Annotated in this window: 35 protein-coding genes and 2 tRNA genes; 23 read left to right on the plus strand and 14 right to left on the minus strand. The window is 69.3% G+C overall.

Annotation, left to right across the window (positions count from 1 at the left end; translation table 11 throughout):
• From AC1HC7_RS07370 to AC1HC7_RS07390, 5 genes are all read right to left on the minus strand, one after another.
• Positions 1-989: hypothetical protein (locus tag AC1HC7_RS07370; RefSeq protein WP_479498883.1), on the minus strand; the 989-nt coding region annotated here is incomplete at its 3' end.
• 7 nt (positions 990-996) lie between these two features.
• Complete coding sequence (locus AC1HC7_RS07375) at positions 997-3831, minus strand: valine--tRNA ligase (protein ID WP_479498884.1); 2835 nt, start codon at positions 3829-3831, stop codon at positions 997-999.
• 154 nt (positions 3832-3985) lie between these two features.
• Positions 3986-4741, minus strand: coding sequence for a hypothetical protein (locus AC1HC7_RS07380; protein ID WP_479498885.1), 756 nt, complete (start codon positions 4739-4741; stop codon positions 3986-3988).
• A gap of 77 nt (positions 4742-4818) precedes the next feature.
• Positions 4819-6252, minus strand: coding sequence for a TolC family outer membrane protein (locus AC1HC7_RS07385; RefSeq protein ID WP_479497738.1), 1434 nt, complete (start codon positions 6250-6252; stop codon positions 4819-4821).
• 304 nt (positions 6253-6556) lie between these two features.
• The gene (locus AC1HC7_RS07390) at positions 6557-7210 is read right to left on the minus strand and encodes a protein-L-isoaspartate O-methyltransferase family protein (RefSeq protein ID WP_479497739.1); all 654 of its coding nucleotides are present in this window, start codon (positions 7208-7210) and stop codon (positions 6557-6559) included.
• A 281-nt stretch (positions 7211-7491) separates the two neighbouring features.
• Between AC1HC7_RS07390 and AC1HC7_RS07395 the strand changes: the two genes are divergently transcribed.
• From AC1HC7_RS07395 to AC1HC7_RS07440, 10 genes are all read left to right on the plus strand, one after another.
• Positions 7492-7565 (plus strand) — tRNA-Cys (locus tag AC1HC7_RS07395).
• Positions 7566-8245: 680 nt separating this feature from the next.
• A complete protein-coding gene (locus AC1HC7_RS07400) occupies positions 8246-8707 on the plus strand; it encodes a glycosyltransferase (protein ID WP_479498886.1) in 462 nt (153 codons plus the stop codon).
• Entirely contained in the window at positions 8602-9294 is a 693-nt protein-coding gene (locus AC1HC7_RS07405; protein ID WP_479498887.1) for a hypothetical protein, read from the plus strand. The genes AC1HC7_RS07400 and AC1HC7_RS07405 overlap by 106 nt, the downstream gene beginning before the upstream one ends.
• Before the next feature lie 407 nt (positions 9295-9701).
• On the plus strand, positions 9702-11324 hold the full coding sequence (locus AC1HC7_RS07410) for a sugar ABC transporter ATP-binding protein (RefSeq protein WP_479498888.1): 1623 nt from the start codon (positions 9702-9704) through the stop codon (positions 11322-11324).
• Positions 11317-12312 (plus strand): ABC transporter permease, encoded by a 996-nt coding sequence (locus tag AC1HC7_RS07415; protein WP_479497742.1) that lies wholly within the window; start codon positions 11317-11319, stop codon positions 12310-12312. Before AC1HC7_RS07410 ends, AC1HC7_RS07415 begins: the two co-directional genes overlap by 8 nt.
• A gap of 1 nt (position 12313) precedes the next feature.
• Positions 12314-13252 (plus strand): ABC transporter permease, encoded by a 939-nt coding sequence (locus tag AC1HC7_RS07420; protein ID WP_479497743.1) that lies wholly within the window; start codon positions 12314-12316, stop codon positions 13250-13252.
• Positions 13253-13316: 64 nt separating this feature from the next.
• A complete protein-coding gene (locus AC1HC7_RS07425) occupies positions 13317-14429 on the plus strand; it encodes an autoinducer 2 ABC transporter substrate-binding protein (RefSeq protein WP_479498889.1) in 1113 nt (370 codons plus the stop codon).
• An 81-nt stretch (positions 14430-14510) separates the two neighbouring features.
• Positions 14511-16601 (plus strand): bifunctional rhamnulose-1-phosphate aldolase/short-chain dehydrogenase, encoded by a 2091-nt coding sequence (locus AC1HC7_RS07430; protein WP_479497745.1) that lies wholly within the window; start codon positions 14511-14513, stop codon positions 16599-16601.
• 151 nt (positions 16602-16752) lie between these two features.
• Positions 16753-17526: a DeoR/GlpR family DNA-binding transcription regulator gene (locus AC1HC7_RS07435; protein WP_479497746.1), complete on the plus strand. Its 774-nt coding sequence runs from the start codon at positions 16753-16755 to the stop codon at positions 17524-17526.
• 1 nt (position 17527) lies between these two features.
• A complete protein-coding gene (locus AC1HC7_RS07440) occupies positions 17528-19012 on the plus strand; it encodes an FGGY-family carbohydrate kinase (RefSeq protein ID WP_479498890.1) in 1485 nt (494 codons plus the stop codon).
• A gap of 151 nt (positions 19013-19163) precedes the next feature.
• Here the strand turns inward: AC1HC7_RS07440 and AC1HC7_RS07445 are convergent.
• A tRNA-Arg gene (locus tag AC1HC7_RS07445) sits at positions 19164-19240 on the minus strand.
• A 150-nt stretch (positions 19241-19390) separates the two neighbouring features.
• Between AC1HC7_RS07445 and purM the strand changes: the two genes are divergently transcribed.
• On the plus strand, positions 19391-20437 hold the full coding sequence (gene purM, locus AC1HC7_RS07450) for a phosphoribosylformylglycinamidine cyclo-ligase (RefSeq protein WP_479497748.1): 1047 nt from the start codon (positions 19391-19393) through the stop codon (positions 20435-20437).
• On the plus strand, positions 20434-21048 hold the full coding sequence (gene purN, locus AC1HC7_RS07455) for a phosphoribosylglycinamide formyltransferase (RefSeq protein ID WP_479497749.1): 615 nt from the start codon (positions 20434-20436) through the stop codon (positions 21046-21048). The genes purM and purN overlap by 4 nt, the downstream gene beginning before the upstream one ends.
• Before the next feature lie 141 nt (positions 21049-21189).
• Here purN and ndk read toward each other — a convergent pair whose 3' ends face one another.
• A complete protein-coding gene (gene ndk / locus AC1HC7_RS07460; RefSeq protein WP_479497750.1) occupies positions 21190-21612 on the minus strand; it encodes a nucleoside-diphosphate kinase in 423 nt (140 codons plus the stop codon).
• Between the two features lie 104 nt (positions 21613-21716).
• Here ndk and AC1HC7_RS07465 point away from each other — a divergent pair, with 104 nt between their 5' ends.
• Genes AC1HC7_RS07465 through AC1HC7_RS07480 form a run of 4 tightly spaced genes read left to right on the plus strand, consistent with a single transcriptional unit; the run spans position 21717 to position 25301 of the window.
• Complete coding sequence (locus tag AC1HC7_RS07465; RefSeq protein ID WP_479497751.1) at positions 21717-22211, plus strand: DinB family protein; 495 nt, start codon at positions 21717-21719, stop codon at positions 22209-22211.
• Positions 22211-22723, plus strand: coding sequence for a MaoC family dehydratase (locus tag AC1HC7_RS07470; protein WP_479497752.1), 513 nt, complete (start codon positions 22211-22213; stop codon positions 22721-22723). Before AC1HC7_RS07465 ends, AC1HC7_RS07470 begins: the two co-directional genes overlap by 1 nt.
• 56 nt (positions 22724-22779) lie before the next feature.
• Complete coding sequence (locus AC1HC7_RS07475) at positions 22780-24681, plus strand: ABC-F family ATP-binding cassette domain-containing protein (RefSeq protein WP_479497753.1); 1902 nt, start codon at positions 22780-22782, stop codon at positions 24679-24681.
• A 38-nt stretch (positions 24682-24719) separates the two neighbouring features.
• Positions 24720-25301 carry a retropepsin-like aspartic protease family protein gene (locus tag AC1HC7_RS07480; RefSeq protein WP_479497754.1) on the plus strand — a complete coding sequence of 194 codons (582 nt, stop codon included), beginning with the start codon at positions 24720-24722 and terminating at the stop codon, positions 25299-25301.
• A gap of 12 nt (positions 25302-25313) precedes the next feature.
• Here AC1HC7_RS07480 and AC1HC7_RS07485 read toward each other — a convergent pair.
• From AC1HC7_RS07485 to AC1HC7_RS07505, 5 genes are all read right to left on the minus strand, one after another.
• Positions 25314-26260, minus strand: a protein-coding gene (locus AC1HC7_RS07485; protein ID WP_479497755.1) for an IS630 family transposase whose coding sequence is annotated in 2 segments (ribosomal slippage) — positions 25314-25918 and positions 25918-26260 — 948 coding nt in all. Because the reading frame shifts where the segments join, the coding sequence is not laid out codon by codon here.
• A 245-nt stretch (positions 26261-26505) separates the two neighbouring features.
• Positions 26506-27039 (minus strand): DNA polymerase III subunit chi, encoded by a 534-nt coding sequence (locus tag AC1HC7_RS07490; RefSeq protein WP_479497756.1) that lies wholly within the window; start codon positions 27037-27039, stop codon positions 26506-26508.
• A 5-nt stretch (positions 27040-27044) separates the two neighbouring features.
• The gene (locus tag AC1HC7_RS07495) at positions 27045-27968 is read right to left on the minus strand and encodes a DUF2950 family protein (RefSeq protein ID WP_479497757.1); all 924 of its coding nucleotides are present in this window, start codon (positions 27966-27968) and stop codon (positions 27045-27047) included.
• Positions 27969-27993: 25 nt separating this feature from the next.
• Entirely contained in the window at positions 27994-29952 is a 1959-nt protein-coding gene (locus tag AC1HC7_RS07500; protein WP_479498891.1) for a DUF3300 domain-containing protein, read from the minus strand.
• A 179-nt stretch (positions 29953-30131) separates the two neighbouring features.
• A complete protein-coding gene (locus AC1HC7_RS07505) occupies positions 30132-31628 on the minus strand; it encodes a leucyl aminopeptidase (protein WP_479497759.1) in 1497 nt (498 codons plus the stop codon).
• Positions 31629-31992: 364 nt separating this feature from the next.
• Between AC1HC7_RS07505 and lptF the strand changes: the two genes are divergently transcribed.
• From lptF to rsmA, 6 genes are all read left to right on the plus strand, one after another.
• Positions 31993-33144 carry an LPS export ABC transporter permease LptF gene (gene lptF / locus AC1HC7_RS07510; RefSeq protein ID WP_479498892.1) on the plus strand — a complete coding sequence of 384 codons (1152 nt, stop codon included), beginning with the start codon at positions 31993-31995 and terminating at the stop codon, positions 33142-33144.
• Positions 33141-34247, plus strand: coding sequence for an LPS export ABC transporter permease LptG (gene lptG, locus AC1HC7_RS07515; protein ID WP_479497761.1), 1107 nt, complete (start codon positions 33141-33143; stop codon positions 34245-34247). The genes lptF and lptG overlap by 4 nt, the downstream gene beginning before the upstream one ends.
• Positions 34248-34343: 96 nt before the next feature.
• The gene (locus tag AC1HC7_RS07520) at positions 34344-36623 is read left to right on the plus strand and encodes an LPS-assembly protein LptD (RefSeq protein ID WP_479497762.1); all 2280 of its coding nucleotides are present in this window, start codon (positions 34344-34346) and stop codon (positions 36621-36623) included.
• 62 nt (positions 36624-36685) lie between these two features.
• Positions 36686-37621, plus strand: a complete 936-nt coding sequence (locus tag AC1HC7_RS07525; protein WP_479497763.1) for a peptidylprolyl isomerase — start codon at positions 36686-36688, stop codon at positions 37619-37621.
• A complete protein-coding gene (pdxA, locus tag AC1HC7_RS07530; protein WP_479497764.1) occupies positions 37618-38643 on the plus strand; it encodes a 4-hydroxythreonine-4-phosphate dehydrogenase PdxA in 1026 nt (341 codons plus the stop codon). The genes AC1HC7_RS07525 and pdxA overlap by 4 nt, the downstream gene beginning before the upstream one ends.
• The gene (gene rsmA, locus AC1HC7_RS07535; RefSeq protein WP_479497765.1) at positions 38640-39494 is read left to right on the plus strand and encodes a 16S rRNA (adenine(1518)-N(6)/adenine(1519)-N(6))-dimethyltransferase RsmA; all 855 of its coding nucleotides are present in this window, start codon (positions 38640-38642) and stop codon (positions 39492-39494) included. The genes pdxA and rsmA overlap by 4 nt, the downstream gene beginning before the upstream one ends.
• A 50-nt stretch (positions 39495-39544) precedes the next feature.
• On the opposite strand, the gene AC1HC7_RS07540 is transcribed toward rsmA, so the two are convergent.
• Positions 39545-40420, minus strand: a complete 876-nt coding sequence (locus tag AC1HC7_RS07540; protein ID WP_479498893.1) for a DUF4167 domain-containing protein — start codon at positions 40418-40420, stop codon at positions 39545-39547.
• Here AC1HC7_RS07540 and AC1HC7_RS07545 point away from each other — a divergent pair.
• Positions 40411-40650 (plus strand): hypothetical protein, encoded by a 240-nt coding sequence (locus AC1HC7_RS07545; protein ID WP_479495900.1) that lies wholly within the window; start codon positions 40411-40413, stop codon positions 40648-40650. The two genes, AC1HC7_RS07540 and AC1HC7_RS07545, sit on opposite strands and share 10 nt — an antisense overlap.
• Positions 40651-40691: 41 nt before the next feature.
• On the opposite strand, the gene prmC is transcribed toward AC1HC7_RS07545, so the two are convergent.
• Positions 40692-41396 (minus strand): peptide chain release factor N(5)-glutamine methyltransferase (gene prmC / locus AC1HC7_RS07550; RefSeq protein WP_479498894.1); only part of this gene is annotated, 705 nt, incomplete at its 5' end.

The raw sequence follows: 41396 nt of genomic DNA on the forward strand, positions 1-41396 counted from the left end.
AACACCCGCGCCTTGCCCAGCGCCTCCAGCGCAGCGACGGCGCGGCGCGGGGCGGCGTCGCTCACCCGCAGCAGCCGCGCCGCATCGCCGGGGCCGTCGACATAGCGCAGCATCCGCAGCCCCGCCACCGGCCCGACCGCCCGCGCCACGCCGCCCATATCCGCCGCCAGCCGCCGCATGGGCGCCAGCCGCGCCCAGTCCACGGCGCCGTCAAGCGCCCGGCGCGCCGCCCCCGGCCCCATGCGCATCAGCCGCCCCGGCGAGGGCAGGCGATCAAGCCGCACCGCGCCCTGCATCGCGCCCCGCATCGTCGCCGTCAGGGGCCGGGTCAGCGCCCCGAGCCGGCGCGCGATCTTCAGCGTCGCCACCCCGGCCTTGATCCCGTAACTGGTCCCGCCGGTCAGCGGCGCGCCCGCCGCGGCCGCCAGCCCCAGCGCCGACAACCCCAGCGTCAGGCGGTCCACCTCGCGCCCCGCCAGATAATCCGATCCCGCCCAGGCGAGGCTTTTCAGATCCCCCGTCGGCAGCAATTCATTGGCCAGCCCGCAGGCGATGGCGGCGCCGCTGCCAGACAGATCCCGCGCCGCCACGCCCAGCGCGCAATCGCCGATCATCGCCAGCGCGCCGCGTTCGGCCGAATCGCGCGCCGCCAGTCGCGCGGCGATCCCGGGGTCCAGCGCCACCCCGGCCAGCCCCCGCGGCCCGCTCAGCGACATCAGCGCGTCGATGCGCGGCCAGTCGGCGGGGCGGGCGTCCAGCGCCATCGACACCTCGCGCCCCAGCCAGGCCGAATCCACCCGCGCGACCAGCGCGCGGTCCAGCCGCAGCCGGATCTCCGCCGCCCCCGGGCGCCCCAGCGATCGGGTCAACGGATGCGCGGCGATCTGCCATGCCAGCAGCGCGGCGCTCGCCAGCGACCCGAAGACGAGCAGCCCCGCCACCGGCTTTCGCCAGTCCGCCGGACGCCGCGCGCGGGCCAGGGCGCTCACCGCGCCGTCACACCAGCGCCGCCGCGCGCGCCGCGGCGGCGGTCAGCCGCGCGGACTCGATGCGCGCCGCCTCCAGTCGCTCGCGCTGCTCCGCGACAACCGCCTCGGGCGCCCTGGCAAGGAATTTTTCGTTGGCGAGCTTCTTCTCGATGCCGCCGACCTCCCTGCCGATCTTCTGCAATGCCTTGTCCAGCCGGGCCTTTTCCGCCTTCGCGTCGATCACGTCGGCCAGCGGCAGACAGACCACGGCGCCTTCCAGCGACAGCGTCACCGCGCCCCGCGGCGCCGCCTCGGCGCGCGAGAACCCGTCGAGCCGCGCCAACCGCGAGATCAGCGCCAGATTGTCGCTGATCCGCGATTGCGCCGCCGCGTCGCCCTCCACCATCACCAGCGGCAGCCTGGCCGAGGGCGGCACGTTCATCTCCGCGCGCACCGAGCGCACCGCCTCGATCAGCGCGATGGTCCAGCCGATCTGCGCGTCGGCCTCCCGATCCGCCAGATCGGCGCCGTATTGCGGCCAGGGCGCGTGGATCAGCGGCGTGTCGCGGGCGGCGATCTGTCCCCACAGCGCCTCGGTGACGAACGGCATGATCGGGTGCAGCAGGATCAGGCACTGGTCGATCGCCCAGGCCAGCGTGGCGCGGGTCTCGTCCTTGTCGGCGCCGTCGGGCCCCATCAGGATCGGCTTTGAAAATTCCAGATACCAATCGCAGACCACGCCCCAGACATGGGCGTAAAGCCCGCTCGCCGCGTCATTGAACCGGTAGCCCTCAAGCGCCGAATCCGTGGCCGCGCGCAGCCGCCCGGTCTCGCCGACGATCCATCTGTTGAGCGGCAGGCGCACCGCCGAGGGGTCGAAATCCGCCGCCGGCTTGCACTGGTTCATCTCGGCGAAGCGCGCGGCGTTCCACAGCTTGGTGCCGAAATTGCGATACCCCGCGACGCGGCTCACCGACAGTTTTATGTCGCGCCCCATGGCCGCCATCGAGGTCAGGGTGAAGCGCACCGCATCGGCGCCGAATTCGTCGATCAGCTCCAGCGGGTCGATGACGTTGCCGAGCGATTTCGACATCTTCTTGCCCTTCTCGTCGCGCACCAGCGCATGGACATAGACGTCATGGAACGGAACCTGCGGCTTGCCGTCGGCGTCCTTCATGAAATGCAGCCCCAGCATCATCATCCGGGCGACCCAGAAGAAGATGATGTCGAACCCGGTCAGCAGCACCGAGGACGGGTAGTATCTTTGCAGGTCCCCGGTGTTTTCAGGCCAGCCCATGGTGCCCATGGGCCAGAGCCCGGACGAAAACCAGGTGTCGAGCACGTCGGTGTCGCGGGTCAGCGCGGTCGGCGCGCCGTAATGGGCCTCGGCGGCGGCCTGCGCCTCCGGTTCCGAACCCTCGCAGAACGCGGTCCCGTCCGGCCCGTACCAGACCGGCACCTGATGCCCCCACCACAGCTGGCGCGAGATGCACCACGGCTCGATATTGTCGAGCCACTGAAAATAGGTCTTTTCCCAGGTCTTGGGCACGAACCGCGTGTCGCCCTCGCGCACCGCCGCCAGCGCCGGGGCGGCCAGGGTCTTGGCGTCGACGAACCACTGATCGGTCAGATAGGGCTCGACCGCGACCTTCGATCGGTCGCCATGGGGGACCATGTGCAGTTCGGAGTCGATGCCGTCGAGCCAGCCCTGCGCCTCGGCCAGCGCCACGATCCGCTTGCGGGCCTCGTAGCGGTCGAGCCCGCTCAGCGCCATGGCCTCGGGCGCGGGCGCGCAGCCTTCGAGGAAATCGGCGTTTTCCGCCAGTTCGATGCTGGCGCGCGGCCCCATCACGTTGACCGCGCGCAGCCCGCAGCGCTTGCCCACCTGAAAATCGTTGAAATCATGCGCCGGGGTGATTTTCACCGCGCCGGTGCCCTTTTCCGGGTCGGCGTAATCGTCGGCGACGATGGGAATGCGCCGCCCGACCAGCGGCAGGACGACCTCCTTGCCCACCAGATCCGCATAGCGCGCGTCATGGGGGTGCACCGCGACCCCGGTGTCCCCGAGCATGGTCTCCGGGCGGGTGGTGGCGACGGTGATGTAGTCGCGCTCCTCCCAGGCCGAGGGGTCGTCGTCGTCGGGGGTCCAGTCGCGCAGGATGACATCCTCGCCATCCTGTTCGCGCACCACCGGGTGGTCGTATCTGACCCCGTCCGCCAGCCTGTAGCGAAACCGCCACAAGAAGCCCTTCTGTTCGACCTGCTCGACCTCGAGATCCGAAATCGCGGTTTCGAAATGCGGGTCCCAGTTCACAAGGCGCTTGTCCTTGTAGATCAGCCCGTCCTTGTAAAGCCCGACGAACACCCGCAGAACCGCGTCGTGAAAGCCTTCGTCCATGGTGAAGCGGTTGCGCGACCAGTCGCAGGTGGCGCCGAGGCGTTTCAGCTGATTGACGATCACGCCGCCGGATTCCGCCTTCCACGCCCAGACCTTTTCAACGAACAGCCGGCGCGCCTCGGCCACGCCATGGGCCTCGATCAGATCGCGCCGCCCGGGTTCGCCGGCTTCGGCCAGGCGCCGTTCCACCACCATCTGCGTGGCGATGCCGGCGTGGTCCTGCCCCGGCTGCCACAGCGTGTCGAAACCCTGCATGCGCTTCCAGCGGATCAGAATGTCCTGCAGCGTGCTGTTGAGCGCGTGCCCGATATGCAGCGATCCGGTGACGTTGGGCGGCGGGATCAGGATCGCGAAGGTCTCGTCGCGCGTCGCGTTGGCGCCGGCCGCAAACCGGCCCTCCGATTCCCATTTGGCGTAGATCGCGGTTTCCGCGGCGGCGGCGTCGAATGTCTTGTCCATGGTCATCGCGCGGGCTTTCCAGTGGCGGCCGTGATTTGGTCGGGCGCCTGTTTAACCCGCCTCGCGGGGCTGGGAAAGCGCAACCTCGCGCGCGGCCGCGCCCTGTTCGGGGCGCGGCGCGATCCGTGCCCGCGGAACGCCGGGCGTCAGCCGATGACGGTCAGGGGCGGGCGTTCAGGATGCTGGCGATGCTGCGCTGCACCTCGCGCTGCACCAGGCGGCGGATATTGGCCGAGATGCGGTCGCCGAGCGAGCCGCTCAATTCCTTGCGGATGGCGTCGCTGATCAGCGCGTCCAGTTCCTGCCGGGTCAGCCCGGCGACGCTGCGCGCGTCATCGGCGGCGTCGAGATCGAACAGCCCGGCTTTCGGTTTTTCCGGCGCCGCGTCGTCGCCGTCGCGCTCCGGCGCCGCGGCGGGGGGCTCCGCGCCGCGCCCGGCGACGGCGTCCGCCGCATCGGGGGCCGGGATCGCGAATTTCGGCTCCAGACGGAACGGCGTGACGCTGGCCAGATTCGGGGCGGCCGCCGGGGCATCGTCATCGTCATCGGCATCGGCGTCAGCGGCGACGCGCAGCCCCGCATGTTCGCGCAGCCGCAGCACGGGCGCATCCTGATCGGGCGCATCCTGATCGGGGGCATCCTGATCGGGGGCAACCTGATCGGGGGCATCCCCCCCGGCGGCCGCTTCCGGCGCGCCGCCCCCTTGCGCGTCCCCACCACCGTCCACGCGCAGCGAGGGCGTCAGCACCAGCACGTCATCGTCGTCGAGCGCCTCGCGCGCATCGGCCGCCGCGCCGTCCCCCTCCGCCGCGGCGTCCGTCGCGGCGCGATCGCCTTCCTCGCTCACGATTCTGCGGATCGACGCCAGAATGTCGCCGCCCGGCGCCTCGCCGTCAGATTCGGGTTTTTCCTGCATGTTTCGCCTCGTCTCGCCGCCCGCAAAGGCGGCTCGGCCTGCACGTCAGGCCGGGTTACGCCTGTCGGCGGCCTGCGTCAGGGGCGCAGGCTGCTCGACCACTCAGTGCTTTCGTCCCGATCATATGTATACGGGCTTTCGTTAATTTTTTCGACATATCCGGCGGGATCGTAGCGATCGACCTTCAGCCCCAGATGCCGCACGGTCAGGCTGCCCACCGAGGCCAGCAGCTGATAGGCGGCGACGTATTCGTCGCGCTTGCTGTCCACCAGATCGACCCGCGCGCTCACCAATTCCTGCTCGGCGTCGAGCACGTCCAGCGTGGTGCGCGCGCCCAGCGTGGCTTCCTCCTTCACCCCGTCAAAGGCGATCTGGGCGGCCTTGATCTGCTGCTGCGCGGCGCGGATCGAGGCCCGCGCCACCGCCAGATTGGTCCAGGCGATCGCCGTCTGCTGGCGGATCTGGCGGGCGATCTCGTGGATCTGCGCCTGCTGGCTGGCCAGCCGCGCCTGCGCCTCGCGCACGATCGACGGGTTGCGCCCGCCGGTCCAGATCGGCACCTCGCCGGCCAGCCCGATTGTCGCGGTCTGGCTTTCGCCGCGCGCCGAATTGCTGGTGGTGAGGTCGTTGGCGTAGCGCAGCGAGCCCTGCAGGTTGAGCGTCGGCAGCCGCAGCCCGATGGCCGATTTCACCCCGAATTCCGCCTGGCGGGCGTTGAAGCGGGCGACCTGGATCTGCGGGTGGTTGGCCTCGGCCAGCGCCACCGCGGCGTTCAGGGAATCGGGCAGGTCGGGCAAGGGCGGCGGGCGCTGCAGGTCCTGGGGCAGGTCGCCGATGGCGGCAAGATAGTTCTGCCGCGAGGCCGCCAGCGCCCCGGTCACCGCCGCCAGCGTGGCGCGCGACGAGGCCAGCCGCGCCTCGGCCTGGCTGACATCGGTGCGGGTGACTTCGCCGACCTCGAAGCGGTCCCGCGCGGCGCGCAGCTGTTCGGAGATCACCCGCACGTTGTTGCGCGACAGCGCCACGCGCTGAATGTCGCGGCGCACGTCCTCATAGGCGGTCACGGCGGCCAGCAGCACGTCCTGCTCCACCGATTCCAGTTCCGCGCGGGTGGCGTTGACGTTTTCCTCGGCCCCGCGCACCGCGTTTTCAATCCGCCCGCCGGCGTAGATAGGGATGGTGCCGACCAGCCCCAGCGACACCTCGTCCGAACTGTCGCGGCGGCTGCCGTCCAGCCCGCCCCCGACCCGGCGCTGGATGCCGTCGGAATTGGTCACCCCGTAGGCGTAATCGCCGGTGACGGTGCCGAAGCTGGCGGCGCGTTCCTGCACCACGCCCTCGTCGGCGGCGCGCAGATTGGCCCGCGTGGCGGCCAGATTGGGATGATACTGATACGCCTTGACCAGCGCGTTGGAAAAAACCTCCGCCAGCGCCGGCGAGGCGCTCAGGCAGACGGCCGCGACCAGTCCAGAAACGAAACCGCGCCCCGGAGGGCAGAACTTGATTTTCATGCTTTCGCCCCGTGACTTCCCGTAGATCATTGGCCCGTGGGCTCAATGCCGCCCAGCGCCGCGTCAACCTTAACCGACCCTGTCAGGGAGCGCAAAGAACATTAGCCGCCAGGATTGACATCCCGGGCTGCGCGGCCGAGGCCGGGCGCGAAGGGGACTGATTTTCGCAGCCATTGCAAGACGCTGGCGCGTGGCGGCGGCGCGCAGCCCTGCTGCGCCCCCAGCGCGCGAAAGGCCCGTCACCGCCGCGCCGCGCCGCCTGCCCGGCGCTCCCTCGGGGCGAGCGTCGGCGCCGTCGGTGAAATCAGAAGGCGAATTCGGCCTCGCGGCGGAACTCCGGCAGCACCGGCGCCGCGGCGTCGAAGGCCCGCCGCCGGGTCAGCGCGCCGCCGGCGCGCAGCCAGACGACGCAGCGCCCGATCTCGCCATCCATCTCGATGGCCACCAGCCGCCCGCCCTCGCGCAGCTGATCGGTGAGCGCTTCGGGCAGGGTCTCCACCCCGCCATTGATCATGATCACGTCGAAGGGCGCCTCCGAGGGCGCCCCCGCCGCCAGCGCGCCCTGCTGGGCCACGGCGTTGTCGATTTCCAGATCCGCCAGCGTCGCGGCGGCCTTGCGGGCCATGGCTTCGTCGCTCTCCACCCCGATCGCCGCCGCGCACATATGCGCCAGCACGGCGGTGGAATAGCCCAGCCCGCAACCCAGATCGAGCACCAGATCCCCGGGTTCGATCTCCGCCGCCTCGATCATCTTCGCGAACACCCGCGGGTCGAGCAGCACCCGCTCGTCATTCAGCGCCACATGCTCGCCCGCATAGCAGACCGCGCGCAGGGCGCTGGGCACGAAGCGTTCGCGCGGGGTGCGCAGCATGGCGTCGATGATCGGGAATCGGGTCACGTCCGAGGGACGGACCTGGCAATCCACCATGGCGACGCGCGCGGTTTCGAAATCGGGCATCGGGGCCTCCGCTTGGCTCTGACCCTGCCGGGTCGACGGTCGTCGTTGCTTTGCCACAGCTTGCGGGCGCTGTCCATGCGTCGGCGGCGCAGGGGCGCGCGTTCGGCCCGCCTCCAGCCGCCGGAGCGCGCCGTCGGGCCCGCACGGCGTGACCGGGGTCCGGCGCCGGTCCCGCGCATGGCCGTCGGGACCGGCGAAACAGCCGCCGAACCCTTCCCTTGCGGCGCTGGACACGCCCCGGGGCCGCCGCTATAACCCCGCCACCGCTCAAGACGGGGCATGGCGACGTGGCGGAGTGGTTACGCAGCGGATTGCAAATCCGTGCACACCGGTTCGATTCCGGTCGTCGCCTCCACGACCTGGCGGTTTCGCGACCGAAAGGTCCGCGCAAGCGTTCACCGTCTTGGTCGTGACCCCTTCGCCAAGGCGACGAGACTCCCGTCGGCCCTCCCCGGCGTCGGCCATCTCCGGCGTCGACCATCTCCGGCGCGATCGCGGCGCAGATCTCGATCCCGTTCGCCGCGCAGCGCGCCGACCACCCCATGAACGCGGCGGTCTCTCCGGCGCCCATGCCCGCGCGCAGCAGGTTCGCGGCCGCCATCCCCCGCGTGTCGTGAAAGCGCAACGCGCCGCGCAGCCCGGCCCGATTGCGCCAGCAGCCGATGTATTGGCTGATGCGCTGCTTGATCGGCGGGTGGCCGGCGGCGTTGACGAGGCGTGAGATGGCGACAAACCCCCATGGCAACATTGCGCTTGATCCGAACAAACGCCAGTAATCGCAACGGGTTGTGGAATGCCGCGTTTCGCTCCGGAACTCAGGGGGCGCCGGGGGGTTGGGGCGGATGCGCCGCAATTCGGAACGCGACAGGCCTGGATCCAGACGGCGCCGGGCGTGTCGGGCAAGTTGGCGGCGGCGCAAGGAAGCGCTGATGTTTTTCCCGTGACGTCCAAGGGGCCGTTCGCGTATTGATACGGTCGAACAGCATTCATGGGCGCCGCATTCGAACCGCGTTGAAAGCCGGGAACAATTTCATCATGCAGACGACATCCACCGTTATCGACATATGCATCTTCGCCCATAATGAGGCCGAGACCGTCGACAACGTCATTCAAGACGTCGCTGCGCAGACGCTTATGAAAAACCCTGACCTCGATGTCCGGGTCCTCGTGCTCGCCAACGGTTGCGCCGATGACACCGTCGCACGTGGACGGGCCGCCTGCGAGGCGCTTCCCGCGCCGGCGCGCGACAGGATTTCGGTCATCGAGCTTGCGCAGGGCGGCAAATCTCGAACCTGGAACCATTTCACCCACAGCGCCTCGCGCGCCGAAGCGACGCTGCTGATGTTCATGGAGCGGATATCCGGTTGCCGCGAACGGACACTCTGGCGCGCATGGCGGCGGCCATGGCCGCGCGGCCGGAGTTGCGGGCCTTCAGCAGTCAGCCGGTCAAGGACCTGGTTCATCATGATATCGATACCGGATTCAGTGGCCGTCTGATCGCCGCCTCGGCGGGGATGCTGAGCGATTGGCGCAGCGCCATTTCCGGCAGCCTGCACGTTCAGCGCGCCGCTGTCGCACGCACGATATCGATGCCCGTTGGTCTGCCCGTCGAGGATGGTTTCCTGCGCGCCATGATCCTGACTGACCTGTTGACCGGGCCCGAGCGGTTGGAGCGGATCGACGGCGAGGACGGGGTCTTTCATGTCTATGAATCGACGCGCACGATCAAGGAGCTGATCCAGCACCAGACCCGGATCGTGATAGGCGGCTCGGTGAACTCCGCCCTGTTCAGACTGATGCGCCGCGATGCGCCAGGCCATGATCAGGCGCAGGCGCTTCTCGAAAAAGCGGCTGCCGACGATGCCTGGCTCGCCAATGCTCTTCGTCAGGAACTGCCGCGAGCGCCATTCGGCTACGTTCCCTTCCATTTTCTCGTCAAGCGCCTGAACGTGGCGCGAAGGCCCGGCTGGCGCGTCACTCCGAAAAACCTGCTGCTGCTGGCTCTTGGCTTCGGCTTTGATGCGCTCGTCTATGTGAACGCTTCGGCGAAGATGGCGCGCGGCGCCGGCGCCGGGCACTGGTAAGCGCCTGCCCGCGATCCCGCCCGAACCGCCCCGCGCTTTCCGGAGGCAGGCTGGCGCTACGCGGCGCAGACGAGTCGACTCGCCCGTTTTGAAGAAGATCTCCGCCCCCATGTCCTGGTGTTTCATGGGAGATCGACGACTGGACGGGGGGATCGTCGATATCCGCGAAGATGACCAAAGCGGACATCGAAAATGCAGTCGCTCGGCTGGTGGACCGGCGGCGCGCCGCCATCTTTTCATGAGAAGAAGCGATCTCCAGTTGACGTATCTTTTTCACCAATGATAGACTTTCACCAAAGAAGGCCGATCCAGCGCCATATGGTTGAAAATATGGCCGTAATCTGGTCGATAACATGGTCAAGGCTGGCGCAAGTCAATCATCGCCGGCTGTCGGGGGGGAGTGCGTCGTGCAAGCGACCGTCAAGGAAATCGCGTCGCCCTTCCTGCGCTTGGTCAACGCCTCCAAGACCTTTGCCGGCAACACCGTTCTGAAAAACATCTCCCTGGACATCCGGGCCGGCGAAGTGCACGCGCTGATGGGGGAGAACGGCGCCGGAAAATCCACCCTGATCAAGATCCTCGCCGGGCTGCACGCCCCGGATCCGGGCAGCGGGCTTTGGGTGGCGGGCGAAAGGGTCGAATACCGCACCCCCGCAGACGCCATCGCCGACGGGATCGCCACCGTGCACCAGGAATTGCTGCTGTTCCCCGAACTGAGCGTGGCCGAGAACATCTTCATCGGGCATTACCCCAAGCGCCGCGGCGGCGCGATCAACTGGGACGAGGCCCGGCGTCAGGCCAGGGCCATTCTGAAGGAGCTGGACGCCGCCGATCTGGATGTCGACGCCAGGGTGTCCCAGCTGTCGGTGGCCCAGCGCCAGCGGGTGGAGATCGCCCGGGCCATGAGCCTGAACGCACGGATTCTGATCCTCGACGAACCGACCGCGGCGCTCTCGGAAAAAGACGTTCTGCGCCTGCTCGACGTGGTCAGGGGATTGAAGGGGCGCGGGGTCGGGGTTCTTTACGTCAGCCACCGGATGTCCGAGATCTTTCAGATCGCCGATCGTCTGACGGTGCTGCGGGACGGGGAATTCATCGCCACCAACCCGGTCGGGGATGTCGACGAGGACAAGATCGTCTCGATGATGGTGGGGCGGTCCATCGATCAGCTGTTTCCCAAGGTCGCCCCCGTGATCGGCGCGCCGGTGATGGAGGTGCGCAACCTCAATCGCGGGCCGATGGTGCGCGACATATCCTTCACCCTGCGCCGGGGCGAGATATTCGGCATCGCCGGGCTGGTGGGGTCGGGGCGCAGCGAACTGGCGCACACGCTGTTCGGCCTCGCGCCGGCCAGCTCCGGCCAGATCCGCATCAACGGCCGGGAGGTCACGATCGCGTCGCCGGCGGCGGCGCGCGATCTCGGCCTGGCCTATGTGCCCGAGGACCGCAGCACGCAAGGCCTGGTGCGCTCGATGGACATCAAGCAGAACGTCTCCATGGCCGCCCTGAAGCGCGTCGCCTGGGGGATCTGGATCCGCCCCGACCTTGAAAGACGGCGCGGGGCCGCGGCGATCCGGAAACTGGGGGTGCGGGCGGCCGACGGGCCGGACCAGATCGTGACCCGACTTTCCGGCGGCAACCAGCAAAAGGTCGTGGTCGCCAAATGGCTGGAAACCCGGCCCGACATCCTGATCCTGGACGAACCGACGCGCGGGGTCGATGTCGGGGCCAAGGCCGAAATCCACAAGCTGATCGGCGAACTCACCCTGTCGGGACTGGCGATCTTGATGATTTCAAGCGAAATGCCCGAAATCCTTGGCATGAGCGACCGGGTGATGGTGATCAACAGCGGCCGCAACGCCGGCGTGTTCGATCGCGACCGGCTCAGCCCCGAGCTGCTGGGCCAGGCGATGACCCGGGACATGCGGGTCCCCGCGCCCGCGCCGGGAAACGCCGGCGGGCAGCCGGGGAACGCCGGCGGGCGGCCGGGCGAGACCGCAGGAACGGCGCCGGGGCGGTCTGATGAGTGAAGCCCGCGACGCGGCCCCGGCCCCGACGGCCGCCAGCGGCAGGCTGGCGCTGTTCCTGCGCGGCTACGGGCAGGAAATCGTCATAGCCTTGGCGCTGGCGGTTCTTTTCGTGGTCGTGGGGGCCGTCAACCCGCGCTTTCTCGGCGCGGGCAACCTGACGACCATCTTTTCGGGCAACGCCTACATCGCGGTCGCCGCCATCGGCATGTCGATGGTGATCATCACCGGCAACATCGACGTTTCGGTCGGCGCCCTGATCGGGGTTCTGGCCACCATCTCGGGCACGCTGGCGGCGGACGGATACCCGGTGATCGTCGCCTGGACCGCGCCGGTCGTCGTGGGCGTCGCGGTCAACGCCTTGGTGGGGGTTCTGGTGGCTTACGCCAGGATTCCCTCGATCGTGGTGACGTTGGGCATGCTGTCCATCCTGCGCGGCGGCCTGATCAGCGTCACCGAAGGCGCCTGGGTCAGCGGCTTTCCGCCCGAATTCATGATCGCCCAGAAAAAGATCTTCGGACTGGCCGCCCCGGTGATCTTCATGGTGGTCCTGACCGTTCTGGCGTTCCTGTGGATGCGCTATTCGGCCTTCGGGCGTTCGCTGTATGCGGTTGGCGGCAATCCGGAGGCGGCGCGGGCCGCGGGCATACCCGTCGAGCGGCGGATCGTTGCGGTTTTCATGATCCACGGCGCCTTCGCCGGGCTGGCCACCGTGCTGTTCGCCACGCAGTTGAGCATCATTCAATCCACCGTCCCGCCGAACCTTGAACTGACGGTGATCATGGCCTCGGTCATCGGCGGGGTGTCGATCCTCGGCGGCCTGGGGTCGGTGATCGGCTCCACCCTCGCGACGATCCTGTTCGCCGCGATCGGTTCGGCGATGATCTTCATCTCCATTTCCGCCTATTGGCTGCGGGCGGTGATCGGGACCCTGATCCTGATCACCGTGCTGGCGGACATGATGCGCCGGCGCCGGGCGGGACGGGAATGACATGAAAAAGCTCATTCGCCACGAATCGATCCTCGCGGTCCTGTGCATCCTCGCGATCGCCTTTCTGGTCACCCAGACCGACAAGTTCCTGACCGTGGACAACCTGCTCAATCAGGGCCGGCTGATGACCGAGGTCGGGTTGGTGGCCATCGCCATGACCTTTGTCATCTGCACCGGGGGGATCGATCTTTCGGTCGGCTCCATCGTCGGGCTGGCGGCGATCCTGGGCGGGGTGTTCTGGCAAAAGCTGGGCCTGCCCCTGCCCCTGGCCATGTTCCTGGCCGTCGTCGTCGGCACGTTCGCCGGCATGTTCAACGGCCTGATCATCGTGCGCTTCGGCGTCCCGCCGCTGATCGCCACGCTGGCCACGCTGGCGCTGTATCGCGGGCTGGCGGAGGGCATCTCCCAGGCCCGCTCGACGCGCGGATTTCCCGAATGGTTCTACGTGCTCGGTCAGGGCGAGGTCGCCGGAATCCCGACCCAGCTGTGGATATTCGGAACGACGGCGCTGGCGGGCGCGCTGATCCTGGGTCTGACCACCTGGGGGCGCGTGGTCTACGCCATCGGGGCCAACGAGGTGGCCGCGCGGTTTTCCTGCCTGCCGGTCGATCGGGCGAAAATCGCGGTCTACACCGCGTCGGGCGCCGTGGCGGCGACGGCCGGCGTGATCTTCGTGTCCCGGGTGTCGACCACCCGCTCGGACATGGGCACGTCGCTGGAGCTCGACGCCATCACCGCGGTGGTCCTGGGCGGCACCAGCATTTTCGGCGGGCGGGGCACCGTGCTGGGCACGCTTCTCGGCCTGGTTCTCATCCAGTCGCTGAAAAACGGCCTTTCCCTTTCCGGCGTCAAGGGGGACGGCACCACGGTTCTGATCGGGGCGGTGCTGATCGCCACGCTGCTGATCAGCAACCTGATCCATCGAGATGGTTCGCGGTAGGAATCTCAAGAACGAACCGGCGCTGCCAACCCGTTCGCCGGTCGTGAACAACAAGGAGGAAACGATGACACGCAAACTGACGAGCGCGGCGACCCTGGCGGCGGTGATGTCGCTGAGCTTCACCAACGCCTACGGGGCGAACTGGACCGGGGCCGACGATCAGGCCACCAATCCCCTGGCCTGCGACGGCGCCGCGACCGCGGTCGCGGCCCGCGACTATGACGGCGGATCGACCGTCAACGCGCCGGACCGGGCGGGCAAGCCCCTGACCGTGGTCGACGTGCCCAAACTGGTGGGCATCGGCTATTTCAGCGCCACCACCAAGGGCATCACCGAGGCGGCCGCCGAAATGGGCAGCATGAAGGCCACCACCGACGGATCGACCCGGGCCAACATCGACGATCAGATCACCCTGATCGACAACTACATCACCCAGGGCGTCGACGGCATCCTGTTCGCCGCCAACGATCCGGTCGCCATCGCCCCGGTGCTGCGCAAGGCGCTGAACGCGGGCATCAATGTGGTCGGCTACGACGCCAATTCCGAACCCGACGCCCGCAACTGGTTCGTCAACCAGGCCGAATTCAACGGCATCGCCAAGACGCTGATCGACGCGCTGGCCGACGAGATCGGCGAGGACGGCGCGTTCGCCATCGTCACCTCGACCTTCACCACCCCGAACCAGGCCCGCTGGATCGCCGAGATGGAGGCCTATCAGGCCCAGTGCCACCCGAAGATGACCTGGCTTGAAACCGTGGAGGCCCAGGAAGACAACATCCTGTCGTTCAACCAGGCCAACACGCTGCTCAACAAATACGGCGAGGATCTCCAGGGCATCGTCGGCATGACGTCGGTGGCCACCCCCGCCGCCGCCGACGCGGTCACCCAGTCCGGGTTGTGCGGCAAGGTCGCCGTCGTCGGGCTGGCGACCCCCAACGCCATGAAGCCCTATGTGGCCTCGGACTGCGTGAAATCGGTGGTGCTGTGGAACCCGGTCGATCTGGGCTACGCCGCGGCCTATGTGATGCGCGCGGTCGCCGACGGCACGCTGAAGCCGGGCGACGCCTCGGTCGAGGCCGGCAAGCTCGGCACGCTGCAGGTGATCAACGGCAGCGAGATCCTGCTGGGCTCGCCCTTCGTCTTCAACAAGTCCAACATCGAAGGCTTCGATTTCTAGGCGACAGTCCGGAAGCGGGCGGGCCCGCGCGCCAGCGGGCCCGCCTCGCCGCCTCCCCCCTCGTTCCGCGGAGTGATCCACATGACGGCCCAACGCCTGCCCGACAAGTGGGACGCCACCCACGCCGCCGGCCTGGATGAACCGGGATTGCTGCTCTATCGGTCCAATCTGCTGGGCTCCGATCACCGGATCACCAATTACGGCGGCGGCAACACCTCCGCCAAGGTGCGGGACAAGGACCCGCTCACCGGCGCGCCGACCGACGTGCTCTGGGTCAAGGGGTCCGGCGGCGATCTGGGCTCCATGCAGCTGTCCGGCTTCGCCACGCTCCGCATGGACAGGCTGAACAGCTTGCGAAAGATCTATCGCGGCGTCGAATTCGAAGACGAGATGGTCGCTCTCCTGCCCCACTGCACCTTCAATCTCAATCCGCGCGCCGCCTCCATCGACACGCCCCTGCATGCCTACGCGCCCTTCAGACACGTGGACCACATGCATCCCGACGCCATCATCGCCATTGCCGCGGCCCGTGACGGCCAGGCCCTGACGCAGGAGATTTTCGGCGACCGGATCGGCTGGCTGCCCTGGAAGCGGCCCGGCTTCGAACTGGGGCTGCGGCTGAGCCGGTTCATCGCCGAAAACCCCGACGCCAAGGGCGTCATCCTGCAAAGCCACGGCTTGTTCACCTGGGCGGACAGCTCCAGATCCTGCTATGGCCTGACCCTTGAAATCATCAACCGGGCCATGGCCTGGCTGGACGGCAAGACCGCCGGCGCGGCGGCTTTCGGCGGCCCTCGGCATGCGCCGCTCTCTCCGGCGCGCCGCTTTGCCGTGGCCGCCAGGCTGATGCCGGCCATTCGCGGGCTGATCAGCCGGGACGCGCGCAAGGCGGGCCATTTCGACGACGGCGAAGCGGCGCTCGAATTCGTCTGCAGCCATGACATGGCGGCGCTGGCGGCGCTGGGCACGTCCTGCCCCGACCATTTCCTGCGCACCAAGATCCGGCCGCTGGTGATCGATTTCGACCCGCTGAACCCGGATGCGGAGGCGACGATCGCCGGCCTGCCGGCGCAGGTCGAAGCCTATCGGGAGGAGTATGCGGCCTATTGGAAGCGCTGCGCCAACCCCGACAGCCCGGCGATGCGCGACCCCAACGCCGTGGTCTGTCTGGCCCCGGGCGTCGGCATGTTCACCTTTGCCCGGGACAAGGCGACAGCCCGCATCGCGGCCGAATTCTACACCAACGCCATCAACGTCATGCGCGGGGCGAGCGCGGTTTCGACCTATCAGGCCCTGCCCGAGCAGGAGGCGTTCGACATCGAATACTGGGCGCTGGAGGAGGCCAAGCTGCAACGCATGCCGGCGGCGAAATCGCTGGCCGGGCGCGTGGCCTTCATCACCGGCGGCGCCGGGGGCATCGGCCGGGCCACCGCCCGGGAACTGCTCCGGCACGGCGCCTGCGTGATGCTGGCCGACATCGACGCCGAGGCCCTGACCCGCGTCGGCGCGGAGCTGGCCGCCGATTTTTCCGGCGATGTCGTGGACATGGTCGAGATGGACGTCACCGCCGAGCATGACGTTCAGGGCGCCTTCGAAAAGACCATGGTGCGTTTCGGGGGGGTCGACATCGTGGTCTCCAATGCCGGCATCGCCGCTTCGGCGCCGGTGGAGGACACCAGCCTGGCGCAGTGGGACAAGACCATGGGCATTCTTTCGACCGGGTATTTCCTGGTCTCCCGCGAGGCGTTCCGCTGTTTCACGCGCCAGGACATCGGCGGCGCGGTGGTGTTCGTGGCGTCCAAGAACGGCCTCGCCGCCTCGCCCGGCGCCAGCGCCTATTGCACGGCCAAGGCCGCGGAAATCCATCTGGCCCGCTGCCTGGCGCTGGAGGGCGCCGAACGCGGCATTCGCGTCAACACCGTCAATCCCGACGCGGTGCTGCGCGGATCGAAGATCTGGACCGGGGAATGGCTGGAAGCGCGATCGAAAGCCCACGGCGCCGACAAGCGGGGCCTCGAGGAACACTACCGGCAGCGATCCTTGCTCAAGCGCTCGGTCTTTCCCCATGACATCGCCCGGGCGGTCTGTTTTCTCGCCTCGGACCAGTCCGAGAAATCCACCGGCAACATCATCAATGTCGACGCCGGCAACATCAATGCGTTCACTCGCTAGGGGCGCCGCGATGGGGCGCATGACATCGCAGGCGATCAAGGGGACGACCCGGCCGCGCAGGACCGCCATCGGCGACACCCGCTTCGGAGCGTCGGGCGACGGCGGCGGCGACGGCGGCGACGTTTGAACGAAACCAGCACGGATCGGACGCATGGACCGACATCAAACGATTCTGGCGCTGCTGCGGGACCGCCCGTTCGCCTCGGTGCGCGATCTGCAAGCCACCCTCGACGTATCCGCCTCCACCATACGCCGCGACATCGACCGGCTGGACGATCTGGGCCTGGCGCGCAAGGTCTACGGCGGCGTCGCCACCCGTGAAGGCTCGACCCGCTCCAACCAGCCGGCCCGCCCGTTCGACGAAAACCTGGGACTGGCGGTCGAAGCCAAGCGCGCCATCGCCCGCGAGGCGGCGAAACTGGTGCGCGACGGCGACCGCCTGATCGTTCACGCCGGATCGACCTGCTATGCGCTTGGGGTCCTTCTGGCGCGGCGCAACGTGACCCTGTTCACCAACTCCGTGCCCCTGGCGGCTTTCCTGGGGGAAAACGGCGCCTGCAACCTGAACGTCGCCGGCGGCGAAGTGCATCGGGAGCCGGGAACCTTCCATGACCCGAACCGGGTCTCGAACCCGTTCTTCGCCTCGCGGTTCTTTCTCGGCGCGCAAGGCGTCGGCCCGGAAGGCCTGCTTGAATCCCACCCGCTGATCGTCGAACTGACGCAGATGTTCGCGGCTTGGGTCGATGAGATCATCGTCATGATCGACAGCCGGAAATTCGATATTCACGCCCGCATCGTCGCCCTGCCGTTTTCCCGCGTCGGCGTGGTGATCACCGACGAGAACGTCAGCGACAACTGCGCGAAGATGCTCGAGGATCAGGGGGTGGATCTGCGCGTCGTCGCGATCGACCCGGAGGGGTCCTGACATGACGCCCGGCGACGCCCCCCCAACCGCCCCCGCAACCGCCCCCGCAACCGCCCCGCCAATCGCCGTGGTGGATCTGGGCAAGACCAACACCAAGATCTTCGTGTTTTCCGATCAGGGCGACATCGTCGAGGAATATCGCACCGCGCCGCATTGGGTGGCGGCGAACGGCGTCTCGATCCTCGACGAACCGGCCAGCGCCGCCTGGATCCGGGAAAAACTGGCCGATGCCGCCGAAAGGCATTGCATAGGCGGGGTGATGTTTTCGGGCCATGGCTGCACATTCGCGCTGATCAGGGGGGGCGACCTGGCGCTGCCCATTCTGGATTACGAACAGGCGGTCCCCGCCCGCTTCAGCGACATCATCGCCGCGCAGATCCCCGATTTCAGCGAAACCTGTTCGCCGCCCCTGCCGCTGGGCCTGAACTTTTCGCGCCATCTGCTCTGGATGGAACTGGCCCACCCGGAAACCTGCGCCCAGGTCGACGCGATTCTGACCTATCCTCAGTACTGGTCGTGGCGGCTGTCGGGGCAAAAGCGCAGCGAGGTCTCCTATCTCGGCTGTCATTCCGACCTCTGGGCGCCGTTGAAGGACGATTTCTCCTCGCTGGTCGCGGCCCGCGACTGGCGCCCGAAACTGCCCCGCTTCGCCCGGGCCGGCGAGGTGATCGGCCATTGCGCGCTCAAACTGGCAAACGGCGCGGAAAAAACCATCTCGGTGCATAACGGCGTGCATGATTCCAACGCCGCCCTGCACTACCATCGTTCGGTGACCGAAGGGAATTTCACCCTGGTGTCGACGGGAACCTGGGTCATCATCTTCAACCCGGACTGCCCGGCGGCGGCGCTGGACATGCGCCGGGACATGCTGGCCAACGTCACTGTCGATCATGAACCGGTGGCGACGATCCGCTTCATGGGCGGGCGGGAAAACGACCTCGTCGCCCGGGGCGAGCGATCGAAGACCAGCCCCTCGACGATCGAAAGCCTGATCGAACGGGACATGTTCGCGCTGCCCGGCTTCGCCGCCGCCGGACCCATGGCGGATATCGAGGGCGGGCTGATCGGCCCGGCGCCCGGGCCCGGGGACCACGCGGCGCTGGCCATCCTCTACGTGGCCCTGATGACCGATCTCTGCCTGGATCTGATCCAATCGGACAATCCGCTGATCATCGACGGGGGGCTGGTGAAATCCCCGGTCTACGCCGGCCTGATCGCGCAATTGCGGCCCGGCCAGAGCGTGCGCGCCAGTCCGGTTTCCGAGGGCAGCGCCCTGGGCGCCGCGGCGCTTGCCTTCGAGGCGACCGGCCGCCGCCCCTTTGCCGGAAATCTCCACCCGGTCCAGCCGCTCGGCGTCGCGGGCCTGCGCCGGCATCGTCAACGCTGGCGCGCGCTGGTCGATCACGCATGGGCCAAGCGCGGCTATCCCGAGGGGATCGCGCCGCGGCCCATCGCGCAGGCCTCATGCGCGGGCGAGCAAGGATAGCCCCCCGGCATGAATTCAACGCCCCGCGCCCGGATCGCCCCCGGACCGGCGCCGCCAGACATGATCCGCGCGAAATCGCGCCGCGTGGCGCGCAGGCGAAAAGCAGCCGGCGCGCCGCCACGCGCGATCGCCATCCAGATCAGCGGCAAACTGGCGATCCCTGCAGGACTCGAACCTGCAACCTGCTGATTAGAAGTCAGCTGCTCTATCCAGTTGAGCTAAGGGACCGTCTGCGGCGCATTTACCGTCCCCCGCGCCGCGCGGTCAACCGTCGCCAGATCGACCCGCGCCCCCTTCCCGCCCGCGACATTGCGCCCGCGCCCTTCCCCCCCGCCCCGCGCTGCGCTATGACGCGCCAAGCCAGCAGGAGCCCCGGACATGACCATCAGGAACCGCCTGACCTACCGCGACGCCGGCGTTGACATCGACGCCGGCGCCGCGCTGGTCGAACGCATCAAGCCCGCCGCCGCCGCCACCCGCCGCCCCGGCGTCATGGACGGGCTCGGCGGCTTCGGGGCGCTGTTCGACCTCGGGGCCGCGGGCTTCAGGGACCCGGTGCTGGTCGCCGCCACCGACGGCGTCGGCACCAAGCTGCGCATCGCCATCGACACCGGCGAACTTGACGGCGTCGGCGTCGACCTGGTCGCCATGTGCGTCAACGATCTGGTCTGCCAGGGCGCCGAGCCATTGTTCTTCCTCGACTATTTCGCCACCGGCAAGCTGTCCGTGGACGAGGGCGCGCGGGTGATCGCGGGCATCGCCAGGGGCTGCAAGTCCGCCGGCGCGGCGCTGATCGGCGGCGAGACCGCCGAGATGCCCGGCATGTATCCGCCCGGCGATTTCGACCTCGCGGGGTTTGCCGTCGGCGCCATGGAGCGCGGCGCCGCCCTGCCCGTCGCCTGCGTCCCCGGCGACGTGCTGCTGGGACTCGCGTCCAGCGGCGTGCATTCCAACGGCTACTCGCTTGTCCGCCGCATCGTCGAGATCAGCGGCCTGGGCTGGGACGCCCCCGCGCCCTTCGCGCCCGACCAGCGCCTCGGCGCCGCGCTGCTCGCCCCCACCCGCATCTACGCGCGCCCGGCGCTCAGCGCGATTCGCGCCGGCGGAGTGCGGGCGCTGGCCCATGTCACCGGCGGCGGGCTCGCGGAAAACCTGCCCCGCGCGCTGCCCGAAACCCTCGGCGCGGACATCGCGCTCGACGCCTGGCCGCTGCCGCCGGTGTTCGGCTGGCTGATCGAGACCGGCGGCGTCGCGCCGGACGAGGCCCTGAAAACCTTCAACTGCGGCATCGGCATGGCGCTGGTCTGCGACCCGGCCCGCGCCGACGCGATCGCCGATCTGCTGCGCGCCGAGGGCGAGACCGTGCGCCGCATCGGCGTGGTCTCCGAGGAAGCCGGCATCCGCTTCGCCGGGGCGCTTGCGTGAGCGCCGCCAAACGCCGCGTCGCCATCCTGATCTCGGGCGGCGGCTCCAACATGCTCCGCCTGCTGGACTCCATGCAGGCCCCCGACCACCCGGCGACCCCGGCGCTGGTCCTCGCCAACGACCCGGACGCCGGGGGCCTGACGAAAGCCGCCGCGCGCGGCGTCGCCACGGCCGCCATCGACCACCGCCCCTACAAGGGCGACCGCGCCGCGTTCGAATCGGCGCTGCAGGCGAAACTGGCCAGGGCCGGCGCCGACCTGATCTGCCTCGCCGGGTTCATGCGCATCCTGACCCCGGGCTTCATGGATTTCTGGCGCGGGCGCATCATCAACATCCACCCGTCATTGCTGCCGCTGTTTCGCGGGCTGCACACCCATCGGCGCGCGCTCGACGCCGGCGTGGCGGTGCATGGCTGCACGGTGCACGAGGCGACGGCTGATCTCGACGAGGGCCCGATTCTCGGCCAGGCGGTCGTGCCGGTGATCGAGGGCGACACCGCCGAAACCCTCGCCGCGCGGGTGCTGAAACAGGAACACCGCCTGTATCCGGCGGCGCTGCGCCGCTTCGCCGCCGGCGACCGGCGCAAGCTGGCGATTCTCGACCAGCCCTGACGCGTCCGGGAATCGCCCCGCCGCGCGAATGGCAAAACACCGCCAGCCCCGGGCGCCAACCTGAAGGCCGCCCCCGCAAGGGGGCGGCCTGAGGAATCGCTTGCCCGCCGTCAGGCGGGCGCCGTCTGACTGAACCGCGGCTCAGCCCACCAGTTCGAGACCCGAGAAGAAATAGGCGATCTCCACCGCCGCGGTCTCCGGCGCATCGGACCCGTGCACCGAATTCTCGCCCAGCGACAGCGCGAATTCCTTGCGGATGGTGCCCTCGGCCGCCTCGGCGGGGTTGGTGGCGCCCATCACTTCGCGATTTTTTGCGATCGCGCCCTCGCCTTCCAGCACCTGCAGCACCACCGGCGCCGAGCACATGAATTCCACCAGTTCGCCGAAGAACGGCCGCTCGCGGTGCACCCCGTAGAAGGTCCCGGCCTGATCCTCGGTCAGCCGCACCCGCTTCTGGGCGATGATGCGCAGCCCCGCGGCCTCGAACTTGGCGTTGATCGCGCCGGTGAGGTTGCGGTTGGTGGCGTCCGGCTTGATGATGGAGAGCGTGCGCTCGACGGCCATGGGGGTATCCTCTCGCTATGGCGGGACGGGGAAAACCCCCGCCCCGAACGGCATCCGTTTCGCGCGCCCGATAGCATGGGCTCGATAGAATGGGAAGGACCCGCATGAAAGCGCATTTCCAGATGATGGCCGCCTACAACGCCTGGGCCAACGCGCGGCTCGCCGCCGCCTGCGCGGCGCTGCCCGACAGGGACCGGCGGCGCGACCTCGGGGCCGCCTTCGGCTCGCTGCTGGGCACGATCAATCACCTGCTGGTCACCGACGTGCTCTGGTGCGCGCGCATTCGCGGCGACCCGCCGCCGCGCTGGCCGCTCGATCACATTGCGCATGACGATTTCGACGACCTCGCCGCCGCCCGCGCCGCCATGGACGACGACATCATCCGACTCGCGGAGGAGCTCACCCAGGCCCGCATCGCCGCCGACCTCGCCTATGTGAACGTCGCCGGCGAAAGCCAGACCCAGCCGCTCGGGCAGGTGCTGGCGCATGTCTTCAACCACCAGACCCACCATCGCGGCCAGTGCCACGCCATGCTCACCCGCCTGACCGGCGCCGCCCCGGCGCTCGACCTGATCTATTACGTGCGAGAACAGACCTGATGAGAGACCCCTGCTGGTTCGAGGATTTCACCCCCGGAACCGTCATCACCACCCCCGGCGCCACCATCACCGAAAGCTCGATCCTCGATTTCGCCTTTCGCTTCGATCCCCAGCCCTTCCATCTCGACGTCGAGGCGGCCAGGGACTCGATCTATGGCGGGCTGATCGCCTCGGGCTTCCAGACCATGATCACCGCCTTCCGGCTGTTCCAGGCGGAAAAGATCATGAACCCCTCCTCCCAGGGCTCCCCGGGCATGGAGGAGATCCGCTGGATCGCCCCGGTGCGCCCCGGCGACACCATCCACGTGGTCGCCGAGGTGCTGGAGGCCCGCGTCTCCGCCTCCCGTCCGCATCTCGGCATTTGCCGCATCGGCTACGCGGTGCTCAACCAGCGCGACGAGGAGGTGATGCGCTGGACCTCCGCCGGGTTTTTCCTGCGCCGCCCCGAAAACCGCCCCGAAGACCGCCCCGAAGACCGCCCCGAAAACCATCCCGAAACCCGCCCCGCCTGAGCCCCCCTGTCGCGCCCGGCTTTCCAACGCCCGCGCGGCAGGCTAAACCGCCGCCCATGCTCGCGATTCGCAACATAACCTTCGCCATGGCCGGAAAGCCGTTGTTCGAGGACGCCTCGGCCATCGTGCCCACCGGCAAGAAGGTGGGCATCGTCGGGCGCAACGGCGCCGGCAAGACCACGCTGTTCCGCCTGATCCGGGGCGAATTGCCGCTCGACGGCGGCAGCATCGAAATCCCCCGCGGCGCCCGCATGGGCGGCGTGGCGCAGGAGGCCCCGGCCTCCGATGACAGCCTGCTGACCACCGTGCTCGCCGCCGACGCCGAACGCGACGCCCTGCTGGCCGAATCCGAAACCGCCCAGGACCCCGCCCGCATCGCCGAGATCCACATGCGGCTGGCGGAGATCGACGCCCATTCCGCCGAGGCCCGCGCCGCCTCGATTCTGCACGGGCTCGGCTTTGACGCGCCCGCGCAGGCCCGCGCCTGCAAGGAATTTTCCGGCGGCTGGCGCATGCGCGTGGCGCTGGCGGCGGTGCTGTTCTCGCGCCCCGATTACCTGCTGCTGGACGAACCGACCAACTATCTCGACCTCGAAGGCGCGGTCTGGCTCGAAGGCTTCCTGGCCACCTACCCCGCCACCATGCTGGTGATTTCGCATGATCGCGGGCTGCTCAACCGCGCCGTCGACAACATCCTGCATCTGGAACACCGCAAGCTGACCCTCTATGGCGGCCGCTACGACCAGTTTGAAACCGAACGCCGCCTGAAGCTTGAACAGACCGCCTCGGCGGCCCGCAAGCAGGACGCCCAGCGCGCCCATATCCAGAGCTTCGTCGACCGTTTCCGCTACAAGGCCAGCAAGGCCAAGCAGGCCCAGGCCCGCCTGAAGATGCTCGAACGCATGAAGCCCATATCCGCGCTGGTGGAAAACGCCGTCTCCGGCTTCGCCTTCCCCTCGCCCAGGGAACTGGCGCCGCCGCTGATCTCGGCCGAGGACGTGGCCATCGGCTATGACGGCAAGCCGGTGCTCCGGCGCCTGAAATTCCGCATCGACCAGGATGACCGCATCGCCCTGCTCGGCGCCAACGGCCAGGGCAAATCGACGCTGTCAAAGCTGATCGCCGGGCGGCTGAAGCCGTATGAGGGCAGCTACCGCGCGTCGGGCAAGCTGAAAGTCGGCTATTTCGCCCAGCACCAGGTCGACGAACTGGTGCTCGACGAGACCCCGATCCAGCACATCCAGCGCCGCCGCCCCGACGCCGCGCCGGGCAAGCTGCGCGCCCAGCTGGCGCAATCGGGCATCGGCGCCGACATCGCCGCGACCGAGGTCGGGCGGCTTTCGGGCGGCCAGAAAGCGCGGCTGCTGATGGCGCTCGCCGCCCTCGACGCGCCCCATGTGCTGGTGCTCGACGAGCCGACCAACCATCTCGACATCGAAAGCCGCGAGGCGCTGGTGCAGGCGCTGTCGGCCTATTCAGGCGCGGTGATCCTGGTCAGCCACGACCCGCATCTGGTGGAAAGCGTCGCCGACCGGCTGTGGCTGGTGCATGACGGCGGGGTCAGCGAATTCGCCGGCGACATGGACGATTACCGCCGCCTGCTGCTGTCCCAGCGCGGCGGCGCCAGATCGGGCGGCAAATCCGGCGCCCGGTCGGGCGAGAAACCCGCCGAGGACGGCCAGCGCAAGCAGGCGCGCCGCGACGCCGCGCAAGCGCGCCGCGCGCTCGCCCCCCTGCGCATCGAGGTGCGCAAATGCGAGGACCGCATTTCAAAGCTCGAACAGATGCGCGACCGCATCGACGCCCGCCTCATGTCCCCCGAGCTCTACGCCAATGGCGGCGACGCCGAGTCCCTGCAAATCAAGCGCGGCGAGATCGTCGAGGGGCTGGAGCGCGCCGAATCCCTGTGGATGCAGGCGCAGGAACGCCTCGAACAGGCCCAGCGCGCGGCGGGCTGACCGCCCGCCCCGCCAAACGCGTTTCCGGAGGCAATGGAATGGACGACCCCGACAGTCTCGCCCGCCTCGCCTATCTGGCCCTGCTCGGCGCCTTCATCATCGCCGGCGTGCTCGCCGCCTATCGCGGGCGCATGGGCCGGGGGCTGCGCGACGCGGCGATCTGGCTGCTGATCATCCTCGGCTTCGTCACGCTCTACGGCTTCAAGGACACGCTGATGGGCGGATTGTTCCCGCAGCGCGCGACGGTGGCGGGCGACGAGATCCGCCTGCGCCGCGGCGAGGACGGGCATTTCCGCGCCCAGCTCGAGGTCAACGGCGTGCCGGTGCTGTTCGTCATCGACACCGGCGCCTCCGACGTGGTGCTGACCCGGCGCGACGCCCAGCGCGTGGGCATCGACCTCGGGGCCCTGCGCTACACCGAAACCGCGCAAACCGCCAACGGCCCGGTGAAAGGCGCCCCCGTCGTGCTGCGCACGATCACCCTCGGCGGCGTCACCGACCGCAACATCCGCGCCACCGTCAACCAGGGCGACCTGTTCGGCTCCCTGCTCGGCATGAGCTATCTCGACCGCTTCCGCCGCATCACCGTGGAAGGCGACCGCCTGACCCTGGTTCGCTAGAGCAGATTCCATCTATTCCGGCTCATATCCTGCGGCGGCGAAGTGGTTGGCGCATTCGTTCGGCTCGTATTTTTCGATGACGCCTGCGACGGCGTCCCGGAGGAGGTCGCGACTGCGAGCGGCGGCCTTTCGCAGGAGCGCCTTGAGCTTGGCGAATGCATTCTCGATGGGGTTGAAGTCGGGACTGCAGGGCGGAAGGAAGCGGAGTTCGGCGCCTGCCGCCTCGATCGCGGCGCGCACCGCCTGACCCTTGTGGCTGCCGAGGTTGTCCATGATCACGACGTCGCCGGGGCGCAGCGTCGGGACCAGAACCCGTTCGACACAGGCCTTGAAGATCTCTCCGTTGATCGGGCCGTCGACGAGCATCGGCGCGTCGATGCCGCAGAGGCGCAGGCCGGCGACAAAGGTCGTGGTCTTCCAGTGGCCGTGCGGCATGCCCATGCGCAGCCGCTCGCCGCGGGGCGCCCGCCCGCGGAGCCGCGCCCTCTTCGTGTTCAGCCAGGTTTCATCGATGAAGATCAGACGCGCGGGATCGAGATCGGGCTGCCCATCGAACCAGGCCTGCCGGGCGGCCGCCACATCCGCGCGCACCTGCTCGTCGGCGTGTCCAGACTTTTCTTGACCGTCCAGCCGCGTCGGGAGAAGAAGCGCCAGATGGTGCTGCGCGCGACCGAGACGCCCCTGTCGTCGCGCAGCCGGGCGCGCATCTCATCGAGCGTGATGTCCGGCGCGGCCTCGACCAGCGCGATCAAGAACGTTTCATGCGCATCGAGCGGCGAGCGGGTCGGATGGCCTTGCCGATAGGCCGCCCGATGGCCGATGTCGCGCCAGCGCCGGAGCCAGCGAACCGCCGTCGCCACCCCGATCCCGAACCGCGCCGCCGCCGCGCGGGCCGAACTCCCATCCGCAACCGCGTCCAGAACTCGCTCTCTGAGGTCCGCAGAATACGCTCGCGACATGCTCCCACCTCCACATCTCGTGTGGGCACGGAATCGCACATCAACCCGCATTCGTGAATCCCCTCAACGAATCGGGGAGCCTGAAAACTGCTCTAGCGGTCATTGGAGGGCCGGTCTGCGCGGGGACGGGGGACCACGGATGAGCGGGTTTCATGTCGTTGATATCAGGGGATGTAAAAAAAACCGGCGGATCATGATGACCGCATGGGGTCTCGACATGACGCCGCGCCCCCCGGGACAAGGCATCAGCCGCTGACGCGTTTCTTGACCCAGCGGCCATCTTCCTGCGCCCAGTAGATCGCCTTCAGCCCGGCGCCCGCGGTCGCGCGCCAGGCGGCGCGGGCGGCGTCCAGCGCCGCCGGGTCGTGGCCGTCGAACATCAGCGCCACGCGGGTGAAGCGGGTCATCTCCGCCGGGTCGGCGCGGGCCCCGTCCACCAGCATCAGCACCTCGGCCCCGTTGGGGATCTCGTCCCCCGTCGTCAGGTAGATCGGCTGTCGGTCCACCGATCCGTCGCCCGCCGCGCCATGCGGCAGGAAGCCGTCGTCGCGAAACGTCCAGAGCTGCGCGTTCAGCGCCGCCACCCGCTCCGTCGAACCGGCCCGCAGCACCACCTTCCAGCCCCGCTCAAGGCATTTTTCCAGGATCTCCGGCGCCACGGAGTCCAGCGGGCGCGCCGTCAGGTGATAGAACAGCACTTCGGTCCCGGCCCCCGGTTCGGCCCCCGGTTCAGCCCCCGGTTCGGCGCCCGTCTCGCCCGTCTCGCCGGTCTCGCTCACGGCCCTCAGCCGCCCGACAGCGCCGTCCAGCCGTCGTCGGGATCAAAGGCCTCGATGGCGGCGGCGGCGGCGGCGGTGTCCTCGCCCAGATCCCGTTCATAGATCACCCCGGCGGGCCCGACGATGAAGCTCATCACCCCGCTTTCCCCATAGGCGGCGGGGAAGGCGATCATCGCGAATCCGGCCAGTTGATAGCCGTTGACCATGTAATCCATGGCCCCGCCCGGCGCGCTGTCGCCCTGCGCCGTCAGCACCCGGTAGAAATAGCCCTGAAACGGCGTCGGGTCGCGCCGTTCGCCCTCGACCTCGTAGCCCTCGGCGGCGGCGCGCGCGGCCAGCGGGCCGAACGGGCTCGGCTCCTCTCCGTCCTCGACCGGCCAATACAGCCCGTTCTTGCGCCCCGGGTCGCTGATGAAGGAGTCCGCATAGGCCATGACCCGGTCGCCATCCGGGTCGCGGATCATGAATTCACGCTGCGCGGTGACATAGATGCGCATGGTCTCGATCACGTCCAGCTCGTTCTCGCCGATGCGGCGATTGAGGATCTCGTCGCGCGCCCCGTCGAGGTCGAACGCCCAGCCCGCGGCCGATTTCACCAGATGCACCGGGAAGGGCCATTGCGAGATCCCGACATAGAGCACGGTCTCCCCGTCCTCGCGGGTGATCACGTTGGCCGCGACCCCGGCGGCGTCGGTGAATTCCTCGAATGACTGCTGATCGACCCCGTCGACGCCCGAGGACAGCACCTCGCGCGCGCCGTCCCCGAAAATCGCGAACACCTGTTCGGAATCCCCCGACCCGGCGGCGGCGATCAGCGCCTCGGCGGCGGCTTTGGGGGTCTCGAACACCTGCTGCGCGAACGCCGCGCCGGGAAACGCCGCCGCCAGCGCCATGAACGCGGCGGCGGCGACACTGGTCAATCTTGTCATCTGCATCATCCTCGCTGTTTGAATGTCATCCGCGCCGCCCGCGCCCATTCTGGCGCGACTGCTTGCCCCGCTTGGAGGCGCGATTGGCCTTGCCCCGCGGCTTGCCGGCGCCCGAGAAGGCCGACTTGTCGCGGTTCTTCGGCTTTTTGCGCGCCTTCCTTTTCTTCTTCTTCGCCGGCTGGGCCTGCTTCTGGGCCTGCGCGGGCTTGCGCGCCTTCTTCTTCGCCGGCCGGGCCTGCTTCTGGGCCTGCGCCGGCTTGCGCGCCTTCTTCTTCGCCGGCTTGCGCTGCTGGTTCTGCATCGCGTCGCGGCTGTTGGCGCGGGCGGGGCTGCGCGCCTGGGTCTGCACCGCGTCGCGCCGCCCCTGGCTGCGCGCCTGGGTCTGGGGCCGCTTCTGGGGCTGCTTCTTCTGGGCCTTGGCGGGCGCCTTCGCCGCGGGCCGCTGCGGATCGCGGCGCGCCGCGGCGCGGTTTTTCGGCTGCTTGCTGCGCGCCTTGTTCACGCTTTGCTCGCCGCGCCGGCGTTCGCTGCGCGCCTTGGAGCGATTCTTCGAGCCGCTGTTGGAGAACGAGGAATTGCGGGTCTGCGCCGCGCCGCGCCGCGCCTGGTTTCCGGCGCCGGCATTCTGCCGGTTGGCCTGCTTGCCGCGCTTTTTCAGGTCTTTCTGCACGTCGCGGGCGCGGTTGTCCCGCTTGCCATTGCGCGCGTCGTCGCCGCGCCTGGCCTGCCGGTTCGCGGATTGGTCGCGCGGCTTGCGGTTCTGGACCGCGTCGCGATCCCTGCCCTGCCGATTGGCGCCCGATTTGCGGGCCTTGTTGCCGTTCGCCCCGCCTTTGAGCGCCGCGTGCCGATCGGTCCGGGATTGCGAGCGCCGCGCCTGCCCGGTGCTTTTCCTGTTGCGCTCCAGCTTCTGCTTGCGCTTGCGCTGGTCGCGCTTGTCGGCCTTCCAAACCTCGCCGTTGCGATTGACGTTCACGTTGCGGTTGACGTTCACGTTGCGATTGACGTTCACGTTGCGGTTGACGTTCACGTTGCGGTCGCCGCGGCGGTAGCGGTCGTCGCGGTAATAGGGCGGACGATAGACGCGGCCGCCCCGCCAGCCGACGCTGTGGCCGTAGTAATAGTTGTTATGGTAGTGATCATTGTCGTTGAAGATGCTGGTGATCAGCACCCCGGCCCCGAAGCCCACCAGCCCCGACACCAGCAGATCGGTGTCGGAATGGCCGCTGGAGGTCTGCACCACCGTGGTCGTCGCCGGCTGCGCATACACGGTTTGGGGGGCCGCGACCGGCGCCGGCGCGTAGACCACATTGGGGTCGTAGGTGGGCACGTAGACCACCTCGGGGTCGGCGGGCTCGATGACGATGGCGTCATCCTCGTCGACATTGACCTCCTGGGCCTCGTTGGTCTCGAGATTGCCCACCGCCAGCGCCTGGGCGCGCAGGTCCTGCACCGCGTCCAGCAGGTCCTGCTGCTGCACCACGAAGGCGTCGCCCAGATCCTGCGTCCAGTCCAGATCGTCGGACATCTGCTTGAGCACGGTGGGAAAGGCCAGCAGCGCCTTGACGCTGGGATCCCAGCTTTCGTCGGCGACGGCGTCGAGAACGTCCTCGGGCGCCACGTCCTCGTTGTCGGCGAGCCAGCGCTCGGCCTTCACCACGTCCAGGGGCGAGGTGGCGGCGATCAGGATCTGCGCCAGCAGCGCATCCGGATACAGCGCGATGGGCGAACCGAGATCGAGCAGGTCGCCATAGGTGAACAGCGGTTCCTCGTCGGCCAGCGCCAGGGTTTCCTGCGCGCCGTCCTGCGCGGTCGCGGCCTCGTCGGCCAGTCCCAGGGTTTCCTGCGCGCCGTCCTGCGCGGTCGCGGCCTCGTCGACGTCGTCGGACGCGGCGCGCAGCGGCGCGGCGAAGGCGATTGCGGACAGGCCGAAGGTCAGCGCGATCGCGCGGAGCCATGCAGCCAGACTTGCCGTCTTGCTCATGTAGGGCATCCCCTTCTCCTTGTTGAATGTCGAACGGGGGCGTTTCGAAGTAGACCTCAGCCCCCGCAATCAATCAACCAAATACGCCGGAATAACGTCGATCCCGAGGCGCCTCCCGATGAATTGCGAGACGCCCCGATCAAGGCGCCGACATCCGCGGGACGAAACGCCGCCCGCGCTCAGCCCGGTTCGCGGTCGCGGATCAGCCGGTCCAGCGCCATCACCCCCCAACCAGTGGCCCCGGCCGGGCTCAGGTCCCGCGCGCCCTTGCTCAGGGTCACGCCGGCGATGTCGATATGCGCCCAGGGGGTTTCGTCGCGCACGAAGCGCTTGAGAAACTGCGCCGCGGTGATCGAGCCCGCCGCCCGTCCGCCGCTGTTCTTCATGTCCGCGAGCCGCGATTCGATCAGCTTGTCATAGGCCGGGGCCAACGGCAGGCGCCAGGCGGGTTCGCCCTCGGCGTCGGCCGCCGCCTGAATCGCCTGCGCCAGATCGTCGTCATTGGCGAAATAGCCGGCGGTCTCGTTGCCCAGCGCCACGATCACCGCGCCGGTGAGGGTGGCGAGATTGATCATCCCCGCCGGCTTGAAGCGTTCCTGCGCGTACCAGAGCACGTCGGCCAGCACCATGCGGCCCTCGGCGTCGGTGCTGATGATCTCGATGGTGTCGCCCTTCATCGAGCGCACGATGTCGCCGGGCCGCTGGGCCTTGCCGTCGGGCATGTTCTCCACCAGCCCGACGATGCCGATCACGTTGGCCCTGGCGCCGCGCAGCGCCAGCGTGCGCATGACCCCGGACACCACGGCGGCGCCGCCCATGTCCATGGTCATCTCCTCCATGCCCGAGCTGGGCTTGATGCTGATGCCGCCGGTGTCAAACACCACGCCCTTGCCCACCAGCGCGAAAGGCGCCTCGTCGCCGCCGCCGTTCCAGTGCATCACCACCACCTTGGTGGGGGTGGCGCTGCCGAGCCCGACCCCGAGCAGCGCGCCCATGCCCAGTTCCTCCAGCTCGGGCTTTTCGAGGATCTCCACCTCCAGCCCCAGTTCGCCCATGGCGGCGAGGCGGGCGGCGAAATCCTCGGTGCCGAGCACATTGGCGGGCTCGTTGACCAGATCGCGAGTGAAGAACACGCCCTCGGCGACCGCGGCGCGGGGGCGCGAGGCGGCGGAGACCGCCTCGGGCGCGTCCACCGCGAAGGTCACGTCGCCGGGGGATTTGGGCGTGTCGCCGTGTTCGCCGCCGTCGTCGCCGTCGGTCTTGTAGATGTTGAAGTCATAGGTGCGCAGCGCCAATCCGAACGCCAGTTCGGCGACCAGTTCGGCGTCCCCGACGCCGCCCGCGAACACCGTCGCCGCCTTGGCCCCCAGCGCCTTGGCGATGGCGCCGCCGGTTTTTCGCGCGGCGCCGGCGTCCGGGTCGGCGCCGATCGAGGCGACGATCGCCGCCTCGGCCTTCATGCCCGCGGGCATGGGCATGCGGGCGACGGCGCCCGGCTTGCCTTTCCAGCCCTTTGACGCGACCAGCCGCGACACGCCGCCGCCCATCGCCGCATCCGCCGCTCCGGCGCCCGGGGTCAGGGTTTCGCCCCGGACCAGCACGACAACGACGCCTTCGGTTTCGGGCAGGGCGTTGAGGTCCTCGGCGACGAAGGAAATCTCGACAGGCGCGGTCATGGGCGTTCTCCGGGTTTTGCTTGGCGGCGATCAATGGCGGGGCGGGACCGGCGAACCCGGCGCGCGCCCGAGCGACAACAGGTAGACGCTTGCGCGCCGCATTGCCAGCGCGTCCGATGTCGCGCTGCCGCCGGGCCGGGACGGGGACGGGACGGCGCGGAGGGGGGACGGCGCGCGGGGGGCGCTGGGGGGGAAGGGCGCGAAAAGGACATGACGCGGCGCCTTGCGCCGCCCGGCCCAAAGCGCGATGGTCCGCCCGCGCGCTTTCCCGCGCGCTTTCCCGCGCGTCCTCCCGCGCGTCTTCCCGCGCGACTGGCGCGTTGGGGCGGGCGGCGGCATCGGCGCAACACACATGGCGGAGGCGATGCGCTCGCTCATCGGCAAATACGTTATCGGCCAGATCCTCGGGCCTTTCGGCATGTTCGCGCTGATCTTTCTCGGCGTGGTCTGGCTGACGCAGTCGCTGCAGGTGATCGACACCGTGGTCAACACCGGGCAGTCGGCGCGGGTGTTCGCGGAATTCACGCTGCTGCTGCTGCCTTCGGTGATGACGGTGATCCTGCCGGTGGCGGCCTTTGCGGCGACGCTTTACGCGCTCAACCGCATGTTCATGGAATCCGAGATCGTGGTGATGATGTCCGCGGGCATGAGCCGCCTGACCCTGGCGCGCTACGTCGCGATCTTCGGGGCCATGGTGATGATCGCCATGGGGGTGAACACGCTCTACCTGATGCCCGCCGCCTCGCGCGAGATGCGCGACCGCATTTCCGATCTGCAGGCCGATCTGGCCAACGCGCTGATCCGCGAGGGCCAGTTCATCCACCCCGCCAAGGGCGTCACCGTCTATATCCGGCGCACCGACGACAAGGGGCAGATGGCCGGATTGTTCGTGCAGGACGACCGCGATCCCGCGACCCGCATCACCTACACCGCCAAGCGCGCGGCGCTGGCGCGCACCGCCGACGGCCCGCGGCTGGTGATGTTCGACGGCGCCGCGCAGCGGGTCTCGGCGGGGGACAAGAAGCTGTCGGTGCTGAGCTTTGACAAGCTGGTCTATGACCTCAGCCAGTTGATGCGGCGCGACAGTGAACGCCGGCGCAAGCCCTCGGAATACGCCGCCTGGGATCTGGTCGACCCGGGCGCGGCCATGCTGCAGGGCCGCGCCCCGGGAAAGTTCGTCGCCGAGGGGCATGAGCAGATTTCGGCGCCGCTCTACGCCGTGACCCTGCCGCTGATCGCGCTGGCGGCGCTGCTGGGGCCGGGGTTCCGGCGGCGCGGCTACGGCAAGCGTCTGGTGGCGGCGATCGGCTTCGCGGCGCTGGTGCGCCTGTCGGGGATCGCGGCGAAATCGCTGGTCAGCGGCCAGGCGGATCTGTGGCCGCTGATGTATCTGCCGGCGATCATCGGCGCGCTGCTGGCGCTGTGGGTGCTGTGGCGCGGGTTGCCGGGGCAAAAGACCCGCCCCGCCGCCCTGAACGCCGGTCAGGCCGGCGCGCCGCCGGAGGGCGGGGCATGACCTCCACCCTTTCGCTTTACGTGGCGCGCCGCTTTCTGTCGGCGTTCTTCTCCGCCTTCCTGATCGTGTTCCTGATCGTGGTGCTGGTGGATCTGGTGGAATTGCTGCGCAAGGCCGCCCAGTCCGACGCCGGGTTCGACGAGGTGCTGTGGCTCGCCATCCTGCACGCGCCCTCGCTGATGCTGGTGATCCTGCCCTTCATCGCGCTGCTGAGCTCCATGGCCTGTTTCGCGGCGCTGGCGCGGGGGTCCGAACTGGTGGTGACCCGCGCCGCCGGGGTGTCGGTGTGGCGGCTTCTGGCCCCCTCGCTGCTGGCCGCCAGCCTGATCGGCGCCGCCGCCTTCGCGGTCTACAACCCCATCGCCACCGGCACCCTGCAACGCTTCGACACCCTGAAGGCGCGCTATTTCGGCGATGGCGGCAGCCTGTTGTCGGTGTCCTCCAACGGGCTGTGGCTGCGCCAGAACGGGCGCAGCGGCCAGCAGGTGATCCGCGCCTGGCGGGCCAATCGCGACGGCGCCCAGCTATGGGATGTCAGCGTGTTCCTGTTCGACCGCGAGGACCGGCTGATCGGCCGCGTCGAGGCGGCCCGCGCGGTGCTGGGCGACGGATCCTGGACCCTGCATCAGGTGCGCCGCTGGCGCTTTGACGCCGAGACCCGCGACGCGCCGCCCGAGGAGATCGTGCAGGACACCTATTTCATCGACACCGACCTGACCCGCGAACAGATCCTCGACAGCTTTTCCGAACCGGAGACGATATCCTTCTGGAAACTGCCCGACTTCATCGCCACGCTCGAGGAGTCGGGGTTTTCCTCCAACCGCCACCGCATGTACTGGCAAAGCCAGCTGGCCCAGCCGCTGCTGCTGGCGGCGATGGTGCTGATCGGGGCGGCGTTTTCCATGCGCCCGGTGCGCTTTGGCGGGCTGGGGATCATGGCGCTGGGGGCGGTGGCCACCGGGCTCGGCTATTTTTTCCTCGCCAACGTCACCCAGGCCTTCGGCAATTCCGGGGCCATCGCGGCGCCGCTCGCCGCCTGGATTCCGCCCACCGCCATGGCCTTGCTCGCGATTGGCTTGCTGCTTCATCTCGAGGACGGTTAAAAGGGGTGCGCCGACACGCGGGCTGGCGCGCAAGCCGGTCCGCAAGCCAGACTGCCGAGACCGCGCCGCGCGCGGCGCACGAAGAGGATGCCGCCCTTGCCGCCACCGCCGATCCGCAGCGCTTTCCCGTCGCCCGGCGCCGCCGCGGCGCTCGGTCTCGTCGCGGCGCTCGGTCTCGTCGCGGCGCTGATCGTGGCGCCGGCGCCGGGCGCGCTGGCCCAGGCCGCCGGCCCGCCCCCGTCGGCCGGCGTTGCATCACCCGAAACCCGGCCCGAAGCCCGGCCCGAAGCCCGGTCGGCAACCCAGCCCGTGGCGCTGGTCGCCGACAGCGTGACCTATGACAACGCCACCGGGCTGCTCATCGCCGAGGGGCATGTGGAGGTCTATTACGGCCCGCGCACCCTGACCGCCGAACGCATCGTCTATGACAGCCGCGCCGAGCGCATCCGCGCCGAGGGCGCGGTCACCATCCGCAATCCCGACGGCGCGGTGGTCACCGCGAGCGCCGCCGATCTCGACGCGGATCTGAGGGACGGGCTGATCCGCGGCGCCTACGCCGCCCTGCACAACAACGCCCGCTTCGCGTCGAGCGAGGCGCGGCGCATCGGCGGGCGCTACAACGTGCTGTCGCGCGCGGTGTTCAGCCCCTGCACGGTCTGCCTTGCCGATCCCGTGCCGCTGTGGCGCATCCGCGCCGACCGCATCGTGCATGACGAACAGGAAAAGATCGTTTTCTATGAAAACCCGCGCTTTGACGTGATGGGCGTCACCGTCGCCTGGGCCCCGTATTTCAGCCATCCCGATCCGACGCAAAAGCGCGGCACGGGGTTCCTGACCCCGGAATACCTGCAATCCTCGACTTTCGGCTACGCGGTCAAGGCGCCCTATTACTGGGCCATCGACGACCAGTCAGACGCCACCTTCACGCCCTTCGTCACCACCGATGACGGGCTGGTGCTGGAGGGCGAATACCGCCGGGCCTTCGAAAACGGCGCGCTGTGGCTCAACGGCTCGGCCACGATCAACGACTATGACGGCGAAGAAAAGCTGCGCGGGCATCTGTTCGGCGCGGCGCTGTTCGACCTCGATGACGGGTTCGAGACCGGGTTCACGCTCGCCCAGGCCAGCGACGACGCCTATCTGCGCCGCTATGAATTCACCGAGGACGACCGCCTGACCTCCGAGGCTTTCCTGCGCCACGGCGATGCGCAGGGGTTCGCGGAACTGTCGCTGGTCCGCTTCCAGTCCCTGCGCGACAACGAACCCTTCGGCGACATCCCCATGGCGCTGCCCTCCTTCGAGGCGCGGCGCACCTGGGCGGAGGATTTCACCGGCGGCGTGGTGGGCGTGGATGTCTCCGGCTACGGGCTGCTGCGCAGCGGCGGGCAGGACACCGCGCGGCTCAGCCTCGGGCTGGACTGGGAGGCGCAGCGCGCCCATGCCTCGGGGCTGGTGCTGGGCGGCGCGGCGCAGATCCGGGTCGATGGCTGGAAGGTGGGCGATTCGCCGACCTTCGCCAACGACCTGGACATCCGGGTCGCGCCCCAGGCGGCGCTGGAGCTGCGCTACCCGCTGATCCGGCGCGACGAAACCTCGTCGCTGTTCGGCGGCGGCGTCACGCAGATATTCGAACCGATCGCGCAAGGCGTGGTCGCGCCCTATTTCGACGACACCCCGCCGCTGCCCAACGAGGACAGCGTGCTCACCGAATTCGACGAGACCAACCTGTTCACCCTGCGCCGGCACACCGGCCAAGACGGGTTCGAGGAAGGCTCGCGGCTCAATCTCGGCCTGCGCTACGGCTGGACCGCCGACACGGGCATGGATTTCTCGGCCACCGTGGGGCGGGTCTACCGCGCGCGGGCCATCGACAGCTTCGGCGGCGGCGAGGGGCTGAACGACCGGGAATCCGATTTCGTGTCGGCCTGGTCGCTGTTCCTGCCCGGGGTGGTCAAGCTCAACAACCGCATGCGTCTGGCCGACGACCTGGAATTGCGCCGCAACGAGATCTATCTGTCCACCGACTGGCGCGGGCTGGAACTGAACGGCTACTACATCTACCTGGCCAAGGACGCCGAGGCCCCCGAGGACCGGCAGGAGGCGGCGATCTCGGCCAGCTACGCCATCACCCGGAACTGGACCATCGGCGCCGACCTGCGCCGCGATCTGGAAAGCGACAGCTGGGTGCGCACCGGCGGCAAGATCACCTATCGCAACGAATGCGTGGATCTGGAGGTCTATGCCGGACGGCGGTTCACGAAATCCCGCGACGTGCCGGCCTCCACCTTCTACGGTCTGCGGGTGCGGCTCTGGGCGCTGGGCGGGGGCGGCGGCCCGGCGTCGCAGGCCGGGGCCTGCGCGCCGGTGTATCGTTAGGCCGCGAGACAAGTCGCCAGACCGGCCCGCGCGACAAGAACGAACTGGAATGGAAACACGCAATGCGAAACAACATGCTGCTGGCCGCGACGATGGCCCTGCTGAGCGCGCTGGCGACCTTCGCGGCCGCCCCGCGCACGGCGCTGGCGCAGAACGCCATATCGTCGGTGGCCTTCGTCAACGGCAAGGTGATCACCAATTACGACGTGGATCAGCGCGCGCGGCTGCTCGAACTGCTCGGCGCGCCCGCGGGCGGCGACCTGCAGCGGCTGGCGCTTGACGCGATGATCGACGACCAGCTGAAGCGCGACGCCGCGCGGCGCGGCGGCATCAGCGCCGCGCCCGAACAGATCGAGGCCTCGCTCGCCGCCTTCGCCGCCCAGAACCGCTCCACCCCCGCCAAGCTGGAGGCCAAGCTGCGCAAGGCCGGGGTGTCGCGCGACACGCTGCGCCGGTTCATCGAAACCGAAGTGCTGTGGACCACCTTGATCCGTCGGGATTTCGGCCCGCGCAGCGAGGTCACCGACCTGGAACTGCAGGACGAGATCGAGGCCGAGGGCCTGGACCGCGCCGTCGAATTCGATCTGGCGGAGATCGCCATCCCCTTCGCCGGCAACCGCGACGCGGTCATGGCCCGGGTCGAGGACATCTCCGCCCGCATCAACAACGGCGAGGATTACGCGGCGCTGGCGCGCAAATACAGCCGCGCGCCCACCGCGCGCCGGGGCGGGCGGCTCGGCAAGATCCCCGCCAGCCGCCTGCCGGCGCAGCTGGTCGAGGAACTGCGCGCCCTCCAACCCGGCCAGGCCACCCGGCCGCTGGGCGTGTCAAAGGGCGCGGCGGTGCTGGTGCTGATCGCCACGCACGAAAAACCGATCGAGCTCACCGACGAACAGCGCGAACGGATCCGCGGCCGGATGCTGGAACAGCGCCTCGGGCGGTTCGCCGACGGCAAGCTGCAGGAATTGCGCGCGCAAGCCTATATCGACCGGAAATGACCCCGCCGCTGGCGCTGAGCTGCGGCGATCCTTCCGGCATCGGCGGCGAGATCGCGGCCCTGGCCTGGCGCGCGATGCACGCGCCGATGGCGGGCGCGGCGGGGGGAAGCGCGGCGGGGGGCGCGGCGGCGTTCTTCCTGATCGGCGACGCGGATTGGGCCGCGGGGTTCGGCGCGCCCGTGGCCCGCATCGCCGCGCCCGACGAGGCCGCCGCCGCCTTCGGGACCGCGCTGCCGGTGCTGCACCGCCCCTTCGCCGCCCTGCCCCGCCCCGGCGCCCCCGACCCCGCCAACGCCCCCGCCACCATCGCCGCCATCGCCGAGGCCGCCGCGCTGTGCCTTGCCGGCGACGCCGCGGCCATGACCACCCTGCCGATCAGCAAGAAGGCGCTGTACGACGGCGCCGATTTCGCCTTTCCCGGCCATACCGAGTTTCTGGCGCATCTGGGCGGGGTCGAGCGGTCGGTGATGATGCTGGCGGCCCCGGGGCTGCGGGTCGTGCCGGTCACCATCCACATGCCGCTCGCCGACGTGCCCGCGGCGCTGAGCGGCGAGGCGATCATGTCCGCGGCGCGCATTCTCCACGCCGCGCTGAAATCCGATTTCGCCATTGCGGACCCGCGCATCGCCGTGGCCGGGCTGAACCCCCATGCCGGCGAGGGCGGGGCCATGGGGCGCGAGGAGATCGAGATCATCGCCCCGGCGCTCGACCGTCTGCGCGCCGAAGGGCTGGACCTGACCGGGCCGCTGCCCGCGGACACCATGTTCCACGCCGCCGCCCGCGCCCGTCATGACGCGGCGTTGTGCATGTATCACGATCAGGCGTTGATCCCGATCAAGACCCTGGCTTTCGACAAGGGGGTCAACGTCACGCTGGGCCTGCCTTTCATCCGCACCTCGCCCGATCACGGCACCGCCCATGACATCGCCGGCAAGGGGCTGGCCGATCCCGGCAGCCTGATCGCGGCGCTGGCGCTGGCGCGGGACATGGCGGCGGCGCGGCGCCGGCGCGGCGCGTCATGAGCCTCGCCCCCGACGGGTTGCCGGCGCTGCGCGAGGTGATCGCCGCCCATGGGCTGGCGGCGAAGAAATCCCTGGGCCAGAATTTCCTGTTCGACCTCAATCTGACCGGGCGCATCGCCCGGCGCGCCGGCAAGCTGGCCGAATGCGACGTGCTGGAAATCGGCCCCGGCCCCGGCGGGCTCACCCGCGCGCTGCTGTTCGAGGGCGCCCGCCGGGTGGTGGCGGTGGAGCGCGACGAACGCTGCCTGTCCGCGCTGGCGGAGATCGCCGCGCGCTGGCCCGGGCGGCTCGAGGTGGTCGCCGGGGACGCGCTGAAGGTTGACTTGGCCGCGCATCTGACCCCGCCCTGGCGGGTGGTCGCCAACCTGCCCTACAATGTGGGCACCGAATTGCTGGTCCGCTGGCTGACGCCCGATCGCTGGCCGCCGGGCTGGTCGAGCCTGACGCTGATGTTCCAGCGCGAGGTGGCCGAACGCATCGTCGCGCAGCCCGGATCAAAGGCCTACGGGCGGCTGTCGGTGCTGGCGCAATGGCGCTGCGAGCCGCGCATCGCCTTTGACGTGTCGCCGCGCGCCTTCACGCCGCCGCCCAAGGTCACGTCGTCGGTGGTGCAGATCGAGCCCCTGCCCGCGCCGCGCTTCGCCGCGGATCGCGCGGTGCTTGAACGGGTGGTCGCCGCCGCCTTCGGGCAGCGCCGCAAGATGCTGCGCCAGAGCCTGAAACGCATCGCGCCCGACGCCGTCGGGCTGTGCGCCGCCGCCGGGATCGATGAAACCCTGCGCGCCGACGCGACCTCGATCGCGGCGTTCTGCGCGCTGGCCCGCGCCGCCGGGGCGGGCGCCGGGCAATGAAAAAGGCGCCTCGCGGCGCCTGATCCTGTTCCTTGCCGTTGCGGCGGCGCTCAGCCCGACTCGCCTTCGACGATCGCCGGCTTGGGCGCGGCTTCGGCCGGCTGGGTTTTCGGCTCGGCGGCGACGCTGGTCTTGCGCGGGCGACCGGGTCGGGCGCGCGGCTTGGCCGGCGCGACCGGGGCTTCAACGACGGGGGCGGGCGCGGTTTTCGGTGCGACTGCCGCTGGCGCGGGGGTGGCCTGCGCCGCTGGCGCGGGGTTTGGCGCGACGGCGACGGGCTGCTGCGATTGCGCCTGCTGCCCCTGACCCTGCTGCGGCTTGCCGCCGTCGCGGCGCGGCGACCGGCGACGGCGCGAGGCGCGAGGCGCGTCCGGATCGCGCGCGCCGCCCTCCGGCGTCGGCACCAGATCCGGCTGCGCCGCCGAGGCCGGGTCGATGCCGCCCATCACCGCCGTGTCGGTCTTGCCGTTGAAACCGCCCATGGTGGTTTCCGGCTGCGGCTGTTCGGACAGATCGCGCCCGCGCTGGGGCTGCTGCCGGCCCCCGCCATGCTGGCCGCCCTGCTGGCCGCCCTGGTGGCCATCCTGATGGCCGCCGTTCTGGCCGCCCTGCCGCTGCTGCTGGCCGCCGCCCTGCTGCGCGTCCGGCTGATCGCCGCCATGGCGCTGCTGGGTCTCGACCTGCGCGACATGCAGCATCCGCACGTAATGCTCGGCGTGCTGGAGGAAATTCTCCGCGACCACCCGGTCGCCGGAGGTCTGGGCGTCGCGGGCCAACTGTTCATACTTGTCGATGATCTGCTGGGGGGTGCCGCGCACCTTGCCCTCGGGCCCGGAACTGTCGAACACGCGGTTCGTGACGTTGCCCAGGCTCTTGTTGCGATTGTTCCGGCCGCGGTTGCGGTTGGATTTCTGCGATGATCTCATATTTTTCGGTCTCTGCCCGATATCAGCCCGACCTGGCGCGCTGCGCGCCGGTCTTCCTCTCGCCGGCTCCAACGATCGCGTGGCGCGATGCGCCGGGGATCGGTTTTGCTTATGCGATTGGCTTGTCCATCTCCTCTGAGGTCGAACGCTTCGCTGAACGGGCGAAGTTCTCTGATGGACATGTGGAGGATATACGGCATTCGCCGCCCTGCTCAAGTGAAATAGTGTGAAAATTCGCGCTTTCCGCATCCTTGCGCGGCGAAAGCGGCGTTCATGTAACGGTGGCGCGCAGATCGATGCAGCGCGCGCGCCCGTCCATGTCGTCCAGCAGCCGCCCCCCCGCCAGTCCGGCGGCGGCGAAGATGTCGCGCACCGCCGCGCCCTGCCCGGCGCCGAATTCCAGCAGCGCCCGCCCGCCCGGCGCCAGCCGCGCGCCGATCCCGGCGGCGATGGCGCGATAGGCGTCAAGCCCGTCGCCCCCCGGGGTCAGCGCCTCGGGCGGTTCGTGGTCGCGCACCTCGGGCGCCAGCCCAGCCATGTCGGCGGCGGGGATGTAAGGCGGGTTGGCGACGATCAGGTCGAATGTTTCCGCGATCCCCGCGAACCAGTCGCCGCGTCGCAGATCGGCGCGATCCGCGACGCCAAGCGCCGCCGCGTTGCGCCGCGCCAGAGCCAGCGCCGCCGGGCTTTTTTCCACGCCGACGCCCTGTGCGCGCGGCCATTCCGCCAGCAGCGACAGAAGGATGCAGCCCGATCCCAGACCAAGATCAAGAACCCGCGCCGGCATCGGCCCGTCCAGCGCCGCGGCGACAAGGGTTTCGGTCTCGGGTCGCGGGTCGAGCGCGTCGGGCGAGATTTCGAACCCCCGCCCCCAGAAGTCGCGCCGCCCGGTGATGTGGGACAGCGGGCGGCGCGCCGCGCCCGCCCCCCGCGCCAGAGCGCAACGGGCGCCCACCGCCGCGGCCGGCGGCGCGTC

The organism is Oceanicella sp. (genome assembly GCF_056449545.1).

Bases quoted from the DNA above. Each gene is read 5' to 3' on its own strand.
- AC1HC7_RS07375 (WP_479498884.1), bottom strand. From the start codon at position 3,831: ATGACCATGGACAAGACATTCGACGCCGCCGCCGCGGAAACCGCGATC.
- AC1HC7_RS07380 (WP_479498885.1), bottom strand. From the start codon at position 4,741: ATGCAGGAAAAACCCGAATCTGACGGCGAGGCGCCGGGCGGCGACATT.
- AC1HC7_RS07385 (WP_479497738.1), bottom strand. From the start codon at position 6,252: ATGAAAATCAAGTTCTGCCCTCCGGGGCGCGGTTTCGTTTCTGGACTG.
- AC1HC7_RS07390 (WP_479497739.1), bottom strand. From the start codon at position 7,210: ATGCCCGATTTCGAAACCGCGCGCGTCGCCATGGTGGATTGCCAGGTC.
- AC1HC7_RS07400 (WP_479498886.1), top strand. From the start codon at position 8,246: ATGCAGACGACATCCACCGTTATCGACATATGCATCTTCGCCCATAAT.
- AC1HC7_RS07405 (WP_479498887.1), top strand. From the start codon at position 8,602: ATGGCGGCGGCCATGGCCGCGCGGCCGGAGTTGCGGGCCTTCAGCAGT.
- AC1HC7_RS07415 (WP_479497742.1), top strand. From the start codon at position 11,317: ATGAGTGAAGCCCGCGACGCGGCCCCGGCCCCGACGGCCGCCAGCGGC.
- AC1HC7_RS07420 (WP_479497743.1), top strand. From the start codon at position 12,314: ATGAAAAAGCTCATTCGCCACGAATCGATCCTCGCGGTCCTGTGCATC.
- AC1HC7_RS07425 (WP_479498889.1), top strand. From the start codon at position 13,317: ATGACACGCAAACTGACGAGCGCGGCGACCCTGGCGGCGGTGATGTCG.
- AC1HC7_RS07430 (WP_479497745.1), top strand. From the start codon at position 14,511: ATGACGGCCCAACGCCTGCCCGACAAGTGGGACGCCACCCACGCCGCC.
- AC1HC7_RS07435 (WP_479497746.1), top strand. From the start codon at position 16,753: ATGGACCGACATCAAACGATTCTGGCGCTGCTGCGGGACCGCCCGTTC.
- AC1HC7_RS07440 (WP_479498890.1), top strand. From the start codon at position 17,528: ATGACGCCCGGCGACGCCCCCCCAACCGCCCCCGCAACCGCCCCCGCA.
- purM (WP_479497748.1), top strand. From the start codon at position 19,391: ATGACCATCAGGAACCGCCTGACCTACCGCGACGCCGGCGTTGACATC.
- ndk (WP_479497750.1), bottom strand. From the start codon at position 21,612: ATGGCCGTCGAGCGCACGCTCTCCATCATCAAGCCGGACGCCACCAAC.
- AC1HC7_RS07465 (WP_479497751.1), top strand. From the start codon at position 21,717: ATGAAAGCGCATTTCCAGATGATGGCCGCCTACAACGCCTGGGCCAAC.
- AC1HC7_RS07470 (WP_479497752.1), top strand. From the start codon at position 22,211: ATGAGAGACCCCTGCTGGTTCGAGGATTTCACCCCCGGAACCGTCATC.
- AC1HC7_RS07475 (WP_479497753.1), top strand. From the start codon at position 22,780: ATGCTCGCGATTCGCAACATAACCTTCGCCATGGCCGGAAAGCCGTTG.
- AC1HC7_RS07480 (WP_479497754.1), top strand. From the start codon at position 24,720: ATGGACGACCCCGACAGTCTCGCCCGCCTCGCCTATCTGGCCCTGCTC.
- AC1HC7_RS07495 (WP_479497757.1), bottom strand. From the start codon at position 27,968: ATGACAAGATTGACCAGTGTCGCCGCCGCCGCGTTCATGGCGCTGGCG.
- AC1HC7_RS07500 (WP_479498891.1), bottom strand. From the start codon at position 29,952: ATGAGCAAGACGGCAAGTCTGGCTGCATGGCTCCGCGCGATCGCGCTG.
- AC1HC7_RS07505 (WP_479497759.1), bottom strand. From the start codon at position 31,628: ATGACCGCGCCTGTCGAGATTTCCTTCGTCGCCGAGGACCTCAACGCC.
- lptF (WP_479498892.1), top strand. From the start codon at position 31,993: ATGCGCTCGCTCATCGGCAAATACGTTATCGGCCAGATCCTCGGGCCT.
- lptG (WP_479497761.1), top strand. From the start codon at position 33,141: ATGACCTCCACCCTTTCGCTTTACGTGGCGCGCCGCTTTCTGTCGGCG.
- AC1HC7_RS07525 (WP_479497763.1), top strand. From the start codon at position 36,686: ATGCGAAACAACATGCTGCTGGCCGCGACGATGGCCCTGCTGAGCGCG.
- pdxA (WP_479497764.1), top strand. From the start codon at position 37,618: ATGACCCCGCCGCTGGCGCTGAGCTGCGGCGATCCTTCCGGCATCGGC.
- rsmA (WP_479497765.1), top strand. From the start codon at position 38,640: ATGAGCCTCGCCCCCGACGGGTTGCCGGCGCTGCGCGAGGTGATCGCC.
- AC1HC7_RS07545 (WP_479495900.1), top strand. From the start codon at position 40,411: ATGATCTCATATTTTTCGGTCTCTGCCCGATATCAGCCCGACCTGGCG.
- AC1HC7_RS07540 (WP_479498893.1), bottom strand. From the start codon at position 40,420: ATGAGATCATCGCAGAAATCCAACCGCAACCGCGGCCGGAACAATCGC.